This is a genomic window from Pseudomonas marginalis, assembly GCF_008692035.1.
GTDB classification, from domain to species: domain Bacteria; phylum Pseudomonadota; class Gammaproteobacteria; order Pseudomonadales; family Pseudomonadaceae; genus Aquipseudomonas; species Aquipseudomonas marginalis.
On the sequence record NZ_VTFG01000001.1, the window covers coordinates 345,615 to 403,285 of the forward strand.

A 57,671-nucleotide genomic window follows, 5' to 3' on the forward strand; every position below is an offset into this window, starting at 1 on the left:
TGTCGGCACTGCCGGGGCCGCTGGCGATCAGCACACGGTCGAAGCCTGCATGCTCATGGGCGCGGGCATGGTGACGGATAAAGTCGAGGTCGAAATCCGGGCTGCGAACGCCACGGGTTTCGGACCACTGGCGAGGGAAAATCATGCCGACAAATTCGATAGACATAACGTGCTCCTGGTGCGGATCAGAATTGATAGTCGACCTGGGCCAACAAGGTGCGGCCAGGCATGGGTTGCAAAAAAGTGTTGGTGGAACCGGCCAGTCCGCTGACGAAGTTCAGTTCATTGGTCAGGTTGAGCACCCGTAACGTGGTGCTCCATTGCGGTTGGCGGTAGTACACGGCGAGATCGAGGTTGTATTCGTTCGGGATCTTTACGGTCTTGCTGAGGTTCAGGTACCAACTGCTGGTCCACCAGCCTGAAAGTTCGGCGCCAAAGCCTGAGTCGAAGCGGTAGTCGACATACCCGCTGGCGGTGTATTCAGGAATCTGCACCGCGTCGAAACGCCCGGACGGCCGCTGGTTGAGGCTATTGTTATCGCCGAACACTGTGCCGTTGTCGGGAATGAACCCCGCTGAGGCAAATCCGGCCTGGGAGGTGAACTCGTTATAGGCGTTGAGCTTGGACAGGTTCAGACCGCTGCGAAGGTGGTCGTCCGGTTGATAGCGCACGGTGGCTTCCACACCCTTGATCATCAGCCGCGCGATGTTGTTATTGCTGTCAGGTGCCTGGTCGCGGGCTTGCTTGAACGCCGCCAGCGTCATGAACAGCTGGTTAGGCACTGCTTCGACCTTTACCCCGACTTCATGCAGCACGCTCAAGCTCTGGAACGCCAGCGGGTTGAGCTGGTTGGCGCCACTGCCGCTGCCCCAGCCAAGGCCGTTGGAAAAGAACCCGGTGTTGACCGCCAACGAGCGGTCGAAGGTGTAGTACAGCGTGGTGTTTTCAGTCGGTTTTACATACGGGCTGACCTGGAAAGCAAACAGCCGGTAATTGTCGCTGTCCTTGCGCCGGTTGCCACCGGCGAGTACGAACGGGTTGTCGATCTCGGCCTCGATCCAGCTGCGGCTGGCGCCAATATTCAAGCCGAAATACTCGCCGTACTTGAGGTTGTGCTGGCTGAACAGGGTTTTGGTGGTCCAGGTGCTTTCAGCGGTGTAGGGCGCCACCGATTCGGCGTACAGGCCGTGCCCAGCTTCATACATGGGCGGCAGGTTGAGCCAGCCGTAGTAGTTGGAGTATTGCGGCACGCCGGGTTGTCCGATCCAAGCGCCGTTGCCGCCGGCAGGGTTGCTGGCGTTGAGGCCGAGTAAGTCACCAGGGTTTTTGCCGGAAGGGTCTTGGGTCAGGTCATAGGCATTAATGGTCGAGCCAAAGCTGTTGTTCGCAGCAATCGACTGGTTGAATTCGCGGCGGTAGATCAGGCCGCTGTTGCTGTCATCGCGCAGGGTCCAGCCGCCCAGCTGGGTCTCGTTGCGCGAGCGGAACTCGAAGCGGTTATCGAAAATGTTGTCCTTCGATTGCACCTGGAATGCGCCCACGGCATCGGTGATGTCCTTGGAGCGTTCATAAAAAGTGCTGTTGGCTACGGTGATAGTCGGCGACAGGTCGGCCTCGATACGCAGTTGCGTGGTAAAGCGCCGCGAGCTGCTTTCGTCCTCTTTGCGCTGCCCGGTCTGTGATGACAGCGACTGCTCGCCATTGCCCGCCAGCGTCGGGTCATACACCCAGCCACGCAGGCTGCCGGGGTTGGCCTGGGTATTCGGTGGGGCGGTCTGGAAGCTGCCGTCGACCACACTGTATTGGCCCTGGGCGTTGCGTTGGCGTTTTACCCAACCGAGTGTTGGCGCATCGGCGGCGCCCGAAGCCAGCACCGGCGACCACAGGGTACTGCCGTTCTGGATAATCGGCGTGGCGCGCCCGGCGTAGTATTTGCCGTTGTCCACCAGGTCCTGGGTAGCGCGGTTCCAGCCGTGGGTGATGTTGTAGTCGTAGTAATTGTCGTAGCTGGCGTTCCAGTCGACGCGCACGTTGTCGTTGCGCCAGGCCAACGCGCCATAGAAGGCGTCAAAATTGTTCTCGACATTGTCATAGAAGTCCTCCTGGCGCTGCTTGGTGATGCTCATGCGGTAGGCCAGGTTGTCACTCAGAGGCCCGGTGTTGTCGATGCTGAATTTGTTGGAACTGCGTGAGGTGCCGTCTGGAACCCACGAACCCAGCTCGCCGCTGAGTTTGGTCTTGAACGCGTTGAAGTCGGGTTTCTTGCTCAGGTAGTTGACGTAGCCGCCGCTGCCGGATACCGAGCCGTAGGTCACCGAGGACGGGCCGGCAACGATGTCCGCACCTTCATAGGCGTTGAAGTTGGCGGGGTGGCGCACGGCGTAACCACGCTGGCCGTCCTGGAAAATCTCCGAACCCTGGCCACGAAACTGCGGTGCGATACCCGCGTTTTGCCCGCCGCCCCGAGTGATGCCGGGCGCATATTTGACCAGGTCGTCGGCGCTATGGATCGCGCCGCTCGCCAATTGCTCGGCGTTGATTTGCACCACGGAGCGCGGCGTGTCCAGCACTTTGGTTTCCGTGCCACCGTACACTGAGGTCGGCGGGCGGGTGGGCAGTGCGTCGTCATCCGACTCGCTGGCACTTGCCTGCACGGTCACGGTTTGCAGTTGGGTATCGGTGGCAAAAGCCTGCAGCGGCAGGGTGACTGCCAGCAGCAGGGGAAAACGCAAGGCGATAGCGTGCATGGCAGAAATGACTCCTGTCGAAAATGGGTATCAATGTGATGCCTCGTAGGCGCCCGGTTGATCGGCAAGGCTTGGGGGCCTTATCGCCGGCAAGTCGGGCTCCTGCGGGGAATGAGGTGTCAGGCCGTGTCTTTGAGCCAGAGCTTCTCGAAGCGCCAGGTGCTGAACAGCGACTGTTCTGCCTGGGCCCCACCGACGCGCGTGGAAAAGCTGTCCAGCAGGTCGGCATACCCCCAGATCAACATGCCGCCGCGTTCGTACTGGATCTGCTGCACCTGATGCACCAGAACCTTGCGTTTTTCCAGGTCGGGCTGGGCCATGGCGGCGAGGAACAGTTCGCTGAATTGCGCGTCGTTGAAGTGGGTCTTGTTGGATACTGCAAAGGGAGCGTCGGTGTGGATTGCACTGGCGAGGAACGGTGCACCGATGCTGCCCCCGGTGCTCAGGGTCCAATCGTTTTTCAGTGGGCCCTGGAAAGTGGCGAGGTCTACTTGCTTGACCTTAAGGGTGACGCCGATGCGCTTGGCCTGCTCAGCCAGCACTAATGCTGAACTCAGGCCTGGACCCGGGGTGGTGATCAGTTCCACCTCGAGGTTTTCCTGGCCGGCGTCCTTGAGCAGTTGTGCGGCGCGCTGAGGGGCATACGGTCGCGGGCCAAGGCTGTGGTTGAAGGTGGGGTCGCTGGGCGCATACAAATCATTGGCCACTCGGCCCTGGCCATTTAGCGCGCGACGGACCAGTTCTTCGCGGTCGGCCAGCAAGCGAAATGCCTCGCGCACCCGCGGGTCGTTGAAGGGCGGCTTGTCCAGATTCATATCGAAGGACAGCCAGTTGCCGGTCACCGATTTGATGACCTTCAACCGTGGGTCCTTCTCCAGGATCGGCAGCTGTTCGGTGGGCATCGAGTTGGCCATGTCGATCTGCCCGGCGCGCAGTGCGGCGAGGCGTGAGACCTGATCCTTGAAATCGATGATTTCCAGCTCGTCGGCGTACGGCTTACCTTCCTTGTAGTAATTCTCGAAACGCGTGAACAGGGAGCGCTGGCCGGGGGTGAAGCTTTTCAGTTTGTAGGGGCCGGCGCCCACCGGATTGGTGACCGGGTGGTAATCCACCGGCACGATACCGCCGAAGTTGACCCAGGTTTCGGCCAGCGGCATATAGCTGCGGCCGTCGCGAAAGTTCAGGCGCACGGTGCGGTTGTCGAGTTTGACCAGGTTGTCGCGGTCTACCCAGTGCAACAGTGCCGCATACGGCGAGGCCAGTTGCGGATCGGTGAGACGGCGGATCGAGAACATCAGGTCGTCGGCGTCAATGGTCTTACCGTTGTGGAACTCCAGGCCCGGATGCAAGCGCAGGGTCCAGGTGCTGGCATCCGCGTTGGGCTCGGCGAACTCGGCGAGTGCCAAGCGCGGCTGCATTTGCTCATCCCACTCCCACAACTTGCTATACAGCGCAAAGCCACGAACGATGCCGCTGCCCACCGGTTTATGCGCGTCCAGATTGCCGCTCTGGTTGCCATCGAGAATCCCCAGGCGCAGGCGGCCGCCGTAGCGTGGCTGGTCGCTGCCGGTGGCGGCAGCCGGTGCGTTATTCGGGCCGCAACCCGCCAGCAGCAGTGCGCCGCCGGCGGTCGCGCTGTAGCCGAGAAAGTCTCGACGGCTCAGCAGTAAGGTCATGGTTTCAGGCTCCGCCGTTGGCCGAGTGCAGTTCGTGCACCGGCTCCAGCGGGCGGCTCAACACTGAACGTTCGCTGCGAAAGTGCGGCAGGATATGCTCGCCGAGTCGGTAGGCTTCTTCCAGGTGCGGATAGCCGGCGAGGAAGAACAGGTCGATGCCGAGGTTGTTGTATTCGCGAATTCGCGCCACCACGTTTTCATAACTGCCAACCAGCGCGCAGCCCGGTGGGATGCCGATATAGCCGAAGCCAGCCCACACGTTCGGGTGGATAAAAAAGTCTTCGAAACCCTGCGCCTCGTTTTTCTCGGCAAAACCATGCTCGTAGCTCAGTTTGCGTGCGGTGCGCAGCCCGGCGTGGGCGGCCACGGCCTTGACCGCGCCACGGGCGATGCCTTCGTCGAAGAAACGCTTGGCTTCAGTGCGTGCCAGTTCTTCGGTTTCGCGGGTGATCACATCAATCGACAGGCCAAAGCGAATATCGGTGCGCCCCCATTTCAACGCACGTTGGCGCAGGTCGGCGATCAGTGCGGTGATTTCATCCGGGTGCTCGGCACGCATCAAGTAGAAATCCGCGTGCTTGGCGGCGAACTCCCGTGCAGCGATGGATGAGCCAGCCGTGCAGATAAGTGGCAACTGCGCCTTTTTCAGCGGCGCGTGCAAGCCCCCACCGTCGGCCTTGTAGAACTTGCCATCGTAGTGAAATGACTCGTTGTGCCAATAGCCCTTGACCACGTCCATGAATTCGGTGGCGCGCTCGTAGCGTGCATCGTGGTCGCTGTAGTCGCCGACCTGGCGCTGGATCGCGTCCGAGCCACCGTTGATGATGTTCCATACCAGGCGGTTGCCGGTGGCGCGTTGGTAGGTCGCCGCCTGCTGCACGGCCACCCATGGGGTGTAGTGGTAGGGCTGGAACGCGGTGACGAATTGCAGGGTGCGAGTTTCGCGGGCCAGCAGCGAGCACACCGTCCATGGCTCTTCGCCGCTGGGCGCGTTGACCATCAACACACCGCCGAACTTATTGATCTCGGCGGCCTTGGCGATCTGGCCCAGGTAGTCGATGTAAGTGAAGTGGTCGCCCACGCTGAACCCGGACACAGCCCCGGTGCTGTCGGGACCGCCCCGATGCCAGTCGCCACGGTTACGCGGGTCGCCCGGCAGGAACTGGGTTTCGCCGTGCAGCGGCAGGCGAGTAAAAAATTCGATGCTCATGCAAGCCTCCTGCTTACTGCGCGGTTGGGGCGCAGACTGGGGTGATCGGCTGGTCATTGATGACTTTGTGGGCGAATGGGATCGAGTCCTTGAGCGAGGCATTGACCGTCGCGCTGTGGCCCAGGCCTTTGTACAGGTGGCCTTCGACTACGGAACCGGCGTTGCAGGCGTCCTGCATCAGCTTGACCTGGGTCGCGGCGGCTGGGGTGACGTCTTCGGCACCGGTACCGATGAACACCGGTTTGGACGTTTTCAGGGTGGGGTAGGCGACTTGCGCGAGCCACGGCGCGAGCTGTTTGCCTTTGTAATCTTTCTTGGTGTTGGCAATGCTCAGGCCCAGGCCCTCCACGTCGCCTTCTAGAGCGAACAGACAGCTAGTGCGAGCCTGTTCGAAGATCGGCAGCGCCTTGTCGGTGTAGAAGTCCGCCGGGTTGATGCTCGGGTCGTATTGCTGGGCGGCGAGCAAGGTGTAGAAGCCGTAGGCCAGGGTCGGGTCGACTTTATTGCGCACTTCCTCGCTGGGATTTTTCGCGTAGTCGAGGGTGTAGATCACGCCGGTGCCGATGCTGCCCTTGACGCCAAGGTCCGGGGCGTAAGTGGCGGCATAGGCCGCTGCGGCAAACGCGCCGGCCCCGCCTTGGGACTGGCCGACGATCAATACCTTGTCAGCCAACCCAGGTACGCCTGCAACTACGGCCTTGGCGGCGTCGAGGATGCCGTAGGCGGCCATGCGGCTGTTCAGCAACGGGTGGCCGCCGGGTACGCCGAGCCCTTGGTAGTCGGTGGCGACCACCGCAAACCCTTCTGCCAGCCAGCGGTTGAGGTACGCCACATCGCGGTAGGAGCGACCTTGCCAGGACGGTGCACACACATCTGCGACGCCGACTGTGCCATGGCCCCAGCTTGCGACCGGCCAACCGCCGGCCGGCGGTGTGCCCTTGGGCAGGAACAACGCGCCGGAAACCACGACTGGGGTTTTATTATCGATACCATCGGTGGAGGTGTAGAGGATGCGTTGGGCGCTGGCGGCGTTTGCCAGGCTGATGGTCTTGTCCAGCGGTTCGCTGCGCAACAGCTTGCCCGGAATGGCCGGAATGGCTTTTTCCCAGGTGTAGAACGCCGAGACGCGGCCATCACCTTGCAGTGGGTCCGGTTTTGGGGCGTATACGTCAGCGGCGAATGCGCTCATGGACAAGGCCAGTACGCTGAGACCGAAGGCGAAAGAATGCGGCAGTTTCATTATCAATTTCCCTATCAAGGATTGGTGCTGACCTGGCCACGCAGGGCCGGCCAGTAGTCAGTGAGTTTCAGGTCGATCAAAGCCTGGTTGGTAAAGCCGGTAGCCAGTGACGGGCCGATGTCATAGGTGTCGCGAATCAGGTGGTTGGCCAGGGCGTAGGTGGTGAGGGCCTGATAGTGGGCCTTGAGTTGCGCATCGCTTTTCGGCGCCCAGCGCTCCTTCCAGGCCACCGGGTCGTTTTGGTCGTCGCGACGCAGCACGCTTTCAGCGGTACCGGCGCGAGAGGACAGCTGGTAATAGGCGTCCTGGTTTTGCGGTTGAGAAATCCACCACGCTGCCTTGACCCAGGCGGTCGCCAGCAATTGGGTGATGTCTGGATGCTGCTGCACGAAAGACTCGGTGCCCCATAGGTCGGAGATCAGGCGCCAGTCATTGTTGCCCTGTTTGGTCGACCAGATGATCTTGCCCACGCCCTTGTCTTCCAGGGCATAGGCCTCGCTGAGCAACACGGCTGCATCGACCTTGCCGGCAGACACCGCTGCCGCGCCGACCTGCGGGTTGAGGTTGGCGATCTTGAAGTCATCGAGCTTCAGGCCCTTGCTGGCGAGGAAGTTGCTGAATGCGAACTCCCAAGGCCGGCCACGGTGCAGGGCCAGGCGCTTGCCTTTGAGGTCTTCGATGGTCTTGGCGCTGGAGCCTTCGGGCACCACCAGGTAAATGTTGTTACCACTGCCGCCGGGCACGATCAGCTTGCCCGGCACACCGCCGGCACCGGCGATCACTGAGGGCAGGTCTCCGCGTACGGCGAAGTCCAGGCTGTTGTTGCTGAACCCTTCGTTGATCTGCGGGCCGGCGCCGGCGTGGGGTAGGGCGATCCATTCGAGTTTCACCCCGCGCTCGCGCAGTTGGGCCTCCAGCCAACCGTCTTCGATCACGCGGCCGGCAATCCCGCCAAATACTGGCTTGCCACCTTGGGTATAGGCGACGATAGCGATTTTTACCGAGGCCGGGGCAGCCGACTCGGCGAGCGCCGCGCTGCTTGCCAGTAGGCCGAACAGAGCGATGAGGCTTCTGTGCCAGAAATTTCTCATGAGGTTTCTCCCTACCTGAATTCAAAACTCTTTGCAGGCACCGGCTTGCCGGCTCCTACAGGGGGTCGTGTTGGGAGGGAGAGAGCAGATTGCATGCCAGCTGCCGGAAAAATCGCTCTAGGCCGCGTGCTGTATGGGCTGCAGTGTCTGAGGCAGCAACGGCCTGTCTGATCTGCTGCTGTTTGACGAACACGTGGGTGCTGGCCGGTTGCTGCTCCAGCAGCAGTGGTAGGTGATGTTGTTGGTATATGCGATAAGGGAATATATAAATATTAATTTATAATTAAATGGTCTAGAAAACTTCATGCACTATTGAGTACGCGCTTTTACTGCCAGGAACGCACCATGTCGCTGATCACTCACCCCAATCCTCGCGAATTGACCAAGTCGGTGCGTGCTACCGTGCTGGTCTTCAAGGACCCGCGCTCTCAGGAATTACTGTCACGTATCGAACGCCTGGCGCCCAGCGAAGCCAATACCTTGATCATTGGCGAGACCGGGACCGGCAAGGAACTGGTCGCACGACATATCCATCATCTGAGCCGTCGCGGACGTGAACCTTTCGTGGCGGTGAACTGCGGCGCGTTTGCCGAGACCCTCGTGGAAAGCGAATTGTTCGGCCACGAGAAAGGCGCGTTCACCGGCGCTACCACCCAGAAGGCCGGTTGGTTTGAAGCCGCCAACGGCGGCACGCTGTTTCTCGATGAGATCGGTGATCTGCCGTTGAACATGCAGGTGAAGTTACTGCGCGTTTTGCAGGAGCGCGAAGTGGTGCGCCTGGGCTCGCGGACACCGATCCCGATCAATGTGCGGCTGGTGGCCGCCACTAACGTTAACCTTGCCGATGCCGTCGTTGCAGGTAACTTCCGCGAAGACTTGTTCTACCGTCTGCACGTCGCCACCATTCGACTGCCGCCTCTGCGCGAGCGGCCGGGCGATATCCTGCCCCTGGCGGAATTTTTTCTCGAAGAGCACTGCCAGCGACTGGGGTACAACCGCGCCACGTTGAGCATCGATGCTGAGCGAAAGCTGTTGGAACATAGCTGGCCGGGCAATATCCGCGAGCTCGAAAATGCCATTCACCACGCCTTGCTGGTGTGCCGCAACCAGTTGGTGCAGCCGCCGGATCTTCATCTGGTGGACATGCGATCCTCGGGTATTCGCCAGGAAGAGGCTACCCATACTCCAGCCGCCCTCAGCGGTCCCGTGGACTTGGAAACGGCCCTCAATGCGTTATTCGAACAGAATATTCCCGACCTTTACGAGCATATTGAAGAGACGATCTTTCGTGCTGCTTACCGGTACTGCCATGGCAACCAATTGCAAACTGGGCGCCTGCTCAATATCAGTCGCAACATTGTGCGTGCACGACTGGAAAAGATTGGTGAGTTGGGAGCGTCAGCGAGGGTTTGATCGATATATCCGCGACTAAAGCAATTGGTCGTTTTTGATCGTTCACGTGAGTAAGTGACCGGCGTGTACCTAGCTCGTCAGCATATGGTGCGACCTGTCGCTGCAACTGTGCAGTGTCGAATACCTGTGTGTGGTGGGCGAGTCTGGCTCGGGCAAATCCATGCTGGCCAAAGCGGCGATTACCGACGCCGCTGAGCTGCAAAGCGGGCGGCTGGTGTTTCGTGAACAAGACTTGGCGAACCTCAGTGAAACCGCGATGCGCCAACCCCTGGCGCGCTATCGGCATGGTGTTCCAGGACCCCATGAGCGCACTAAACCCACTCCTGAACGCCAGATGCGTGGCCTTCGCTCGCCTCTTCACCTAAGGGCTCGAGCGCAGTTCGTAAAACTCCGATTGCCGAGCCACATCGAACGGAAACAGCGCGCTGGTGGCAAAAGCGCCACTGGCACTGATCAAGCGTTTATTCTGGCTCGCCGCCAACACCGCCACGCCTTCGAATACCCGGTGCTCCAGAAAAGTGGTCACTGAAACCCTCAAGCTTTTGGCAATTTTGTTCAGTACTTTGATTGATGGCACATTCCGGCTGGCCTCGATCTGCGCCAGCATCGCCCGGCTCACACCGCATTGGCAGGCGAGGGCATCCAGGGATAAATCGCGTTTGCTGCGCAGGCGTTGCGGGTTTTGTGCAACACTATCGCAGATGGAGTCTACTTCGAGTGATTCCAGGTTTTCCCGATCCACAAAGTGCGAGGGAGGCTGCATGCTCACGCGGGACGCGTCTCGTAATCCCTGGCCGTCTGCGCTTGGTGAGAGGCATGCTGATCGCCATTGCGTGCGTACATTTCTCACAGAGGCTTTGTCCGCTGCTGAGCCTGTGTGCGTTTGCAACTGCTGACGAAGTCAATGACGTTGCCTATCAGGTTCATGGCGTACTCCCCCCTTTTGGGCCCTTGATACACCTCAAAAACAAGTCCAGAATTAAGTCTTTTCCTGCTTCGGCAAGAAAAGAAACCCCTTAGATTTCAAAGGGTCGGACGCTAGATGCGAGTCTCGTTTCCCGCTCCACTATCTAGATTTTTAACCAGCATCGTCAATCTGTCGTCACTCGCGCGGCGTTCTGCCTCAACAGGTCCAGATAGTCAGCCCATTGTTGAGCCGCTTCCCGGCGTTGCGCTAGCAGTTGCGCACGTGCATACACAGCCCCCAGCGCACCTGGCATCCGGTGGGATAGCGACAATTCGAGCACGATGGGATCAATTCCCAAGTGTTCGTGGGCAATAGTCCGGTAGGTGGCACGAAAGCCGTGGGCAGTGATGCCGTACTCTGGCCAGATATGCTGAAACGACTTGAGCATTGACGTCGGGTTGATCGGGCGGCCTGGATAGACCGGCGAGACGAACACCCAACCTTTACCTTCGTCATCCACTACGCGGGTTTGTCTTAGCTTGCGCAACAGGAGCAATGCTTGTTCAGGTAAAGGCACGATGTGTTTGCTTTTGTCCAGATGCCTGGTTTTGCTCACTACGTAGCGCCAATCGGCGCCGACCAAGTCGACATCTTCCCAGCGCATCCGCACGAGCTCGCCAGGGCGCACTGGCAACATGACCAGCAGACGCATCGCGTTGGCAACACTGCCGTCGTCGCACTCATCCAGGCGTAAAAGAAACCTGCCCAGATCGGCTGGCCTTTCAATCGCCGGATTGCTGGTTACGACGTGGCGAATCCTCAACTCCTCGACATTACTGAGCGCCACGTTGCGCTCCACCCAGCCGCGACCTTCAGCAAAGCCGAGGATGGAGCGGATGATTGTGCGTACACGCCGGGCCATAGCCATGAGACGTTGCTGGCGCAGTTCCGTGATGATGGTGGTGATGTGCTCAAGCTTGATCTCGCTGACCGGTTTACTGCCGACTGCAGGCAGAATGTGGTTTCTCAATGCTCCGCGAAAACCCGCAATGGATTTGCTCACCAGTTGGGCAGACTTGAAAGCCATCCACTGCTCGGCTACGTAGGCGAAGGTGCGCTGTTCATTGAGCCGCTGTGCCTCGATCTTGGCAGTTTTAGCCTTGAGCGGCGCGATGCTGTTCGCCACGTCGCGGCGTGCGCTGCGGGCAATGTCGCGCGCCTCTTTAAGGCCGATATCAGGGTACGTACCGATCGAAAACCGGTTTTCCTTGCCATGAAGGCGATATTTCAAGCGCCAGAACTTGGAAGGAGGGTTTCCGATTTTTCGTGACGCGCTCACCTCCAAGTAAAGACCGGGGACTTCTCCATCGGCATGTTTGCCAGGGGTAGTCAGTGCGCGTACGAAAGCGTCAGTCAGTTTTCGCTTGAGGAAAGCGCCTTCTCGGGCTTGCATAATTGGGGGCATCGTTTTTTAAAAAATAAAAAATGTGCCCCCAATTATGCCCCCAAAAGCCTCAGAACTCCTTGGAATTGGACGGGCGTCCATGGACTCGAGATGCTGTAAGCTAATGTTTTATAGACATTTATAGATCATGGTAGAATTCTGTTACAAACTCTCGGGGTCCCCAAAAAACATCTGTATCCGCGACCGCAACCACCGCTCCCCCGGATCATTGTCCTGCGACCCACGCCAAGCCATATGCAGCTCGAACGAACGCACCGGCAACGGCGGTTCTTCCGCGCGCAACCCCCCTGCGGCGGTCAGTGCCTCGGCGGCATAGTCCGGCACAATGGCGACAATGTCCGTGCCTGCCAGCAATGTCCCCAGCCCGTTGAACTGCGGCACCGCCAGCACCACATGGCGTTTGCGGTCGAGTTTCTCCAGTTCTTCATCGATGAACCCGCTCAAGTCGCCGGCGAACGACACCAGGGCGTGGGGACGGGCGCAGAAGTCGTCCAGGCTCAGGGAGCCCGGGACGCTGTCGGCGCGCAGCAGCTTCGGCAGGCTGCGGCGCAGTACTTTGCGCTTGGCGTTGGCCGGCAGGTCGGCGGTGTAGCTGACGCCGATGGAAATTTCGCCGGAGGCGAGCAGGCCGGGCATCAGGATGTAATTGACCCGGCGCACCACCAGTACGATGCCGGGCGCTTCCGCGCGCAGGCGTTTTAGCAGTTGGGGCAGCAGGGCGAATTCGACGTCGTCGGACAGGCCGATGCGGAACACCGCGGTGCTGGTGGCCGGGTCGAACTCGGCGGCGCGGCTGACGGCGGTGGAAATCGAGTCCAGGGCCGGGGAGAGCAGGGCGAAGATTTCCACGGCCCGGGCCGAGGGTTCCATGCTGCGGCCGGTGCGCACGAACAGGGGGTCGTCGAACAGCCCACGCAGGCGCGACAACGCGGCGCTGATGGCTGGTTGGCCGAGGAACAATTTCTCGGCGGCGCGGGTCACACTGCGCTCATGCATCAAGGTTTCGAATACGATCAAGAGGTTAAGGTCGACACGACGCAGGTCGTTACGGTTCATCTTGTGTCCTGGAAGAGTCAGCTTTATTTGACGAGAACGGCGATATAAGAGCCCTGAAGGTCCATTCAGACGCGTGACCGGTATGAATCTTACGGGGAAAGGCTGGTACTCTGCACCGGCTAATTGAGTTTTCCTACGATACTTGAGGTCTATTCCTCAGATGCGGAATCAATGACAGACATGTCGACTATTAACGGCGACCGGTGGCCTTAGCCGGAAAGCCCAGATAGAGTTCATGGCAATAGAGGTTACTTTGACGAGGTTTGCGATGTCCCGCACGATCCGTTTTCACAAGTTTGGTCCGGCCGAGGTGCTCAAGTGCGAAGAGCATGCAGCCGCGCAGCCCGCACCGGGCGAAGTGCAGGTCCGTGTCGAGGCGATTGGCATCAGCTGGTATGACATTTTGTGGCGCCAGAACCTGGCGTCTTCCCACGCACGCCTTCCATCCGGCCTTGGCCATGAGATGGCCGGGGTGGTCGTTGCCTTGGGCGAGGGCGTGGATGACTTGGCAGTGGGCGATAAAGTGGCCAGTTTTCCGGCCGAGAGCCCCAATGATTACCCGGTGTATGGCGAACAGATCGTCCTGCCCCGTTCGGCCCTGACCCGCTATCCGGACGTCCTGAGCCCCATCGAAGCCAGCGTGCACTACACGCCGCTGCTGATTGCCTACTTTGCGTATGTGGACCTGGCACGGGTCAAGCCCGGGCAGTTTGCCCTGGTGACCGACGCCAGCCATTGCGCCGGCCCTTCGTTTGTGCAACTGGGCAAGGCCCTGGGTGTGCGGGTGATTGCCGCCACCAAGGACAGCGCTGAGCGCGAGTACCTGCTTTCTCTTGGCGCAGAAAAAGTCATTGTCACCGAGGAACAGGACCTGCTGATGCAAATCAACAAGTTCACCGACAACCGCGGTGTCGATGTGGTGTTCGATGGCTTGGGGGGCCCGCAGATGTCGCTGCTCGGTGATGTGCTGGCGCCCCGTGGCAGCCTGGTGCTGTATGGCTTGCAGGGTGGTAACCAGACACCGTTCCCGGCGTGCGCGGCGTTCCAGAAGAACATTCAGTTCTTCGTGCACTGTATCGGCAACTTCACCGGCAAGCCGGAGCTGGGCATCATCCAGGATCAGGTGGCGTTGCAGCGTGCGTTGCGTGACATCAACCAACTGACCGCCGATCGTGTGCTCGTGCCCCTGAAAACCACGGTGTTTCCGTTCAATCAGTTTGTCGAAGCCCACCGTTACATGGATGAATGCCCGTGCCGCGAGCGGGTTGCGTTGCAGGTTGCGGCTGTTTGAGCTGTAGGAGTATTCGTAAATGAGCGCTCCGACGCCTGAGTGAATGGGGCAAATGCGCCATTTGACAGGGCTTAACCCGCCCGCCCCAGAAGCTGCCGACCTGGCACTTTAGCCCACAAATCCGGCCCTCTCTCCCTGACGCCGCCCTGAATCCCAGTGCGGCGTCGTTGCATGTGCACCTTTTACGCGACATCGGTTGTTCATCTGAACTGGTTTTCGGCCCGCTTCTGTATCTATTAATCATTATTCCAACACTGATAATTGCGCCTTCACTTTCATCTCAAGGACTGAGCAATGATTGAATCCATGACTCGGCTGCTGATAGTTGCTCGAACTATCGACGCGGCCCACAGGTGTACTCAGCAAGACAGGTACTTTCATAAAGCGTACCGGCCATGCAAATGGAAAAGTTGTTTGAGCCTATTGTCGGACACTTCTTTAAAAGGCTGGTTAAAAACGCGTAGGACCTTGTCGGAAGACTCCTAAGGCTAACCTTTTATAAATTTTTACTAGTATTTTCATTAGGTTATGCGCCTGTGCGGGTAAAAGATGCTTCCCGGCAATCCCTGTCGTTTTGTTGCGTGGTGCTAGTGTTTAATCATCGGCGCACAATGCGAGGCGCGATTTTCCTACACGCAAAATAGGTCAAGCAAACACTGTCAGCAGTTGCTTGAAACTGATATTTCAACTCGGGTAGTAGAACTATGAGCACTATTCACGAACAGGCTATGAATCATGTTTACCAGCAAGTTCTGCAACGTCTGATCGGGCACTTCAGTCGCGCGGGACGTACCGCTCTCCAGTTACTGGTCCAGCGAATCATTGTCGCGGCAGGCGGGATGGAACAGGTGGGGGACTTCAAGGTACTGGTGGCCCATGGTGGCGGTGAAGTCAGCAGCTATACCCTGGCGCTGCTGCGAGCTGCTCAACTGACCATTGCCGGTCGTGCGCCACGTACCTTTCAACTGAGGGTCGCGACGTTACGGCACGCGGGCATGACCGAGGGGCAGCTCGATACCCTGAATCGCGGCTACGGCCGGCTGTTTCTCCACGACGACCCGCGTGTCGAGTTGTTGATGGTGGAAAACCAGGAGGTACAACCCTTCAATCACCAGCGTCCGGCCTCAGCGATCGGGCGAAAGATCAGCCAGCGCAATATGTTGATGGTGGGCCATGTGAGTGCCGGGGACTGCCGCGCCACCCTGTGCAACGACACTTACCTGGCCGTCGGTGATTTTTACCAGCGTGTCACCACGTGCAATGGCGGCGTCCACGCGCTGGTCAGTGGTGACTCCCCGCGCAGGCAAAGTCAGTTTCTTGCCTGGCTCAAGAAAACCGCCCAGGGCGCAGGCGTCCGAGTTCCCAAGGGCCATCCGCTGTCGCTCAACGCGTTGTTCGCCCACATGGACGAGTGGAGCACCGCTTATTACCAGGATGTGTTCGGTGAGCATTACGTGGCCAGCGATAACCCCAGCACGGCGGGGCATCGTCACTTGGCCTACATCGGCATCGCCGACCTGCTGGAGGATGTCGACATCGCGTCGACCTCCCTGCTGACCGAGTTCATGGCCTACGCTCCCGATCCACTGGGCTTTCACTTCAGCCATCCGGCCTATTCCAATCCGTTGCTGATGGCTCACCTACGTGGGTTGCAGGCCGAATCCCTGCGTGCGCTGGATTATGAGGACGGCGTCGAAGGCTTTGTGCAGCAGGCCGCCGCGTACATGCGCCATTTGCGCATGCCCGACGACTTGCTCATTCAGGCCGGGACCCGCGAAGGGCGCATGCTCTGGAGTACCTACGCCCAGGAGTTCTTCGGCTTGGATGAGACCCAGCTGACCTGCCTGCTGTTTTCACCCTTTGTTCATCACGGAGAGCGACTGGAAGGTTATTTGCGCCAATGTCACCCGGGCATGCTGGTGGCGTTGCCTGAGTTGCACAAAGTCCTCCAGGGCAACGGTTCCGCCGAAATGCTGCAGCAGTGGGTAACGGACACCAGCGGTTTGCCGATGCCCTTGTTGCAGCACCTGTACCGCAAACGGCCGCTGGCCAGAGAAAACGGCATGTGTCGCGCCGCTGCGGCCCAGGGCGCCGCGCAGGCCGTGCCATTGTTCGGGCGATGACCCTGCGCGGCGAGCGTCAGGCGGATTTCGCGTATCAGGCGGTCTATCGCTACATGATCAGCCTGATCAACGAGGTCAGTACCGACACCCGGGTAAAACTGCCGTCGTTACGGCAGTTGGCCGGACGCCTGAACGTGTCCATTTCAACGATCCAGTACGCCTATGCGCTGCTGGAAAAGGAGGGCAGGGTGTATTCGGTGGCCAAATCCGGCTATTACGCCTGGCCGATGTCGGCAAACCCGCTGGCCTGGGCCGGCGGGGATTTGCTTGATCGCCTCTACGCGGCGGCCCGGCGCCCCGGCATGCTGGTACTCAGTGGTGACGAGCCGGCATTGCTGGGCTCCCTGGATGAAACACTGCTGCGGCTCGAGCGGGAACTGGTGCGCCAGTACCCGTCGCATTTGCAGCCCTGGTCCCAGCCCTGCGGTGTATGGGAATTACGCGCAGCCCTGGCCGCGCGCTATACCTCGTCGCCCATGCGCTGCTGGCATGCCGACGACGTGTACATCGGCGCCGACCTGCGCGGCGTGCTGGATATCCTGATCGAAGTGCTGGGCCTGCGGGGCACCACCGTGATTGTCGAGTCGCCCTGCGACTGGCTGATCCTGCGCCTGTTGCAGGACGCCGGGGTGCGCATCATCGAGTTGCCCTGGACGCCGGAGGGGCGCCTGGATCGAACTGTGCTGGGGAAGCTGTTGCGTGATGAGCCGGTGCATCTGGTGTTGCTCTCGTCTTCCGTCAGCCTGCCCAGCGGGGTGGCCATGTCAATCGACGAGCGTCTCGACGTGGCACACCTGCTGGAGCAGTCCGGTTGCTGGTTGCTTGAAAACGACACCTTTGGCGAGCTGGGTTTTGAAGCCCCCCACACCGCATTGCGTGAACGGGTGAACCCTGAGCGGCTGATCGTGTTTTCTTCGTTCGAGAAAGCGCTCGGCTCGGAAGCCCCCTACGGCTACCTGCTGTGCCGGCGCATGAGCAATGAGTTGCAGCGTCAGTTCCTGCTGCGCTCATTCCGTTTATCGTCGATCCGTCAGCGCGCGATTGCCCGTTTGTACCAAAGCGGGCGGATTGACCAGCACCTGCGCACACTGCGCCAACGCCTGAGCGAGCAGGCGGCGCACATGAGCCAGCGCCTGGAACAGCACTTGGGCGACCAGGTGACTTATCGGATGCCGGCCGCCGGTGCCGCGTTCTGGCTGGCCTCCACCCGGGCCGTAGACATGCGCCAGGCATTTCAGCGCCTGCTGGCACGGCAAGTGGTGATCGCCCCCGGGGAGCTGTTCAGTGTCAGTGGCTTGCACCAGCAGCACCTGCGCGTGAGTCACACCTTCCACGGGCAACCCAATCTGGACATTGCCCTGGAAGCATTGAGCGACGCATTGCGCCAGGCGCAGACTGGGTGAAATTTCTCTTAACGATGTAGGATCGATACCGTCGCGCAGCAGTCCAACTCTCAGTAAACTGCCATTTTTTCCGAATCCTTCTATCCGAGGTTTATGCATGACAATCAGTCCTTTTGCGGGCAAGCCGGCGCCGGCCCAGTTGCTGGTGGATATCCCGCGACTGGTCACGGCCTATTACACCGGCCAGCCTGATGCAGCGATCTCCACCCAACGCGTAGCCTTTGGTACGTCCGGGCACCGTGGCAGCTCGTTCGAACTGAGCTTCAACGAATGGCATGTGCTTGCCATTAGCCAGGCCATCTGCCTGTATCGCGAGGCCCAGGGCATCGACGGCCCGCTGTTCGTTGGCCTGGACACCCATGCGCTGTCGACCCCGGCCGGTGCCAGCGCACTCGAAGTGCTGGCTGCCAACGGTGTGCACGTGATGCTCGCCGAAGGCGATGAATACACGCCAACCCCGGCAATTTCCCACGCCATCATCTGCTACAACCGTGGCCGTACCAGCGGCCTGGCCGACGGCATCGTTATCACGCCGTCCCACAACCCGCCGCAAAGTGGCGGCTACAAGTACAACCCGCCCAACGGCGGCCCGGCCGATACCCACGTCACCAAGTGGATCGAAGCCAAGGCCAACGAACTGCTGGCCAATAAACTGGCCGGGGTCAAGCGCATCCCCCATGCGCAGGCGCTCAAGGCCGACACCACCCATCGCCATGACTACCTCAACAGCTACGTGGCCGACCTGATCAACGTGATCGACATGGACGCCATCCGCAGTGCCGGCCTGCGCCTGGGCGTGGATCCGCTGGGCGGAGCAGGGGTGCGCTACTGGTCGGCGATTGCCGAGCACTATCGACTGAACCTGGAGGTGGTGAACACTGAAGTCGACGCCACGTTCCGCTTCATGAGCGTCGACTGGGACGGCCAGATCCGCATGGACCCGTCCTCCAGCTACGCCATGCAAGGCCTGATCGGTCTCAAGGAACGCTTCGACGTGGCCTTCGCCTGCGACCCGGACCATGATCGCCATGGCATCGTGACCCCGTCCGGCGGCCTGTTGGCGCCGAACAACTACCTGGCGGTGTCCATCGACTACCTGTTCCAGAACCGTCCCGACTGGCGCGCCGATGCGGCCGTGGGCAAGACCGTGGTCAGCAGCGGCCTGATCGATCGCGTGGCCGCACGCATCGGTCGTCGCCTGTATGAAGTGCCGGTAGGCTTCAAGTGGTTTGCCGATGGCCTGTTCGAGGGTTCATTGGGCTTTGGCGGCGAAGAAAGCGCCGGGGCGTCGTTCCTGCGCAAGGATGGCACGGTGTGGAGCACCGACAAGGACGGCCTGATCCCGGCCTTGCTGGCGGCGGAAATGACCTCGCGCAAAGGCCAGGACCCGAGCCAGATCTACCGTGGCCTCACCGATGCCTTGGGCGAGCCGTTCGCCATTCGTGTCGACGCCAAGGCCACCCCGGCGCAAAAAGCCTTGCTGGGCAAGCTGTCGCCAGAGCAGGTGACCTCCACGCAACTGGCCGGGGAAAGCATCCAGCAGATCCTCAGCCACGCGCCGGGCAACGACCAGGCGATTGGCGGCCTGAAAGTGATGACCGAAAACGGCTGGTTTGCCGCACGACCATCGGGCACCGAGGACATCTACAAGATCTACGCTGAGAGCTTTATTGGTGAAGATCACCTCAAGCAGCTGGTGCAAGAGGCGCAGGTACTGGTAGACGGCGCCATCTCCCAGTAAAAACGCAAAACCCCTGTGGGAGGAGGATTGCCTTCCTCCCACAGGGTTGATCAGGCCAGGTCGACCAACACGATCTCGCTGTCTTCAACCGCCGTCACCCGCAACACCTGCTCATTCTCAACCGCTACACCGTCTCGAGCGTGCGCACGCAAGCCGTTGACTTCAATCACGCCGGTCGCCGGCACCAGGTAAGCTCGACGGCCGCTGTCCAAGCGGTATTCCGCGCTTTCCCCGGCTTTCAGGTTCGCCGCTACCAGGCGGGCATCCGCGCGGATGCGCAGGCTCTCGCTGTCACCGGCCTTGCCACTGGCCAGGGTCACAAACCCTTCGCGATCACCTTTCGGAAACGGCTTGGCGCCCCAGGAGGGTGGCAGGCCGGCCTCGTTCGGGATGATCCAGATCTGGAAGATCTTGGTCGGCGTCGCTTCCAGGTTGTACTCGCTGTGGGCGATCCCCGTGCCTGCGCTCATTACCTGCACGTCACCGGCCTCGGTGCGGCCCTTGTTGCCCAGGTTGTCGGCGTGGCTGATGGCGCCTTCACGGACATAGGTAATGATCTCCATGTCGCGATGGGCGTGCTGCGGGAAGCCGGTGCCGGGGGCAATGATGTCGTCGTTCCAGACCCGCAGGTTGCCCCAGTGCATGCGCTTGGGGTCGTGGTATTCGGCAAATGAAAAGTGGTGATGGGCGTCAAGCCAGCCGTGGTGGGCGCCTCCCAGGGTGTTGAAAGGTCGAAGTTCAAGCATGATCGTCTCCTGTTGATGGCGCCCATGATCCGTGAGCCCATGATCGATAAAAAGCTTAAAAAATGCCTGATTCCTATCGGTGAATTAGATTGATTGCTGGCGTTTTGACTTTCACTTCATCGCCTAACTGCATGACGGTAAAGCAATTGGCTGGAACTGAGCGCCGATTCCGGCGACCATGGTGCCCTTGTCAAAACCCAGCTCATCGCAGGAGTCCGCGTGCCGCAACACAAGCCTGATCTGCCCCCCGAACTGCGCCCATTGGCGGAAATGCCGCTGCTCAAACGCCTTGCCGCACGCCTGTTTGGCCATGGCCTGACGCGTTTGCGCGCACAGCATCGGTTTTCCTGGTTGCACGGGCAGGCCGATGGTTTTCGCAGTGGTCACGAGGCCGGCGTGGAGTATGGCTATCGCGAGGGCAAGGCCGATGGCATCGAGGAAGGCCGACAAGTCCTGTTGATCCGCGACTTCCGTCCCGATGAGCACCGCGCGCCTGGGGTGGACGACAGCCTGTTCGATGATTGGCGCCTGCCCCTGACGGCCGATATCAAAAAACGCATCAAGGCCGACGTGGCCCGCTTGCTGCCGGCCCATGCCCAGCCGAGCGTGGCACAATGGAAGATGATCTTCAGCGACACGCCGTCAACCTCGGTGATCGCCGGTGCCGGCGCGGGTAAATCCACCTCGCTGGTGCTGCGTATTTTGCTGCTCACCCATTACCTGGGCTTCGAATTGAGCTCGATGACCGTGGTGACCTTCACCCGCGAGTCGCGCAAAGACTTCATCAACAAGCTCATGGACATTCTCACCCTGTGGGGCCAACCCATTGATATGAAAGAAGCCCAGGCGGTGGTACGGACCTTTCACTCGCGCATCCTGCCGATGGTCCGCAGCCTGCCGGGTTTTGAACGCCTGCAGGCGTTTGAAAACCTCAGTGCCGGTTTCGAAGACGCTGACAGCAACCCGTTCGACCTGCGCATCAGCGACGCCCAGCGCCAGCAGATGAATGCGTGCTACCACCAGTTGCAGGGGCGACATGCACGGTTTCGTGAACTGATTGCGCCACTGGCACGCCAGGGCCTGCAACTGCGCGAACTGGAGCGCGATCATCCGGATGTACAAAAGCGCATAGCCGTGACCGAACTGGCGGCCAAGCGCGATGAAGAACTCTGCGATGTGATCGAGGACCTGTGGTTTCGTGCCGGCGCCTGGCCGATCAAGGGGATTGAGCCCAGTCGCCAGCGCTTCGAAATCAATGGCGCGCAGTTCCATTGCCACGGCTATATCCCGGCGCTGGATGCGTGGGTAATGCTGGGCTTTGATCCCAGGGAAAATGCCCAGATCAGCCGGCCGAATTCGAAGCTGTCGGTCCGTGCAGAGTGGGCGGTAAAGCGCACCTTGTTTCAAGCTTTCTGTCGTAAGCCATTGATATGGCTTGATAGCTATGACGCATCAAAGCGTCTGTTAAGCAGCCTCGCCGGGGATGCCAGCGCGGGTCCCGGTTTTGATTACAAGGTCAAGGGCGAGCTGGTGTCGGCGCCGCTGCTGGACAGTTTCGTGATGGCCGCCGGCTTTATCGAGAACCTGGGGTTGGACGTGCCGACTGCCGTCGGCCAGATGAGCTTCGCCAAGGACGACCCGGACCGCTTCTTCTTCGAGGCCCTGAGCATCTTCTGGAAAGCCCTGGAAGATCACCTGCTGGATCAGTCGCCGCCGATCATGACCTATAACCGCATGTTCTCGCTGTTCGGCGAGAACACCCCGGAAAACCTCAAGCTCCTCAGCGATCCGCTGCTGCGGCCGATGTCGCACCTGATGATCGACGAATTCCAGGACGTATCGCCCCAGATCGTCTCGTGGATACGCGCCAGCCTGCGGGAAATCCGCAGTCGTGGGCCGGCGATGCATGTGGGCCGTGGCGCGCAACGTTCGTCCTTGCTGTGCGTGGGTGATGACTGGCAGTCGATCTACGGCTGGCGCGGCAGTTCGCCCAAGTACTTCATGGAATTCAACCAGCAATTCCCGGCGCCGAGCACTACCCGCGTCATGCTCGGCGAGAACTACCGCAGCCATCAGCACATCATCGACGCCGCCGAACATATCGTGCGCGCTGCGCCGGCAATCCCGGGAAAAAAGGCCAAGGCCAGCGGCACGCCAAAAGCCTTGGTGCCGGTCACGGTACTGGAGCGGGACGATGCGGCGTTGGGGCGGCAACTGCTGGAGCATTATCAAAGGGGCGATTCGATATTAATGCTGTATCGAAAAAGTAGCGATAAGCTACTGATTCAAGAGCATATTCAGTCGATTGTTAATGTTGATTCCAGCTTGCCTGCAGCGACGCGCAGGTTGAAGCAGCTGACGTACCACAGCGCCAAGGGCCTGCAGGCGGATACGGTGTTCCTGCTCGGGGATTGCCAGCATGTGACCAGCTCGCCCTACAAGAACCAGGTCTACCGCATGGCGGGCCTGGGTAAGGACGGGGACAGCGAACCCTATGACACTGCGCAAAAGGACGAAGTGCTGCGCCTGGCCTACGTCGGGATTACCCGGGCCGTGAGCCATTGCTACTGGTATGTGGAAAAACCCGAAGGCCAGGCGGTGAATGTGCCCAAGGCCTCGGAGCGGGTCGACGGCAAGAAAGCGTTTTTCGACGATCAGCGCCATTAGCAGGGGATAAATGCGATTCCAATGTGGGAGGGGGCTTGCTCCCTCCCACAGTTGAGCTTCTTTCTGTTGGCTGGGCCGGGATCAGGCCCTCAGCGACAACGGCGGCACAAACGACTCCAACTCATCCTCCACCGCCTCGATAATCCGCTCCACATCGGCAGCATTCATCACAGTGGCGCAGGGGATCCCGGCGATGGCAATCAGCGTCTCGCCGCTGGCCCGGTCGAACAGGCGGGCGACCATACTGCCGGGCGCATCCATGCTGCCCTCGAAGCCCATCGGATGAAAATGCCAGCGCATCAGCTGGCAGGCGTTGGGGAATGTCACTTTGTTCATGTTGCCCACCTTGTTCATTGAGCGCTTCCTTTAGCTCGCGGCAGGGGGCCAGGACCGTCACTGGTCGTGGCGTCGTAGAAGCTAAAAATAGCATTCGTTCGCAAGTACAAGGTGACTTTTTCTGCCCCGTTCGGCGGTTGTCAGCCATTCACTTGATGTGGGTCATCTCTTACTCACGACTGGGCACAGTGCCACTAATGCGAAGTTCCAATTGGCCATTGTCGGCACTGACAAAATTCGGCAATCTCCGAGGTTTACCCGCCTCAGAGCCTTCCATGCCCGACATCGCGCCAGACGATGATTGCCATAACACCCATGCCACGCGTGAGCTGGTGCTGCGCCACCACCTGTGCTGGCGTCATCGCGACCTTGACGGCGTGATGTCCTACTACCACCCGGACATCCAGTACCACGACTTTTTCCAGAACCGTGTGGTCGGTTACGCCGAACTGCGTGAGTACCTGCAAGCCAGCATGCCCCGGGAAGCCGACGAGGCCATTGAACACACCGACCGCATCCGCGCCGATGGCGACACGGCATTCATCCAGTACCGCATCACCTTGCGCGGCGGTCAGGGGCTGGTGTCATTCCGTACCAGCGAAGCCATCACCGTCCGCGATGGGTTGATCTGGCGCGTCAATGAGTACGCGTCATTGGTGCATGAACAACCCTCTCAGGCCCAGCGCCCCAGCGTCAGCCGCCTGGGCCTGTCACCCCAGCAATTGGGGCATATGGCCAATGACTTGCAGCAGTACTTCGAGCGCAGGCAGCCGTATCTGGACCCGGAACTGGACCTGCAGCGCGTCGCCAAGGAATGCGGCTACAGCCGCAATCAGATTTCCTACCTGCTCAACCAGGTGCTGGGGCAAAGTTTCTACCGCTACGTCAACCAGGCTCGGCTCCAGCACCTGCTGGCCGCACTGGATACAGCACAACCGCCGATCAAGATCGACGACCTGGCCTTCGCCGCCGGTTTCAATTCGTTGTCGGCGTTCTACAGCGACTTCCGCCAGCACACCGGCCAGTCGCCCAAGGCCTACGTCAAACAAATTTCCCTGCGTGCACGCGCGCAAGACAGCGAATAACCCGCAGTTCTAGGATCCCCCCATCGAAACGTGGTTGGGGAGCTTGGCATGCCGGCATGGCGCAACATCAGTTTATGGATGGACCAGTTGGATGACCCGCTGATAGCGCGGCCGTCCCTTGAGCATGACCTGGACGTCAATGTCGCCATTATCGGCGCCGGCTACACCGGCCTGTGGACGGCCTACTACCTCAAACGCCAGGCGCCTGAGCTGAAGATCGCGATTATCGAGGCGCAAACCGCCGGCTTCGGCGCCTCGGGCCGTAACGGCGGCTGGCTGATGGGCAATCTGCTGGGCGAAGACCGCCTGCTGGCCGGCCTTGCGCCTGAACAGCGCCGCGCCTCCTTCGACCTGCTGCATGGCATTCCCGACGAAGTGGCCCAGGTCCTGGCCCGTGAAGGCATCGACTGCGACTACCGCAAGGGCGGCGTGCTGTACTGCGCCGCGCGCTATCCCGAACAGGAAGGCAGCCTGCGCGCTTACCTGGACAAACTCTACGCCCAAGGCCTGACCGAAGCCGACTACCGCTGGCTGAGCCCTCGACAGTTGGCTGAACAGATCCGCATCGCCAAGCCCTATGGCGGTATCCATGCCCCCCATGTCGCCACGATCAACCCGGCCAAGCTGGTGCGCGGCCTTGCGCGGGTGGTGGAGAAGATGGGCGTGACGATTTATGAAAACAGTCCGGTCACCCACTGGCAGTCCGGCACTGTGCGCACCGCCAAGGCCCGTGTGCGCGCTGCCTGGGTGGTGCCGGCTGTCGAAGGTTATGCGAATACCCTGCCGCCCCTGGGCCGATACCAGTTGCCGGTGCAAAGCCTGATCGTTGCCACCGAACCGCTGCCCGCCGGTACCTGGGATGAAATCGGCCTGAGCCATGGACAGGCCTTTGGCGAAAGTAGCCGCCAGGTCACCTATGGCCAGCGTACGGCGGATAACCGCCTGGTGTTCGGCGCCCGCGGCGGTTACCAGTTCGCCGGTAAATTGCGCCACAACTTTGATTTGACTGACAGCGAAGTGGCACTGCGCCGCTACCTGTTCGGCGAACTCTTCCCACAGCTGAAAAAGGTGCGAATTACCCATTCCTGGGGCGGCAACCTTGGCATGTCGCGCCGTTTCCGCCCGCACATGCTCTGCGATCACAAGATCGGCATCGCCCTGGCCGGTGGTTACGGCGGGGAGGGCGTCGGCGCCACCAACCTGGGTGGCCGCACCCTGGCCGACCTGATCCTCGGTCGCGACACACCGCTGATCCACCAACCCTGGGTGATCCGCGAGCGTGGCCTGCACGCGCTCAAGGCCTGGGAGCCGGAGCCATGCCGCTGGCTTGGCTACAACGCGATCATTCGCAGTTTCGTCCATGAAGACCAGGTGCTGGCCAACCCCAACACAGCGCCTTGGCGCCGCAAGCTGGCGATCGGCATAGCCGGGTTCATGGAAGGTTTCATGCATTGAGCCGTTTCACCTACACGAGAAAACCCCCATGAGCATCACTCAATTCAAAGACACGCTGCATGCCCACCTGCCGGACTCATCACCGGTGGCCGTGCCCCTGGGCGAGCCGATCGCCGTGGCCTCGACCTTGAGCGTTGAACGCAGCGACGGCGTCGAGACCGGTATCTGGGAATGCACCCCGGGCCGCTGGCGTCGGCAGATCACATCCCAGGAGTTCTGCCACTTTATCCAGGGTCGCTGCACCTTCACCCCTGACAACGGTGAAATCGTTCACATACAAGCCGGTGACGCACTGATGTTGCCGGCCAACAGCACCGGTATCTGGGACATCCAGGCAACCGTGCGCAAAACCTACGTACTGATTTTGTAACGCTTTGATCCTTGATCGCCTGCCATAAAAACAGCCCTAAAATCGCCAGGAAATCGAACCATGAAAGCCATTGCCCTGTTGCCCATGATGTTGGTGGCCGCTATCAGCCAGGCCGCCGAGACGGTGAAGATCTATAACTGGTCCAGCTATATCGCGCCGGACACCACGAAGAATTTCCAGAAACAAACCGGCATCGGTTTCAGCTACGACGTGTATGACAGCAACGAAACCCTCGACGGCAAGCTGATGACGGGTAACTCCGGCTACGACGTGGTGTTTCCGTCCAACCACTTCATGGCACGGCAGATCCAGGGCGGCGCCCTGAAGAAGCTCGACAAGAGTCAGTTGCCCAACTGGAAAAACCTCAACCCCGTCCTGCTCAAGGCCCTGGAAAACAACGATCCGGGTAATGCCCATGGCTTCCCGTACCTGTGGGGCAGTACCGGCATCGGTTACAACATCGACAAGGTCAAGGCGGTGCTGGGGGATAACGCACCGGTCGACTCCTGGGACCTGATCTTCAAGCCCGAGTACATGGAAAAGCTCAGCAAGTGCGGGGTAGCGATCCTCGACAACGGCCCGGAATTGCTGCCCATCGCCCTCAACTACCTGGGGCTGCCGCCCCACAGTAAAAACCCCGAGGACTACAAAAAGGCCGAGGCGCTGCTGATGAAAGTGCGCCCCTATGTGGCGTACTTCCACTCCTCGAAATACACCGGCGACCTGGCCAATGGCGACATCTGCGTGGCGGTCGGTTTCTCCGGCGACGTACTGCAAGCCGAAAGCCGCGCCAAGGAGGCCAAGAATGGGGTGAAGATCGGCTATGAGATTCCCAAGGAAGGCGCCGCAATCTGGTTCGACATGGTCGCCATGCCCGCCGATGCCCCCGATGAAAAGGCCGGCTACGCGTTCATGAACTACCTGCTGGAGCCCCAGGTGATGGCGGATATCACCAACTCCGTGCACTACGCCAACGGCAACCGTGCAGCGGATAGCCTGGTAGACCCTGAGATCAAGGCGGACACCAAGATCTACCCCAGCGACGAAATGATGGGCAAGTTATTCGCGCTGGAAGCGATGCCGCTGAATATCGACCGGATTCGCACGCGGGTGTGGAACACCATTCGTATGGGCCGCTGAAGAAGTCTGATGTGGGGGGAGGGCGAGCCCCCCATTAATCGGAGTCTTGCATAAACAATTTCAGGCGACCGCATTCTTGTGGTGAGCGGGCTTGTTCCGCGCTGGGGTGCGAAGCGCCCTTGATGAAGACGAATGCGGTGTATCAGGTATTCCTCTGCGCGTGGTTTTGGGGCTGCTGCGCAGCCCGACGCGGGACAAGCCCGCTCACCACAGGAGTCCCAGTTTGCTGGGCGACAGCGCCAGGTCGAAGAGAGTGTGGGACCTCCCACACTGGGTTTGAGTACACCCTGGGCTTCACGGGTTTTCCAGGTCATGCCCCAACGACTGGATAAACAATGAAAACAATTCCGGCTGTGACGAAATGTCCAGCTTCGCGTACAGATGCCGGCGGTGCACCTTCACCGTGTCCGGCGAGATATGCAGGCGTTCGGCCATGGCCTTGGACGAGAACCCGCGCAGTACCAGGCGGGCGATTTCCAGTTCGCGGTCCGAAAGCACGCCGCAACCGAATTGGCTCAGTGCATCCCTGATCTGGCTGTCCATGGCCGGCACGCGCCGGGTGCTTTGTTGCCAATGCTGCTGCATCAACGGCAGCACCCAGGCGGCCAGCGTCGTCAGCAACCCGGTCTCCTCAACGCTGAATCGCCGCTGCATGCCCAGTGACAGCGACAACGTCCCCGCGCCCGGCAATTGCAGGATCAACTGCACCTCGTCTTCCAGCACGTTGTCGTGGAAGTAGCTGAGGAAATACTCGCTCTGGCGAAAATGGTCCGGCGCCACTTCCTCAAGGCGATACACACCGCTGGCATACCCCTCGCGACAGGCCTGGAAAAACGGATCGAGCAAATACAGGCCATTGAGGTACACCAGCATCGACGCAGGCTTGCTGCTCGGCTGGGCGTCGTACTCTTCCAGTGCCTGGGGCGCACCATCCACGGGGTAGAAGATCGCCAGCGCGTTATCGAAGGGCATGCACTGGTGCAGCAACAGCACCAGCTGTTTCCAGAAACGCTCGGTGCCGATGTGCGCAACGGTGCGGCCCAGGCCGGCGTGCATGCCGACTTCACGAAACAGGCTCATGTAGCAGGCTCCCGCCAGCAAAAGGTCGGCCAAGGGTTCGGCTTTTGCCGGGAGCCGTCAAGGGGAGTACGCCAATAGGGGAATTGGCTGGCATAAACCCCACGGTTACCTTTGGCATCATTCAGCGGGAAACATATCCCGTCACTTTCAGACCTTTCGTTTCTGCCTCACACCAAGAACAACGACAGAGGATAACGATATGAGCACTTCCCCCACGCCCGACGGCGTGCTGAAACCTACCCTGAGCGTCTTCGATGTGGTGGCCATTACCGTTTCGGCTGTGACCCCCGCCAGTTCCGTCTTCGTGATCGCGCCCTTTGCCATCCAGCAGGCCGGCAGCGGCGTGTTCCTGGCGTTCGTGATGGCAGGGCTGCTCGCGCTGATGTTCGCGTTTTGCTACGCCGAACTGGGCCGCGCCCATAACAGCGCCGGTGGCGAGTATGTGTATGCCAAGCGCGTGTTCGGCGGCATGGCCGGCTACGCGACGTTCCTGACCGTGCTGGTGATGCTGTTGTTTATCCCGCCGGTATTGGCCACCGGTGCCGCCACCTACCTCAACAACGCGTTGGGTACGACATTCGACGCGCAAACCGTGGCCCTGGTGATCGTGGTGTGCAGCTACGCCCTGGGCATCCTCAATATCAAGCTCAACGCCTGGATCACCGGGACCTGCCTGCTGCTGGAAGTCGCGGCGTTGCTGGTGATCGTGTGCATCGGCTTCGGTAACCCGGTGCAGCCCGCCAGCGTGCTGTTTCAACCCCAGATCGTCGAAAACGGTGTATTGCACCTGGCGCCCTGGGCCCTGGTGATCGGCGCGGTAGGCATTGGCCTGTTTTCCTACAACGGTTACGGCCCCGCCGTGTTGCTGGCCGAAGACATGAAATGCGGGGGCAAGGGCGTACACAAGGCGGTGCTGTGGTCCCTGGGCCTGGTGGTGGTGATCGAGCTGGTGCCGATCACGGCGCTGCTGATCGGCGCGCCGTCGCTGAGTGCGATGATCAGCAGTCCGGACCCCATCGGCTACCTGCTCACCAGTCATGGCAATGAAACCCTGTCGCGCCTGGTCAGTGCGGGGATCTTCCTGTCGGTGTTCAACGCCATCGTCGCCATCGTTATCCAGATCGGCCGCGTGGTGTTCAGCAGCGGGCGCGATGCATTGTGGACGCCTACCATCAACAAGCTGTTCACCCGCATTCATCCGCGCTGGGATTCACCCTGGCTGGCCACGCTGTTCCTGGCGATCCCGTCGGCGTTGCTGAGCTTCAGCTCCAACCTGGCCGACCTCACCTCGTTCAGCGTATTGCTGATCATATTGGTGTACCTGGTGGTGGCGTTGAGCGCGCTGATGAGCCGCGTGCTGCTGCGCGACCGCGAGCATCCCTATCGCATGCCGCTGTGGCCGCTGCCGGCGTTGCTGGCTGCACTGGGCGCGGGTTACTTGCTGGTGACCTTGATCTACGCGGCGTCAGTACGCGACATCATGATCATCATCGGCTTGCTGGCCCTGTCGGTGATTCTGTATTGCATCAGCGGCCGGTCGAGTCCGGCCTTTCAAAAATTGTAAGGAGTGGTTATGCGTGCACGTCAATTGGGCATCACGTTGGGGCTGGGCACACCCGGTGAGTTGAATGCCATCACCGACGTTCCCGGGGTTCGGGTCGGTCACTGTACGCTCAAGACCCGCGTCGACGGTAAACAGGTGCGCACTGGCGTCAGCGTGGTCCAGCCCCGCGCCGGAGAAGCGCGGTTGCAGCCATGCTTTGCCGGGTATCACGTGCTGAACGGCAATGGCGACGCCACCGGCCTGGAATGGATCAGCGAGGCGGGCCTGTTGACCACGCCGCTGGCCATCACCAACACCCACAGCATCGGCATCGTGCGCGACACCTTGATTGCCCTGGAGCGCGAGCGCCTGGCGGACCCGGCGGTGTACTGGTGCATGCCGGTGGTGATGGAAACCTACGACGGCCTGCTCAACGACATCTGGGGCCAGCACGTCACCCCCGAGCATGTGCGCCAGGCCCTGGACAGCGCCGAACGCGGCCCCGTGCAAGAAGGCGCCGTGGGTGGTGGGACGGGGATGATCTGCCATGAATTCAAGGGCGGTATCGGCAGCGCTTCGCGGCGCTTGCCGGCAGAGCAGGGCGGCTGGACCGTCGGCGTGCTGGTCCAGGCCAACCATGGCAAGCGCCAGGAACTGCGGGTCGACGGTTATCCGGTGGGCCGCTGCTTGATGGACATCCCGTCACCCTTCGCCGAACGAGGCACGCCGGGCATGGGCTCGATCGTGGTGATCATCGCCACGGATGCGCCCCTGCTGCCGCACCAATGCCAGCGCCTGGCACAACGCGCGTCTATCGGCATCGCACGCACCGGCGGCGGCACCGAGGACTCCAGCGGTGACCTGTTCCTGGGCTTCGCCACCGGCAACCAGGATCTGCCGCCAGCAGACTACGCGCGCAAAGGCCTGCCGTTGAGCAGCACCTTGCAGATGGTGAATAACGATCATATTTCTCCGCTGTTCAGCGCTGCGGCGGAGGCGGTGGAGGAGGCGATCATCAACGCGATCCTGGCGGGCGAAGACATGGTGACCGACGACGGTGTACAGGTGCCGGGCTTGAAAGGCGAAACGTTGTTGCGGGCATTGCACGACACGGGCTGGCGCGGGTCCCGATAATGGAGGGCTGGCGCCGATATATAAATATAAACAGTGGCCGTTTAATGTCGCTAATGACACCGTGACAATACAATGGATCCAATTATCAAGTACGCCGTTCAACTTGAGCGGCTTTAGCGCTATTTAATATTTAAATAATCCTCCGCTGTCTTTTGTCGGACAACAGCAACGTTGCCCAACAGATACGGCGCCTAACTTGGAATGCATGTTTGTTGCCCGATTTTCATGCTGGAAAAGATGTAGACGAAAGATTTCAAGTTGTGTCAGTTTCGTGACGCCTTCAAAAGAGGCGAGTGATAGGACGATCTCGCCCACGGGATTCCTATCGACCCAAGACTGATGCATTTGCAAACAAGGAAGTACGTTTATGTCAAAAGCAAAAGACAAGGCTATCGTGTCGGCGGCGCAAGCCAGCACCGCTTACTCGCAAATCGATAGCTTCAGCCATCTGTATGACCGTGGCGGCAACCTCACGATCAATGGCAAACCCTCCTACACCGTTGACCAGGCGGCCACCCAGCTGCTGCGCGACGGCGCCGCGTACCGGGACTTTGACGGCAACGGCAAGATCGACCTGACCTACACCTTCCTGACCTCGGCGTCCTCGAGCACCATGAACAAACATGGCATCTCGGGCTTCAGCCAGTTCAACGCCCAGCAGAAGGCACAGGCCGCCCTGGCCATGCAATCCTGGTCGGACGTGGCCAACGTCACCTTCACCGAGAAAGCCAGCGGCGGTGACGGCCACATGACATTCGGCAACTACAGCAGCGGCCAGGACGGCGCGGCAGCCTTCGCCTACCTGCCCGGCACCGGTGCAGGCTACGACGGCACCTCGTGGTACCTGACCAACAACAGCTACACGCCGAACAAGACCCCGGACCTGAACAACTACGGCCGGCAGACCCTGACCCACGAAATCGGGCACACCCTGGGCCTGGCTCACCCTGGCGACTACAACGCCGGCGAAGGCGCCCCGACCTACAACGACGCGACCTATGGACAGGACACGCGCGGCTACAGCCTCATGAGTTACTGGAGCGAGAGCAACACCAACCAGAACTTCAGTAAAGGCGGGGTAGAAGCCTATGCCTCCGGCCCGCTGATCGACGACATCGCCGCGATCCAGAAGCTCTACGGTGCCAACTACAACACCCGCGCCGGCGACACCACCTACGGGTTCAACTCCAACACCGGGCGTGATTTCCTCAGCGCCACTTCCAACGCCGACAAGCTGGTGTTCTCGGTCTGGGACGGTGGCGGCAATGACACCCTGGACTTCTCCGGCTTCACCCAGAACCAGAAGATCAACCTCAATGAGGCTTCGTTCTCCGACGTTGGCGGCCTGGTGGGCAACGTCTCCATCGCCAAGGGCGTGACCATCGAGAACGCGTTCGGCGGTGCGGGCAACGACCTGATCATCGGCAACAACGCGGCCAACGTGATCAAGGGTGGGGCCGGCAACGACCTCATCTACGGCGCTGGCGGCGCGGATCAACTGTGGGGCGGCGCGGGCAACGACACGTTTGTGTTCGGTGCCAGTTCCGACTCCAAGCCAGGGGCGGCGGACAAGATCTTTGACTTCACCTCGGGCTCCGACAAGATCGACCTCAGCGGCATCACCAAAGGGGCCGGCCTGACCTTCGTCAATGCCTTCACCGGGCATGCCGGCGATGCGGTATTGACCTACGCGGCAGGTACCAACCTGGGCACCCTGGCCGTCGACTTCTCCGGGCACGGCGTGGCGGATTTCCTCGTCACCACCGTCGGCCAGGCAGCGGTCAGCGACATCGTGGCATGATGCACGGGCGCGGCGCGCAAGCGCCGCGCCTCCAGGCTGGAGCGTACAGATGCAGCGTTTTTACAATGTGATCGCCTGCGTGTTGCAGGTGATGTTCGTGTCGGCAGGAGCCCACGCAATGGCGAGCAGTCTTGTTTTACCCACCAGCGCCCAACTGGCCGGGCATTGGCAGTTGCACCAGCAGGATCAGGTGTGTGCACTGGACCTGCTCGAGCAGGCCAATGCTTTGGGCGGCGATGTGGCCTGTGTGGCGCAGTGGCTGGGGGACAAGCCCCTGACCTGGTCGCCCACACCCGACGGTATCTGGCTGTTCAATGCCGAAGGCAGCGGGATCACCCATTTGAATCGTCAGAAAGACGGTGAGTACCAGGCACGGACGAAGTCCGGCACCGTGGTTGAATTAAAACGAGTGCCTTAGTTGTTGTTATAAACCTATAACTCGATTTCATTAGTTGAGCGGCCTCTATCGCGGAGGACGGCAAACTTATGCGCGTAATTTGATTCAAGGAAGATCAGAACCTATGGCCAGGCCCCATGCGGTTGCGCCTTTATTCAAGGCGCTGGGTGAATACAAGAGCATCTTGATCAGCGTCGGTTGTTTTACCGCGTTGATTAACCTGTTGATGCTTGTGCCGTCGATCTACATGCTGCAAGTGTATGACCGTGTGCTCTCCTCGCAGAATGAAACCACCCTGGTGATGTTGACCCTGATGGTGGTGGGCTTCTTTGCCTTTATTGGCCTGCTCGAGGTCATCCGCAGTTTTATCGTGATCCGCATCGGCAGCCAGTTGGAGCGGCGTTTCAACTTGCGCGTATACAAGGCCGCGTTCGAACGCAACCTGCAACGCGGCCAGGGGCATGCCGGGCAATCCCTGGGTGACTTGACCCATATCCGCCAATTCATCACCGGGCCGGCGCTGTTTGCGTTCTTCGATGCGCCGTGGTTTCCCATCTACCTGTTGGTGATTTTCCTCTTCAACGTCTGGCTCGGGGTGTTGGCCACCGCCGGCGCAGTGCTGTTGATCGGCCTTGCGTGCCTCAACGAATACCTGACGAAGAAGCCATTGGGCGAGGCCAGTGGCTTCTCCCAGCAGTCGACGCAGCTGGCCACCAGCCATTTGCACAACGCCGAAACCATCCAGGCCATGGGCATGCTCGGCGCGTTGCGCCACCGCTGGTTTGCTGTGCATTCGCAGTTCCTGGGTTTGCAGAACAGAGCCAGTGATACCGGCTCGGTGATCACCTCATTGAGCAAATCCCTGCGCCTGTGCCTGCAATCCCTGGTGCTGGGCCTGGGCGCGCTGCTGGTGATCAAGGGCGATATGACCGCCGGGATGATGATCGCGGGCTCGATCCTGATGGGCCGTGTACTCAGCCCCATCGACCAGTTGATTGCGGTATGGAAACAATGGAGTTCGGCCAAGCTGGCCTATCAGCGGCTGGACGAACTGCTGCGCGAGTTCCCGCCGGAAGTGGAGCAGATGAAATTGCCCGCACCCAAGGGCCAGGTCAGCTTCGAACAGGTCAGCGCGGGGCCGCCCGGGCGGCGGATGCCCACCTTGCATCAGGTCAGCTTCACCCTTGGCGCCGGCGAAGTGCTCGGCGTGCTTGGTGCCTCCGGCTCCGGCAAATCCACCCTGGCCCGCGTGCTGGTGGGCGTGTGGCCGACCCTGGCCGGCACCGTGCGCCTGGACGGTGCGGACATTCACCGCTGGGACCGCGACGACCTCGGCCCGCACATCGGCTACCTGCCCCAGGACATCGAACTGTTCAGCGGCAGCATCGCCGACAACATCGCACGTTTTCGCGAGGCCGACCCCGAGTTGGTAGTGAAAGCTGCGCAGCAAGCCGGCGTGCATGAATTGATCCTGCGCCTGCCCCACGGTTATGACACGGTCCTCGGCGATAACGGCGGTGGTCTGTCCGGCGGCCAGAAACAACGCGTAGCCCTGGCACGTGCGCTGTACGGCGGGCCGCGCTTGATCGTCCTGGATGAGCCCAATTCCAACCTCGACACCGTCGGCGAAGCCGCGCTGGCCAGCGCCATTGTGCAGATGAAGGCCCAGGGCAGCAGTGTGGTGCTGGTGACCCATCGTTCTTCGGCCTTGGCCCAGGCCGATAAATTGCTGGTGCTCAACGAAGGGCGTTTGCAGGCATTCGGGCCGAGCCAGGACGTGCTGCGGGCGTTGTCCGGCCAGCAGGAAGCACCGAAGGAAAAACCCGGTGTGAGTTTCAGCCGTCAGTATCAAGCCGGAAGGAATCCAGGCGCATGAGCCGTATCACTGTTGAACCACGTTTCAAAGAGCGCGACGCCCGGTTCTTTGCGCGCATGGGCTGGCTGCTGACCATGGTCGGTGCCGGTGGCTTTTTCCTCTGGGCCAGCCTGGCGCCCCTGGACCAGGGCATCCCGGTGCAGGGCACGGTGGTGGTGTCGGGCAAACGCAAGGCGGTGCAAACCTTCAGCCCCGGCGTGGTCAGTCGGATCCTGGTCAAGGAGGGTGAGCTTGTGAAGCAAGGCCAGCCGCTGTTCCGTCTCGACCAGACCCAGCACCAGGCCGACGTGCAGTCCCTGCAGGCGCAGTACCGCATGGCCTGGGCCAGCGTCGCGCGGTGGCAGAGCGAGCGTGACAATCAATCCGCTATCACCTTTCCCGCCGAGCTGAGCAGCAACCCCGACCCGGCACTGGCGTTGGTCCTGGAAGGCCAGCGCCAATTGTTCAGCAGCCGTCGCGAAGCCTTTGCCCGTGAACAGGCGGGCATCCGTGCGAATATCGAGGGCGCCACCGCGCAGCTCAACGGCATGCGCCGCGCCCGCAGCGACCTGACCGCCCAGGCCCAGTCCCTGCGCGACCAACTGAGCAACCTGCAACCCCTGGCCGACAACGGCTATATCCCGCGCAACCGGCTGATGGAGTACCAACGCCAGCTGTCCCAGGTGCAACAGGACCTGGCGCAGAACACCGGCGAAAGCGGCCGGGTGGAGCAGGGCATCCTTGAATCGCGCCTGAAATTGCAGCAGCACAGTGAGGAATACCAGAAGGACGTGCGCAGCCAGTTGGCCGACGCGCAATTGCGCAGCCTGACCCTCGAGCAGCAGCTCACCTCGGCCGGCTTCGATCTGCAACACAGCGAGATCAACGCACCGGCCGACGGCATTGCGGTCAACCTCAGCGTGCATACCGAAGGCGCCGTGGTGCGTGCCGGTGAAACCCTGCTGGAAATCGTGCCCCAGGGCACGCGCCTGGAAGTGGAAGGGCATTTGCCGGTGCATCTGGTGGACAAGGTCGGCACGCACCTGCCGGTCGATATTCTGTTCACCGCCTTTAACCAGAGCCGCACCCCACGCGTGCCGGGGGAGGTCAGTCTGATTTCCGCCGACCAGATGCTCGACGAAAAAACCGGCGCGCCGTATTACGTGCTGCGCACCACCGTCAGCGAGGCGGCACTGGAGACCCTCCACGGCCTGGTGATCAAGCCGGGCATGCCCGCCGAGATGTTTGTGCGCACCGGCGAGCGTTCGTTGCTCAATTACCTGTTCAAGCCGCTGCTCGACCGCGCCGGCTCCGCGTTGACCGAGGAATGAACATGAAAGCTGTGTTCATCGCCTTGCTGTTCACCTGCGTCAATGCCCAGGCCGCCATGGGCCCGTTCGATGTGTACGAGCAGGCCCTGCGTAACGATCCGGTGTTTCTCGGCGCGATCAAGGAGCGCGACGCCGGCCTGGAAAACCGCACCATCGGCCGCGCAGGCCTGCTGCCCAAGCTGTCGTATAACTACAACAAGGGCCGCAACAACTCCCAGGCCACCTTGCCCGACGGGCGCGGCGGCAATTACCACGACGACCGCAACTACAACAGCTACGGCTCGACCTTCAGCCTGCAACAGCCGCTGTTCGACTATGAGGCCTACGCCAACTACCGCAAGGGCGTGGCCCAGGCGCTGTTCGCCGATGAAAGCTTTCGCGACAAGAGCCAGGCGCTGCTGGTGCGGGTGCTGAGCTATTACACCCAGGCGCTGTTTGCCCAGGACCAGATCGACATCGCACGGGCCAAGAAGAAGGCCTTCGAGCAGCAGTTCCAGCAGAACCGGCACCTGTTCCAGCAGGGCGAGGGCACCCGCACCGATATCTTCGAAGCCGAGTCGCGCTATGAACTGGCCACCGCCGAAGAGATCCAGGCGCTGGACGAACAGGATGCCTCGCTTAGAGAACTGGGCGCGCTGATCGGTGTGCAAAGCGTCAACATCGACGACCTCGCCCCGTTGAACGAAGGCTTCGCCGCGTTCACCTTGACCCCAGCGAACTACGACACCTGGCATGAACTGGCGATCAGCAACAACCCCACGCTGGCGTCCCAGCGCCAGGCCCTGGAAGTCGCCCGTTATGAAGTGGAGCGTAACCGCGCCGGGCACCTGCCCAAGGTCACTGCGTATGCCAGTTCGCGCCAGCAGGAGTCCGACAGCGGCAACACCTACAACCAGCGCTACGACACCAACACGATCGGCGTCGAAGTGAGCCTGCCGTTGTATGCCGGTGGCGGCATCTCTGCGTCCACCCGCCAGGCCAGCCGCGCCATGGAACAGGCCGAGTACGAACTGGAAGGCAAGACCCGCGAGACCCTGATCGAACTGCGTCGGCAGTTCAGCGCGTGCCTGTCGGGCGTGAGCAAACTGCGCGCCTATCAAAAGGCCCTGGCCTCCGCAGAAGCGCTGGTGGTGTCGACCCAGCAGAGCATCCTCGGTGGCGAGCGGGTCAACCTCGATGCGCTGAACGCCGAGCAACAGCTCTACAGCACGCGGCGCGACCTGGCCCAGGCGCGTTACGACTACCTGATGGCCTGGACCAAACTGCATTACTACGCCGGCAACCTGCGCGACACCGACCTGGCCAAGGTGGATGAGGCGTTCGGGCCGGCACCGCATTAATTGACTTTCTCGACAATTCCAACAACAGAGAGGCAATACCATGGGTGTGTTCGACTATAAAAACCTCGGGACCGAGGGCTCCAAAGCGTTGTTCGCCGATGCCATGGCGATCACGCTGTATACCTACCACAACCTGGATAACGGCTTTGCCGTGGGCTACCAGCACAACGGCCTGGGGCTCGGTTTGCCCGCCACGCTGGTGGGTGCACTGCTGGGCAGCACCGATTCCCAGGGCGTGATTCCCGGCATTCCCTGGAACCCGGATTCGGAGAAAGCCGCCTTGGAGGCCGTGCAACAAGCCGGTTGGACCCCCATCAGCGCCAGCACCCTGGGCTATACCGGCAAGGTCGACGCCCGCGGCACGTTCTTCGGCGAAAAAGCCGGATACACCACTGCCCAGGTCGAGGTGCTGGGCAAGTACGATGACGCCGGCAAGCTGCTGGAAATCGGTATCGGTTTTCGCGGTACGTCGGGCCCTCGGGAAACGCTGGTCAGCGACTCCATTGGCGATCTGGTCAGCGATCTGCTCGCGGCCTTGGGGCCCAAGGATTACGCCAAGAACTACGCCGGCGAAGCCTTTGGCGGCCTGCTCAAGAACGTCGCCGACTACGCCAGTGCCCACGGCCTCAGCGGCCACGACGTGGTGGTCAGCGGCCACAGCCTGGGCGGCCTGGCGGTCAACAGCATGGCCGACTTGAGCAGCAGCAAATGGGCAGGTTTCTACCAGGACGCCAACTACCTGGCCTACGCCTCGCCGACCCAGAGCGCCGGCGACAAGGTGCTGAATATCGGCTACGAAAACGACCCGGTATTCCGGGCGCTGGACGGCTCATCCTTCAATTGGTCGTCGTTGGGCGTGCATGACAAACCCCATGAATCGACCACCGACACTATCGTCAGCTTCAACGACCACTACGCTTCGACGCTGTGGAATGTGCTGCCGTTTTCCATCACCAACCTGCCGACCTGGATCTCCCATTTGCCTACGGGGTATGGCGACGGGATGACGCGCATCCTCGAGTCCGGGTTCTATGGGCAGATGAGCCGCGACTCGACGATTATCGTCGCCAACCTGTCCGACCCGGCACGCGCCACCACCTGGGTGCAGGACCTCAACCGCAATGCCGAACCGCACAAGGGCGATACCTACATCATTGGCAGCGACGGCAATGACCTGATCCAGGGCGGCAAGGGCGCGGACTTTATCGAGGGCGGCAAGGGCAATGACACAATCCGCGACAGCAGCGGGCATAACACCTTTTTGTTCAGCGGGCCGTTTGGCCAGGACCGGATTATCGGCTATCAAGCAACGGACAAGCTGGTGTTCAGGGACGTTGACGGGAGTGCGGATTACCGTGATCACGCCAAGGTCGTGGGCGGGGATACGGTGATCAGTTTTGGCGCGGACTCGGTGACGTTGGTGGGGGTAGTTGGCTTGTCGGGGGAGGGGATTGTGATCGGTTAAAACGGTGGGAGGGGGCGAGCCCTCTCCCACATTTGATCAGTGCGGGCCGCTGGAAATCAGTCTTCCTTGCGCACCGTGGCCACATCGTCGGCTTTGACGCGGATGCGCTTGCCGGCGATATCGGTGAACTCATAAAACCCGTCGGCCGTCTTGGTTTTTGGAGAGTCCTTGGTCAAATACTGCGTGCCATTTTGCAGCGTCACTACGGTTTGCGTCGCGCAACCGGCCAATACCAGAAAAGTGAGTGCAACCAGTGGCAGCCCCAAATTCTTCATGTTCATAACCCTTACCTTTAACCCTGAAAAATCCCACGCCAGGGACGCGGGCGACAAATGTTACGCCATCGACTCCCCATCTGATCATTTTTATGCAAAAAGTTGCGTGTGCCATTTATCTATTACCGATTGCAACACCGCATTTACGACGGCACTCTGTATGCATAACCAGTATTCGACCAATGCGTACCATGGCCAATCCCCTCGAAAACCCGCTCTATTACCTGCATAACTTCCGCCAGGTCCTGCATTGGCTGGGGCAACGCTATGCCGATCTGCTCGACCCTGACGAACAGCATTTCATTCAGCAATTCGACAGGTTGCCGCAAGCCTCCCAGGCGCTGTTGGTGCGCATGGTGATGCGCAAGGGCGTGCATTTTCGCGCGGGCAAGCTGCACTACGTGGAGATCGGTTGCCCCCATGCCGCTGCCGCGCCTTTGCGGGAATTGGGATGGGTGGACGACAACCATCTTCTGGCATTTGAAGCATTATTCGCCTTGCTGCAAAAAGGCGAGATCCTCAGCACCTTCGCCCCCTGGATCGGCCAGCCCAAGGGCAAGAAGGTCGATTGGCTGGAAGGGTTGGCGGCGCAGTTCACCGACACGCGCCGTTTCGCCGACTGGTGCCCGGACCTCGCCGACACGCTGTACAGCCTCACCGTGATGGAGTTATGCGACCGCCTGCGGCTGATGTTTTTCGGCAACCTGCACCAGGACTGGTCCGAGTTCGTGCTCGCCGACCTGGGCATCTACACCTATGAAAAAGTCGAGTTCTGCGCCGAATCGCGGGGGTTGCGCAGTCGCGCCGACGTGCACGGTTTTCTGTTCCTGCACCAATGCCAGCAGGCGTTTGAACGCGGTGAGGCGCTGGCGCAGGTGCTGGCTGAAGTGGCCACGCTGAACACCGACAACCCCTGGCTGGAAAAACGCCGGGCCAAGCTGTTGTTCCAGCTCGGCCAGTATTGCGAGCGCAGTGCCGAGTTGGACCTGGCGCAGCAGATCTACCGCACCTGCGCCTACCCCGGCGCCCGCGCGCGGCTGATTCGCGTGCTGGAGCGCCAGGAGGATTACGCCCAGGCCATGGCCCTGGCAAGCGTCGCGCAACAGGCACCGGAAAGTGCCGCCGAACAGCAACACCTGTTGCGCGTGATGCCCCGCCTGCGCCGCAAGCTGGGCGAACCCCGGCTGCCCACGCTCAAATCCCGCGAAGTCACGCGCCTGGACCTGGAACTTGCGCTACCGGAACCGTTGATGTCGGTGGAGTACTGTGTCCAGGCTCACCTGAGCGCACCTGATGCACCGGTGCACTACGTCGAGAACGGCCTGATCAATTCGTTGTTCGGCCTGCTGTGCTGGGAGGCGATCTTCGCACCGCTGCCGGGGGCGTTTTTCCACCCGTTCCAGCGTGGGCCTGCGGACCTGCACAGCGAAGACTTCCACGCGCGCCGCGTCCCCCTGTTTGACGCGTGTTTTGCGCAACTGCAGGACGGGCGCTACACAACCACCATCCGCCAACGCTACCTCGATAAATGGGGGATCCAGTCGCCCTTTGTGTTCTGGAACCTGCTCAGTGAAGACCTGCTGGAACAAGCCTTGGCCTGCCTGCCTGCCGAACACCTGCGCTACTGGTTCGAACGGCTGCTGCTGGATATCCGCGCCAACCGCGCCGGCATGCCGGACCTGATCCAGTTCTGGCCGGCGCAGAAGACCTATCGCATGATCGAGGTCAAGGGCCCTGGCGACCGCCTGCAGGACAACCAGCTGCGTTGGCTGGAGTTCTGCGGCGAATACCAGATGCCCGTCACCGTCTGCTACGTACGCTGGGCGGAGCAACCCGCTTGAGCTACAGCGTAGCCGTGCGGGCGCTGTGCGAGTTCACCGCCAAGGTGGGCGACCTGGACCTGCGCTTTACCCCGTCGCCCAGCGCCCAGGAAGGCATAGCGGGCCATCGCACCGTCGCGTCGCGGCGCAGCGCGCACTACCAGAACGAAGTGGCCCTTGAAGGTGACTACCAGCAGCTCAAGGTGCGGGGCAGGGCAGACGGCTATGACCCGGACGCCAACCGCCTGGAAGAAGTGAAGACCTATCGCGGCGACCTGGCTGCCCAGCCCGCCAACCACCGGCAACTGCATTGGGCCCAGGCCAAGGTGTACGGCTGGTTGATGTGCCAGAAGCTGGGCCTTACGGAAATCAACCTGGCGCTGGTGTACTTCGATATCGTCGGCGAAGGCGAGACCCTGCTCGATCAACGTTTCCAGGCGGACGAGCTGCAAGCGTTCTTCAATCAGCAATGTGCACTGTTTCTCGGCTGGGCCCGCCAGGAAATGCAGCACCGCGAAGCGCGCGACGCTGCGGCGCAGACCTTGCGTTTTCCCCATGCCGATTTTCGCCCCGGCCAACGCACTCTGGCCGAGTCGGTGTACAAGGCTGTCAGCACCGGCCGTTGCCTGATGGCCCAGGCGCCCACGGGCATCGGCAAGACCATCGGCACGATCTTCCCGCTGCTCAAGGCCCTGGCGCCCCAGCAACTGGACAAGGTGTTTTTCCTTACCGCCAAGACCCCCGGTCGCAAACTCGCCCTCGATGCCGCCACGGTGCTGCATGCCAGCAGCGACCTGCCCCTGCGCGTTCTCGAACTGGTGGCGCGGGACAAGGCCTGCGAACACCTGGACAAAGCCTGCCACGGCGACGCCTGCTCGTTGGCCAAAGGCTTCTACGACCGCCTGCCCGCCGCACGCATCGCCGCGTCCAAGGTGCGCCTGCTCGACCAGCGCAACCTGCGCGATGTCGCCCTCGCTCACGGGGTATGCCCTTATTACCTGAGCCAGGAAATGGCGCGCTGGGCCGACCTGGTGGTCGCCGACTACAACTACTATTTCGACTTCGGCGCCATGCTCTTTGGCCTGGCCCAACTCAACCAATGGCGCGCTGCGGTGCTGGTGGACGAAGCCCACAATCTGGTCGAACGCGCCCGTTCGATGTACAGCGCGAGCCTCGACCAGTACAGCCTGAAGATCCTGCGCGACACCGCGCCCGAGCCGCTGAAGAAACCCCTGCAGCGCCTCAACCGTGAATGGAACGCCTTGCACAAGGACCAGCTCGCGCCGTACCAGGCCTACACCGTGCGCCCGGACAAACTGCTTCAGGCCCTGAGCCTGTGCACCAGCGCCCTGGGCGATTACTTCAACGACCACCCCGAAGCCCTCAGCGGTGACCTGCAAGCCTTCTACTTCGAAGCCCTGCAATTTACCAAGGTCGCCGAGCTGTTCAACGAGCACTTTATCTTCGACATCAGCAAGCGCCAGCTCGGCGGCAAACGCAGCAGCTCGACCCTGTGCCTGCGCAACGTGGTGCCTGCCGAATTCATCCGGCCGCGCTTGACGGCGGCCCGCAGCAGCGTGTTGTTTTCCGCCACCTTGAGCCCTCGCCACTATTACGCCGACCTGCTGGGATTGCCAGCGGACACCGCCTGGGTCGACGTGGAATCGCCGTTCAAGGCCGAACAACTGCACGTGCGCATCGTCGACGACATCTCCACCCGCTTCGTGCATCGCCAAGCCTCCCTGGCGCCGATTGTCGAGCTGATCGCCCGCCAGTTCGCCCGGCAACCGGGCAACTACCTGGCGTTTTTTTCAAGCTTTGATTACCTCCAACAGGTGGCGCAACTGCTCGCCGAAACACACCCGCAGATCCCGCTGTGGCAACAGTCGCGGGGCATGGCCGAGGCCGAACGCCAAGGCTTTCTCGATCAATTCACCGAGCACAGCCAAGGCGTCGGCTTTGCCGTGCTGGGCGGCGCGTTCGGTGAAGGCATCGACTTGCCGGGCACACGCCTGATCGGCGCATTTATCGCCACCCTGGGATTGCCGCAACTCAACCCGGTCAACGAGCAGATAAAACTGCGCATGGCGGCGATTTTTGGCGCAGGGTACGACTACACCTACCTGTACCCCGGCATCCAAAAGGTTGTGCAGGCGGCGGGGAGGGTGATCCGCAGCCAGCACGACCGGGGTGTGGTGATGTTGATGGATGATCGGTTCGGGGAGGCGCGGGTCCGCCAGTTGTTGCCGGGATGGTGGACGGTTTATTGAGCTATTCCTGCCATCAATAATGCTGGTTCTTGCACGACGGATCCCCCAGGCTAGGCAAAAACCTCCAGGAAAGGCCCCGCCCATGAGCCAACTGCCCGCGCAAAAGATCCCTGTAAACGGTATTGAGCTATGGGTGCATGTCGCGGGGCCGGAACAGGGCCGCCCCATCTGGCTGCTCCATGGGTTTCCCGAGTGCTGGCACTCCTGGCGTGAACAGATACCCGCGCTGGCCGCCGCAGGCTACCGGGTATTTGCCCCTGAAATGCGCGGCTACGGCCAATCCAGCGCACCCGCCGAGATAGCCGACTACGACGTGATGACCTTGTGCGGCGATATCCAGCAGGCCATGGACCATTTCGGGCACGAACAGGTCGTGATGGTCGGCCATGACTGGGGCGCCGTGGTGGCCTGGCACCTGGCGTTGCTCGAGCCGGAGCGCGTCACTCGGTTGATCACGATGTCCGTGCCTTTCGCCGGGCGTGCTCGGCGGCCGGTGATCGAGATCATGCGCGAGCTGTATGCCGACCGCTTCAATTACATCCTGTATTTCCAGGAACCGGGTGTAGCCGAGCAGGAATTGGATGCCGATATCGAACGCACCTTGCGCCTGTTCATGCAGGACCAGGATGTGTTTCTACAGCAGAAACCGGCCACCGCCACGTTGCTTGAGGGCACTTCAACGCCCGATGCATTGCCGCCCTGGTGTACTCAGGAAGACCTCGACGTGTACGTGCAAACCTTCGCTGAACACGGCTTTCGCGGCCCGTTGAACTGGTACCGTAATTTCGAGCGCAACTGGCAGCGCACCGAATTCCTCGCCGGCCGCCAGGTGTTGCAGCCGACCCTGTTCCTGATTGGCGACCGCGATCCGGTCGGGGTGTTTGAGGCCCACACGCTCAAGCGCATGCCTGAGTGGGTGCCTGACCTTGAACTGCATAGCCTGGCCAACTGCGGTCACTGGATCCAGAACGAGCAGGCGCAACGGGTCAATGCGCTGGTGCTCGAGTTTTTAGGGCGGGTTCGGTCGTTCAACTGATGGTTGGCATCCAGCGCCGTAGCCCATTACCCACACAAGCAGCTTCGAATAACGGACGGGTTGGCCTCGTCGTATAAGGCTGTAATACACCCGTACGATTTCCCCCTCCTCAAGGTCATTCACTGGGATCGGAATGTGCAGTTCCCGGCCAGCCGTTTCTGAATCCAGTGTGTTCGGTACCGTGGTTCTCGATTGGTCACCAATCCACTGTAATGTCACGGCGTCTCCGGGTTCGGTTTCGGTAAAAGGCAGTATCACCAGCACTTGCTGTTCGGTACGGCTGTCTTCAACCCGTGCCTGGGGCAGCGCGCTGGCAGGCTTGCCTATCTGTAATTGCAAGCGCAGCGACTCACGGCTTGATGGCCGGTCCGCGCGTTCGTAATACAGCTCGGTGAGCAGGGCATTGAAACGCTCGATATGCTCGCCGTCGACCTTGAACACCAGGACGCGATCCGCGGGGATCGCCCCGAGTGTGTATTCCTGGGTGTAGATCACCGAGCCACCCACCCACACCAGACGAATCCGGGTCGACGCCGCCCATCCGTCGGGAGCGACTATGACCACCGTCGCCTCAGGAACACTCGGATCCAGATAGCCAGCCGCGGATTCCTGGACACGGGGCGCCTGCCAGGGACTGGCGGCCCCGCGTACGCTCACACGCGTCTTCATCGAAACACGCACATCGTCGGTGTTCAGCGAATGAAGGCTGCAAGACAGCATTGAGACGCCGCCGCCCAGGGCCTTGACTCTTTCATTCGGGACATAGAACTCCATAAAGCTATTGGTGCGCTCGACGGTCTTTTCCTCGCTGTAGGGCACAGGAAAGTTCTCTGCGTCTCGCCCCTCCCAATCCAGGCGTACTCGATCGCCTTTTTTGAACACCGTTGGATCAAGGAACAGTTTGATCTTCTGCGCCGCGTCCCCGAGCCGTTTCAAGTCGATAACGTCTCCTGGCTGCTCAAGAAAAGGTGCTTCAAGTGGCCGAGTACCGAGGTCCACATTTGCCCAGGTTGGTGGTGACCAATTTGCGTCCGATTCGGGGTCGAAGACCGGATAGTTGCCCACGGCATCAACGACCTGCATGGCGATGGGCAGGAAAGGGTTGCTGCCGGCGGCACGGATGACGCTCTCATTAACCGTTACCTGGAACCGTCTGCCGACCTCCCTGGGGGTTACCACATGACTGATAGGCTGCGAACCCCAGGCAATTGTGCAGGTATCGAATTCGGCCATGTATTCGTAGGGCTGGACCTCAAGAACGACCCCAAGCCTGGCCCGTTCGGGGTCTATCACTGCGCCCGCCTCGAGATCTTCGGGGAGGAAGAACACCAGTCCTTGATGGCCCGGTTTGTCAGCGTCCGGGTCTTCTTTGCCGGGACGGTTGAGCTTGATCCGAAGCCTGAGCCGGTTGGTGTCGACGAGGCCGTTTCCGGGCTCCTCAATGGTGCAGTAGGCAGTAGCCCACTCCGGCAGAATGTTTTCCTTGGACACGGTCAAGGTATGCATCGGGTTATTCGCATTGCTCTCGTCGATAATCAGGTAGTCCTCTGGCGTCGGGCCGTTCCAGTACAAGAATATCTCTGTGTGCAGCGCCAACTTGTGCTTGGGGAAAAGTAACGGCTTGAGATCATGCTCGACATGCCGCAGTCCAATGCACCTGTCAGGTTCGGTGTCCTCCTTGATAGGCATGCCCAGGTTCGAGATGTACAGCTCGGATTGTCTATCGTCGACTGTACTTCCAAGCTTTCTTTCAGGAGCACGAGACATCGTGAAACCTCCACATGAACGGGGTTGAAAATCGATCAGGCAGCCGCGTGATGATCATCCTTACGGTACGTCTTCGAATCCGAAAATGCCTCGGCGAGCAATACGCAGCGTCACCACACCGGAATAGCGCTGTGGAACACCGTGACGGTTGACCTCCCAATAGACTTTTACGATGCGATTGAGGTTGTCCGATACATACTTCGCCGGGACTTTGATTCGAGCTTCACCGGGTGTGGAAATATGCATCAGCATGACAATGCGGTTCACCGGGCCAAACCAGTGCAGTCGAACATGCTGGCCGACAGGCGGGTCAGGGATGGTGACCCAGACGCCCTCCGGCACCAGGTCCGGATCAAGGTAATGGCCGGCAACCTTGTCGACTACCGGAGCGGCCATGGGCTCCAACGGTTTCCCCACCAGCAGGCTTTTGCGCGCAGACTCACCCAGCCGCCGCCCATCAGTACCATTGACCTCGTAGTGCATTTCGGAAGGGCGCCCCTCGAATCGCTTGATTTGGGCCACGGGCAGTACGAACTCAATGATGTCGTGCTCCGGGCGCTCACCTGCACTGCGGGTGAAGCGGTATTCCACGCTGCCGTCTCGGTCAGGCAAGAGCCAGACCAGTGTGATCAGGTCCCACGGTTTCCAGCTGGCCTGGTAAGGCACGTAGGCTTGCCCATCTTTCGGTACCGGACGTATTTCAGCGAAGGGCATGGTGTCGATCACATAGGGCGCTGGCCACAGAACCGTTGCACCTTTGACACTCACGTAGGCAGCTTGCGAATACATCGTCGTTGAACCGACATATTTGCGCAGGGTGTAATACAGCTTGGCATGCCCCTGGGCCAGACCGCCCATGAACGCAGGAGGGATCGGAAAGTCATAGATCGCGTTGATCCGCTCCACTGGGCGTTCCTCGCGATGTGTGACAGTGTTTCCTTGAGCATCGGTAGCCCTGAAGACAAATTCCAGGGTATCTCTCGTCTCGAAGTAATCCGCTGAAGCAAACACCGAAGCCGTGACGGATTTGCCTGCCAGCTTCTCCAGGTCAATGACCCCGGTTTGCGGGTCAACCTCGGCGCTGTAAGGCTCTCTCAAAATATCGCGTTGTGCATATACCCATACCTTGCTGACGGCAGACCAGCGTTCAGCCGGGTCAGTGAAGTTACCGGTATGCCCGCGCACCTGAAGCCTCACGTTCAGTTCTCTGCCGTCGCGGGCGGCCATGACTGTCCTGTAAGGCACTATCAGGTTGACCGCATGGTTCAGATCTGACTCGGTGAGTAAATAGGTGACCTGTTGATCTCCCCAGCACAGCAGGACCTGGTCTCCCGCAGCCGCGTGGGCGTAAGGCATCAGCGTGATTTCAATATTCTCGAAAGCCCTGGCCTCACTGACGCCGTTAACCAGCACATCGTCAGGCAGATACATGACCAGTCCCTGGTGTCCTGGCCTGGAAGGGTCGGGGTCGTGGCCGCCCGGACGTGCAAGGTCAACCCGCAAGCGCAGGGGCAGGGTAGACGCGCCCGAGGCGTTGATTCGGCACACCAACGGGTCTATCCATTGAGGTCGAATACTGGCTGTCGGCAGGAGAATTGGCAGCCATTCACGCTGGGTATCCCCGGGCATGACAAAGGTGTGAGCGACGGGAAGGATAGGGTCGTTGCTGAACAGTTCGAGCAATTGACCGGGTGACGTGCGCGAGCTGGTTTTCACGTAGACAACCTGCGGGGTTTCGATATTCCTGAGGCCCAGGTTGCCGTCAACCCCTACATCACCGGCCGCGGCCGGATGGAGCCTTGGGATGTAAAGATCGCCTAGTTCGGCGGTGGGCGCAGGGGGAGGGGGGGCGACGTTGGACATGTAGTGACTCCTTTCTATGAAACAACGGGTAAGACACCGAAAGGCATAGTTCGGGCTAGAGGCGTCTGAAGCGAATATCGTCAATTTCGTAGTCGTTACCACTGGTAGTCACTACATGACTATTGATGTAAAGCACGACATAAGAACTGTTAGCGAGGAAACTTCCCGAAAGTGTTCGCCAGTTTACTAAGTCGGTGAGCTGGGTGGGGGCTGTGACAGCGCCTTGAGTGGTACCCAGGGAGAGGGAAGGGACTACATATAGGCCGCGGAATCTTCTGGCTTTTATACTGAATTCGTATCGATGACCTGGTAGCAAGTTGGCAAATCCTTGGCTGAGGATTACCCCACTTTTATCCCCGGGGGTGTTTGTAAAGTTATGGAAAACGGTGTTGGTGGCGTATTTTCTAAACTCAATATCACGCCCTCCATTGACCGCAGGGCCTGGCACCCATCCGTTTAAGTTGCTGTTGTCGAAGGTGGTGAGGTGGTCGAAGCCTGCGATTACGCGCAACGCGAGAATCGGGGAAAATCGCCTGGGAACATTGGCCCGGGCCAAACTGTATTTCAGCCTTATGGATCTATCGAGGTTTCCAGTGATGAAGTTACGTGCGATAGGGATTTCCAGTGTTTCCCCTGCCTGGTCATTATTTAACTTCATCTGAACGGAGGTGCTGATGACATCTCCATCCAAATCCAACTTGATCACATCGTCGCCCAGACTGTCGGTAAGCGGGAGCGTAACCATCAAATGGGTGCCAAAATTATCCGGGTCCAGATAGTTACCCGAAGCGCTGTCAACCCTTACCGCTGGCAGTGTCCTTGTAGGCTCGCCCACTTGCAGTTGAAGACGTTGGGATTGCCGATGGGGTGACTGGTCGATGCGTTCGTAATACACCTCGACAGGCAATGTATTAAAGCGCCTGACTTGTGCATTCGGAACGGTAAATGAAAGTTCCCGGTCGTCCGGAATAGGTCCCAGCACAAACTCTTCAGTAAAATTAACCGAGTGCGCGGCCCATACTATTCGGATGCGGGTGGTGGCGGTCCAGCCAAGTTGGGCACGGTATTTAACCGTGGCATTTGAGTTTGGATTCAATTCTCCGTCTGGCGCTTCTACGATGCTCGGCGCGGGCCAGGCGATGAACTCGCCCTTAACCGTTACCCGTACTTTTCTTGACGGCAACCATACATCATCTCTGGCCTTATAGAGGTTGTAGTACATAATTGCAGTGCCGCCGGCGATTGCACTGACGATTTCGTTGGGCACGTCGAAGTCTTCGATGAAGTTGACAAGGTTGACGTCTCTTTCCTCGCCATGGAAAAAAGGCAAGTTATAAGTGTCTCGGCCCTCCCATTCAAATGCAATTTTGTCGTTGCGCTCGAAAAAGTCGTTATCGATGAATATCTGGACGACTTGTGCGGCCTCACCCAGCTCATCAAGTTCAACGGTTTCTCCGGCTTGCATAAGGAACGGTGGCCGTGGCCGCAAGAGCCCGAGGTTGACGTCTACTCGTTGTGTCTCCGACCAGTTCGATTTGGAGTCGGGATCAGCGGGGTAGTTACCGCCCACATCCTTGATTTGCATGGCCACCGGCATGTTCACGTAATGAGGGTTCTCTTTGATCTGCTCGGGGGAAATGAACATTTCAAATGGCCGTTGCACCTCACTGGCCGTCACCACGTGTTCGATGAGAGTGGAACCCCAGGCGATACGGCAGGTGTCCCACTCGGCCATATTTTCCCAGGGGTGGATCTCGAGCACTACACCGCGATTTGCCCTGGCCATATCCACGTGGCTGCCGGCTTCCAGGTCGGCAGGCAGAAAAAACACCAGGCCCTGGTTACCGTCGGCGTCCGGGTTCGGATCAGGGTACCCCGGGCGACTGCGTTTCACCCTGAGCTTCAACGGTTTGGTTTTAGACCGGTTGCCGCTGGGGCGTTTGATCAGGCAATAGACTTCGGCCCACTCCGGCAGGATTTGTTCTTTATTCACCCTCAGGCTGAAAAACCCGTTATTCACGTTGTCCGGTTGGATGATGAGGTAATCCACCGGGGCTTCAGGGTTGTTCCAAATCAGGTAGATCTCCGTGTCCAGCACTACCCCCGGGAACGCCAGGAGCAGCACCTCCAGATTATGTTCCACATGTCGTGCGCCCAGTGCGCCGTCAGACTGGGTATCCCCTTCGGGAGGGGGCTCGATACCGCTGATCAGCACTGGGCCCAGGTCATAGTCATTGCGGGGACGGCGGGCCGGGGTTCTGGTTTTACGGGACATGGTCAGGCCTCCAAGAGGGGCGGTGTGGCTGATAGAAACCGCAGCCGCTTCATCTCCCACGGCCCGGCGCACCAATCCGTACTTCCTGGCGTAACGATTCGTTTAGCGATGTGCTGCGCGCCAGAATATTTTCGGGCTCATACACGTAATAGAGTTCAGGGGTGGTGCCGTCGAACCTCAAGAGATCTTCATAGGGAATCAGGCGTCTTATGGGCACGCCTTCAGGCACCTGCCCCACGGTAAATAGGTCGTCGTAGAGGATCAGGTCATGGCTGCCCGGTATCACGTAACGCATAAGCAACATGATCTTGTCAGTGGGCCTGCGCCATGCGTACCAAGGAATTTCGACGGCGGCGCCACCGGTGGGGATGGGGTTGACGACATGGGAGGGGTATCGCAAAAAAATAGGCGCCTGCAATCGGATGATCGCGTCCTGCACGGCGGCAGAGGCGATTTTTGAGTAACCCACGATATTGAGCCCTTGGAACAGGATAAAGCTGATCTCCACTTTGCCACCGGCCACGGCACGCACTTTGTCATGAGGTACGAAAAAATCATGAGGCCGACCGGCCGCTACGATAGGGATGTATTGATCGTGCAGTACCCTACCCCCCAGTTTTGGGTAGCCCTGGTAAGACGCAAAAAACGTGTAGCCAACAGGGCCCTGATCCGGATAAGTGAACAACTGCATATGCAAGGGCTCGCCGTTAAGTGACTCAAGGTCGATCAAGCCTGGATAGTTCTGGGTTGCGAAGATAGGCGCGGCATAGTTGGCGCTGCCCACGTCCACGAGCACCGGAATGTTGCGCGAGCGGGGCGTGGATACATTGCGGACGGCGTCGACAACCTGGAAACTCACCAACCGACTGTTGCCATTACCGATTGAGATGATTTGATCGCGGTTGAGTTTTATCTCGGTCTGTTGGCCGACACCGGTTACCTGCTGAGGGGGCGCTAGAAAACTACCAACCTGGCATTCAATGCGATCCAGTGCATGCATATTCGGATAAGGCTCGAAGGTCAGGGTCACGCCTCGCCCGGCCTGAATTTCCCTGATCTCCGTATCGGATATTTTGAAATTGAGTTCGGAATGGCCGGGAGTGATGTGGTCCTGATCCTCCCCGGCCGGGAGGGTTCGCTTGACCATCAGGGTCAGCGGATAAGAGAGGTCATTGGACGGGCCGCCGGTGTACCACACCCTGTACCCCAGTATCAGATCCCCATTGGGGAGGTCGCTGTCCGAAATGGCAAAGGAGAAGCTGCTGCGGGCTTCTTCCCCAGGTTCCAGGGTTTTCTCTGCAAGTACCTTCATCCCCACTATAGAAAGCACCTCAATCTTGTCTCCGGGTTTCGCGGGCCAATTCTTGTCCACCGACACGGTCAGTCCTCTGGCCAGCAACCAGAGCGGAATACCACCGTCATAGCCCGCAAATGCAGGGGACATCCCAGGGACGCGCAGCGTGTCAAGAAACTTGGGTTTGACCGGCGAGGGCTTCTTGGGTTTGGTCGTGGCGGGCTTGCTGTTCTTGGTAGGCATGGCTTTCTCCAATAGAAAGTTGTCACGCGTGACAGGAAATGCTCCTGCGCTTGGACCTATCAAACGCCGTTAAAGAAGGATTTGGCTACTGTCATAATTAACAGGTGGCGACGGGCGGACGGCGCGCAGCACGCCCGGTCAGGAACCTTGCAGGATTTGCACTTGACGGCGCAGCGATTCGTTCAAATCCACGGAGCGGGCCCTGACAACAGAGGCGGACTCGGATTCGTACACGAAATACAGATCAGGGGCGTAGCCCACGAACGGTTGAAGATCCGTACCGGTGAGCGCCCACTGAACCGGCTGCCCATCCGACCAGAACGATCCCACCGGCTTCGTCACGCTGAAGAGGATGATTTCGTTGAGTGATTTCACGTAACGCAGGATCAACGTGAGGGTATCTGTCGGTTTGCGCCAGGCGTACCAGGGGATATTCACAACGAGGGAGTTTTCTATGAACACCGTATCTTCAGGGTATTTTTCGAAATAGGGCGCCTCCAATCGAATGACCGACCCCACGACTTCAGCGCAGGTCTGCTTGGAAACGTAAGGGGTCAAGTCGTCTGCCCGGATCAGTTCATAACTGATCGCCACCCATCCTCCGGCCGCAGCACGGACTTTGCTGTAGGGCACTTCATGATAGGTCGCGGTGCCAGCCCTGGTGATCACTTCGATGCGTCGGTGCACCACCTCACCTCCAAGCGGAGGGTAGGCCTTGAAGGTGATCACATACCAGTCTCCCGTCCTGCCGATGTGCCCAGGGGTGTACATGCCAACCTTCAAGTTGGCGCCATTGAGTCTTTCGATATCGATATAGCCCGGCTGATCGTCGGACTGGATGAATGGGCCTTCCCGTTGCGCATTGTCGAGCGCCACCACTACGCGGGTGTACTTGGATCGTGGTGTTGAGGCGTTGCCGACGAGGTCGACGATGTAAAACCCCACCAGCAGGCCATCACTGTCACCGGCTTTAATCATCTGGGCGTGATTAATCACAATAAGGGTCGCCTGGCCGACGCCTGCAACTTTCTGCACGACGTTCAGGCTGCCCCATTGGAAGTGGATGCGATCGCTTGGATGCATATTCGGGTAAGGCTGAACGATTACGCTGACGCCTTTGGCTGCCTCGGGCGGATAGACTTCCAGGGCCGAGAGTGTGTATTTGAGTTGCGAGTGACCCGGCTCAAGCTGATCCAGGTCTTCGCCCGCCGGCAGTTCGGTTTTTACCAAGATACTCAGGGGATAGGATGCCTCGTAGTCGTCGCTGCCTCTGTAATTCACCACGTAACCCAGGCGTAGTTCTCCGTCGGGCAGCTTTTCCCGTGGAATGGAAAAAAAGTAACTGTGGTGTTGTTCCTCTCCCGCCCGGACCGGCTTCATCGCCAAGGACGTCATACTTGGCATCATGACGATATTGATGATGTCGCCAGGACTGGCAACCCAACTGTTATCCACTCGGACCGTCAGCCCGGAGACCATCAGCCAGTCGGGAATCCCTCCGTCGTAACCGTCCACATTGGGAGTCATGCCCGGGATCGACAGGCGAGGAAGCTGCTTGGGCTGCCCAGGGGAGGTCTTGGCGCTTTCAGTGCTCATGCTCTTTATTCTCCTGAACAAGTCCCTGAATGGGGGGGCTGACGCTGTTAACGATTTACCTGCCTCTGGCGATATCAAATACCCACGTTTTCGCGCTGACAACTGTCAGAATTCACAGGTGCTGACAGACGGTCGTGGGTATCTAAGGTGCCACGCCATCGGTCGCCACCTGTTAATTCTGACAGTTGCCAACACCCTGCTACTGGATGTCTGATTTCTCTCAAACCCATGCCCAGTGCGCAGGGGAATGCCGAGGAAACCAGCATGGCCAAGTATCGCGCTCAACCTCCCAGTCTGATCTCCGAGCTGCCCCCGGTGGATATTCCGCTGATGCAACCGCCGATTGCAGGAGATTTGGAGGAGGCCGACGGGGGGATTGGTGTGTCGCATACCCTGAGACCCCTGGTCGTGCATATCGACAGACCAAGCAGTACGCCTGAAGGAACGTTCTTCGAATTGTTCTGGGGCGGCGGTGATCCGGTCGCGTACAACCTGATCCGCGAGGGCGACCAGAACCTGACGCGCATTCCCTTCACCGTGCCCTATGACAGTATTCGCGAGCCGTGGGCAGATCCGGTGTACGTCCGGGTTATTCGCAGCAGCGGAAACGAATCCCGAACCCAGCCTTTGCGTTTGAGGGTCAACCTGCAACATCCGGGTGGACAAGACCCCAATCCCGCCCCCGGAAATCAGGGCTTGGTCTTTGAACTTCCAGACGATGTGAGGCTGGGCGGGGTCAGTGCCGATCGGGCCAGGCAGGGCGTTGAGGTGGTCGTCCGGCATTGGCTGAACATGGCCGCCTATGACCTGCTTATCCTCGTCTGGGGCTCGGTGCGAATCGAGCGGTTGATCCTGCCCGCCGAAGTCGGGCGGGATATCACCTGCATGCTCGACGAGGATGCAATCAAGGAAGCCGGGGACAGCGACTTGCTGCCAGTGGCCTTCCAGGTTCGCGGACCGACCGGCAACTACCCCGATCCCTGGGCGCCCTGGTCGACCACGGTATTGGTTTCGGTGTACCTGGCAACTGACCGCCTGGACGCACCCTGGGTGCAAGTACCCGAGACCGACCGAGAAATCGATCTGGAAATACTCGGCACTCGGGACGCACAAATCGGCCTGACCGTCGGCGGGGCCGATGCTCGTGTCTACAGTCATGTTTTTCTGTACTGGAACGGGGTAAGTGCCCAGGGCAGTTCGGTTCATTACTTTGAGGATCGGCCACTGTCAGGCGCCAAGGGTTACTTTTTCAATATCGGCAACGCCTTGGTCAGTGCGATCGCCCAAGGCAGTGCGGTGGTGTACTACGAGTTGAAAGGCGCTGGCTTGCCTGACAAACGCTCGCATAACCGTTATCTCACGGTGATCGGCGAGATTGTCAGATGGCCGGCACCGACCGTAGACCAAGCCCTGGGAGAGGATCTGGACCCAGGCTTGCCGTTGATTACGATCCGCTTCCCTGTGCAGGCGAGTTGGGTTAGCACAGACAGGGTACAAGTGACCATCCTGGCCAGCGACGCCGGCGGCACCGTCGATTACACGGCAGGACGGCTCGTGGGCCAGGTTACCCCCGGCGATGATATGACGTTCGATGTGCCGGGCACTGAGCTCAAGCGTTTTGACGGGCGTTTTATCGACGTGTTCTACAGCGTGACACGGGGCAATGAACTGCCTCAGGAATCCCTGCGCCAGCTATATCAGGTGCACCTGCCGAATGAGATGCCTGTTCCCGAATTGATCCAAGCCACAGGCTCAGGTGTTTCGGTGACCCTTGCGCCGATGAATGCGCAAAATGGTGCAACGCTGAAAGTCAGTTTTTTGCCGATGTACACCACTGACAGCATCAAGGTCACGATGGAAGGGACTGCCGGTGCGGGGTCACCGGTTATTGCGGCGAAGAACGGTTTGACCAGTGGTGTGGTGACGTTTGATATTCCCAAGACGGCGATTGCGGCGAATATCGGCAATACCCACACGATGTTTACCCTCAAGTACGAGCTCACCCGTGGAAATGTCGTTCGGCCGTCGTCGGTGTTGACGGTAACAGTGACCCCGATACCTGCGAGCGAACTGGCGGGAACCGTAGTCCAAATCAATGAGGCCAACCCAGCGACGAAGGTGCTGGATCTATCGACCGGAACGGGGAACAGGAGACTGCGGGTCGGCACCTGGCCGTTCATTGCGACCAATTGCCCGGTCTGGATTGAGTTCAAGGGTTTCAAAAGCGGAGGGGTGGTGCACAACCTCAAACATTGGAACGGTGGGGGGGCCTATGTGAATACGACCTGGTTCAACCAAGGGTGGTGGGAGAGTCCAATCAGTTATGCGGCCTACTTGAAAGAGTTAGGGGACAACACGCAACTGACACTGCATTTCAAGGCAGCTTTAGTTCCTGGCGTGACGGAGGCCAATGCCATTGTCTTCCCGCAGGTGACCTACACCGTCAAAAGTGCTCCGCCCCCGTTGGTATTTGATACTTCTCCAGCAACGCTGGCAGGTAAGGTGTATGTGATTCGAGGGTACTCACATGCGCTTCCATCCTGGCCTGCCGGAACGACCATGCAACGGCAGGCAACAGGAGGACAGCCGGGTTACTACTATTCATCTTCCAATCCAGCCGCCGCGTTTGTGAATCCCACCACAGGTGTTGTCCAGGTGAGCGGAAGAGGTGTTACGACGATAACGGTCCGAGATCAAAAGCAACAAACTGCAAGCTATACATTGACCGTGACCAACGCTATTGCGGTTATTCCACTTGCTCGAGATTTTCTTGAGGATGTTCGTAATGCGCTTGCAAGGGAAGGCGCAAGTATGCCGAGCATGGCTCAGTTACGCGAAATTTATAATACTTATGGGGCAAGATGGCCATTGGACAGTGATGCTCACTGGTCTAGTGATAGAGCGCCTGGCGATAACAGCTATTATTGTTTGAAATTTTCCGATGGCAGCCAAAGCGCTGTAGACGGTCGCTTCAGAGGGTCTGCCGTTGGAATAAAGGTATAACGTCTACGAGGTAATACAGTTGAAAGGCGAAGCAGGTTACGTTGAATCAATCTGCTTCACCTTATCTGAATCCTAAGCACGACATACAGTCAGCAAGCGCACTCAAACAACCTCCAGGTAAGAACTGTGGATCGCCCGCGCCACCCCCCGCACCGTTTCGATGAATTCCGTGAGACGGCTATGCAACCCATCCTCCAGAATTTCATCAATCCCCGTATACCGCAGCCGCGCCTCGAACTCCGCCGCCAACCGCTGCGCCGTGCGCCCGTAACTGCCAGGCAGGTCGGCGAGGATATGACTCAACTCTTCGATACAGGCATGCAACGAACGCGGCACATCGCTGCGTAGCAACAGCAACTCGGACACCGACCGCGCATTCAGCGCATTCGGATACAGCTCCGTATACGCCTCGAACGACGATAACGCGCGGAGCAGGGCGCTCCACTGGTAATAGCCGCGTGCCGACAGGTCGCTGACTTCTTCCGACTCTTCGCCGAACATCTCATAGCGTGCATCCAGCAGGCGCAAGGTGTTGTCCGCGCGTTCGACAAAAGTGCCCAGGCGAATGAACCGATAGGCGTCGTTGCGCATGATGGTGCCCGAGGTGGCGCCGCGGAACAGGTGCGAACGCTGCTTGACCCAGTCACAGAAGTGGCTGATGCCATGGCGTGCCAGGCCGCCGGCGGCGATGCTGCGCATTTCCAGCCAGGTGGCGTTGAGGTTTTCCCACATGTCGGCGGTGATGCGCCCGCGTACAGCATGGGCATTGCCCCGCGCGGCGCGCAGGCAATTGTAGATGCTGGCGGGGTTTTCTTCGTCGAGGGCGAAGAAGTGCAGCATGCGCTCGGCATCCAGGGTTTGATGGCGCTCCAGGTAACTGTCCAGGGTGCCGCTGCTGAGCAACGACATCGCCAGTTCGTCCAGGCCATCGCTACGCCCGGCCTGGGGCATCAGCGACAGCGAATAACTGACTTCGAGCATGCGCGCCAGGTTCTCGGCGCGTTCCAGGTAACGGGACATCCAATACAGATCTGCGGCGGTTCTACTCAACATACTCAGCCCTCCACCACCCAGGTGTCCTTGGTTCCACCGCCTTGCGACGAGTTGACGATCAACGAGCC

At 59.9% G+C, this 57,671-nt stretch carries 41 protein-coding genes and 2 pseudogenes (2 of these 43 cut by a window edge); 23 read left to right on the forward strand and 20 right to left on the reverse strand.

Annotation, left to right across the window (positions count from 1 at the left end; all coding sequences use genetic code 11):
* The 6 genes from FX984_RS01415 to FX984_RS01440 form a co-directional block, all read right to left on the reverse strand.
* Nucleotides 1-166 carry the 5' end (the start) of an LLM class flavin-dependent oxidoreductase gene (locus FX984_RS01415; protein ID WP_146476426.1) on the reverse strand. Its footprint begins 920 nt before the window's first position, so 166 of the gene's 1,086 nt are visible here — the first part of the coding sequence; the start codon lies at nt 164-166; the stop codon falls past the left edge of the window.
* Between the two features lie 19 nt (nt 167-185).
* On the reverse strand, nt 186-2,747 hold the full coding sequence (locus tag FX984_RS01420) for a TonB-dependent receptor plug domain-containing protein (RefSeq protein ID WP_146476425.1): 2,562 nt from the start codon (nt 2,745-2,747) through the stop codon (nt 186-188).
* Nucleotides 2,748-2,866: 119 nt separating this feature from the next.
* Nucleotides 2,867-4,423: an ABC transporter substrate-binding protein gene (locus FX984_RS01425; protein ID WP_141155011.1), complete on the reverse strand. Its 1,557-nt coding sequence runs from the start codon at nt 4,421-4,423 to the stop codon at nt 2,867-2,869.
* A 4-nt stretch (nt 4,424-4,427) separates the two neighbouring features.
* Nucleotides 4,428-5,633, reverse strand: coding sequence for an LLM class flavin-dependent oxidoreductase (locus FX984_RS01430; RefSeq protein ID WP_146476424.1), 1,206 nt, complete (start codon nt 5,631-5,633; stop codon nt 4,428-4,430).
* A 13-nt stretch (nt 5,634-5,646) separates the two neighbouring features.
* The gene (locus FX984_RS01435; protein WP_065941405.1) at nt 5,647-6,873 is read right to left on the reverse strand and encodes an alpha/beta hydrolase family protein; all 1,227 of its coding nucleotides are present in this window, start codon (nt 6,871-6,873) and stop codon (nt 5,647-5,649) included.
* A 14-nt stretch (nt 6,874-6,887) separates the two neighbouring features.
* Nucleotides 6,888-7,964 (reverse strand): ABC transporter substrate-binding protein, encoded by a 1,077-nt coding sequence (locus FX984_RS01440; protein ID WP_141155010.1) that lies wholly within the window; start codon nt 7,962-7,964, stop codon nt 6,888-6,890.
* A gap of 345 nt (nt 7,965-8,309) precedes the next feature.
* Here FX984_RS01440 and FX984_RS01445 point away from each other — a divergent pair, with 345 nt between their 5' ends.
* Nucleotides 8,310-9,377 carry a sigma-54 interaction domain-containing protein gene (locus FX984_RS01445; protein WP_146476423.1) on the forward strand — a complete coding sequence of 356 codons (1,068 nt, stop codon included), beginning with the start codon at nt 8,310-8,312 and terminating at the stop codon, nt 9,375-9,377.
* A gap of 133 nt (nt 9,378-9,510) precedes the next feature.
* Nucleotides 9,511-9,606: pseudogene (locus tag FX984_RS32860) on the forward strand (hypothetical protein); the annotation flags it as partial.
* A 91-nt stretch (nt 9,607-9,697) separates the two neighbouring features.
* Here FX984_RS32860 and FX984_RS01455 read toward each other — a convergent pair.
* From FX984_RS01455 to FX984_RS01465, 3 genes and pseudogenes are all read right to left on the reverse strand, one after another.
* Nucleotides 9,698-10,140 (reverse strand): annotated as a pseudogene (locus tag FX984_RS01455) (helix-turn-helix domain-containing protein); the annotation flags it as partial.
* A 328-nt stretch (nt 10,141-10,468) separates the two neighbouring features.
* Complete coding sequence (locus FX984_RS01460) at nt 10,469-11,737, reverse strand: tyrosine-type recombinase/integrase (RefSeq protein WP_146476422.1); 1,269 nt, start codon at nt 11,735-11,737, stop codon at nt 10,469-10,471.
* Between the two features lie 153 nt (nt 11,738-11,890).
* Complete coding sequence (locus tag FX984_RS01465) at nt 11,891-12,805, reverse strand: LysR family transcriptional regulator (protein WP_027605763.1); 915 nt, start codon at nt 12,803-12,805, stop codon at nt 11,891-11,893.
* 268 nt (nt 12,806-13,073) lie between these two features.
* On the opposite strand from FX984_RS01465, the gene FX984_RS01470 reads away from it, so the two are divergent.
* The 4 genes from FX984_RS01470 (at nt 13,074) to pgm (ending at nt 19,363) form a co-directional block, all read left to right on the forward strand.
* On the forward strand, nt 13,074-14,096 hold the full coding sequence (locus FX984_RS01470; protein ID WP_027605764.1) for a zinc-dependent alcohol dehydrogenase family protein: 1,023 nt from the start codon (nt 13,074-13,076) through the stop codon (nt 14,094-14,096).
* 704 nt (nt 14,097-14,800) lie between these two features.
* Nucleotides 14,801-16,219, forward strand: coding sequence for a hypothetical protein (locus FX984_RS01475; protein WP_146476421.1), 1,419 nt, complete (start codon nt 14,801-14,803; stop codon nt 16,217-16,219).
* Nucleotides 16,216-17,622: an aminotransferase-like domain-containing protein gene (locus tag FX984_RS01480; protein ID WP_027605766.1), complete on the forward strand. Its 1,407-nt coding sequence runs from the start codon at nt 16,216-16,218 to the stop codon at nt 17,620-17,622. Before FX984_RS01475 ends, FX984_RS01480 begins: the two co-directional genes overlap by 4 nt.
* Nucleotides 17,623-17,719: 97 nt before the next feature.
* Nucleotides 17,720-19,363: a phosphoglucomutase (alpha-D-glucose-1,6-bisphosphate-dependent) gene (gene pgm, locus FX984_RS01485; protein ID WP_108573183.1), complete on the forward strand. Its 1,644-nt coding sequence runs from the start codon at nt 17,720-17,722 to the stop codon at nt 19,361-19,363.
* Nucleotides 19,364-19,413: 50 nt separating this feature from the next.
* Here the strand turns inward: pgm and FX984_RS01490 are convergent, their stop codons facing one another.
* Nucleotides 19,414-20,109 (reverse strand): pirin family protein, encoded by a 696-nt coding sequence (locus FX984_RS01490; RefSeq protein ID WP_027605768.1) that lies wholly within the window; start codon nt 20,107-20,109, stop codon nt 19,414-19,416.
* Nucleotides 20,110-20,328: 219 nt separating this feature from the next.
* Here FX984_RS01490 and FX984_RS01495 point away from each other — a divergent pair, with 219 nt between their 5' ends.
* Nucleotides 20,329-22,776: a UvrD-helicase domain-containing protein gene (locus FX984_RS01495; RefSeq protein WP_146476420.1), complete on the forward strand. Its 2,448-nt coding sequence runs from the start codon at nt 20,329-20,331 to the stop codon at nt 22,774-22,776.
* Between the two features lie 81 nt (nt 22,777-22,857).
* Here the strand turns inward: FX984_RS01495 and FX984_RS01500 are convergent, their stop codons facing one another.
* Nucleotides 22,858-23,130, reverse strand: a complete 273-nt coding sequence (locus FX984_RS01500; RefSeq protein WP_027605770.1) for a DUF1652 domain-containing protein — start codon at nt 23,128-23,130, stop codon at nt 22,858-22,860.
* Between the two features lie 257 nt (nt 23,131-23,387).
* Here FX984_RS01500 and FX984_RS01505 point away from each other — a divergent pair, with 257 nt between their 5' ends.
* Genes FX984_RS01505 through FX984_RS01520 form a run of 4 tightly spaced genes read left to right on the forward strand, consistent with a single transcriptional unit; the run spans nt 23,388 to nt 27,162 of the window.
* On the forward strand, nt 23,388-24,197 hold the full coding sequence (locus tag FX984_RS01505; protein WP_146476419.1) for a helix-turn-helix transcriptional regulator: 810 nt from the start codon (nt 23,388-23,390) through the stop codon (nt 24,195-24,197).
* Between the two features lie 48 nt (nt 24,198-24,245).
* Nucleotides 24,246-25,652, forward strand: coding sequence for an NAD(P)/FAD-dependent oxidoreductase (locus tag FX984_RS01510; protein WP_146476418.1), 1,407 nt, complete (start codon nt 24,246-24,248; stop codon nt 25,650-25,652).
* A gap of 28 nt (nt 25,653-25,680) precedes the next feature.
* Nucleotides 25,681-26,022 (forward strand): cupin domain-containing protein, encoded by a 342-nt coding sequence (locus FX984_RS01515; protein ID WP_027605773.1) that lies wholly within the window; start codon nt 25,681-25,683, stop codon nt 26,020-26,022.
* Nucleotides 26,023-26,082: 60 nt separating this feature from the next.
* A complete protein-coding gene (locus FX984_RS01520) occupies nt 26,083-27,162 on the forward strand; it encodes a polyamine ABC transporter substrate-binding protein (protein ID WP_027605774.1) in 1,080 nt (359 codons plus the stop codon).
* Between the two features lie 294 nt (nt 27,163-27,456).
* Here the strand turns inward: FX984_RS01520 and FX984_RS01525 are convergent, their stop codons facing one another.
* Complete coding sequence (locus FX984_RS01525; RefSeq protein ID WP_092358084.1) at nt 27,457-28,242, reverse strand: helix-turn-helix transcriptional regulator; 786 nt, start codon at nt 28,240-28,242, stop codon at nt 27,457-27,459.
* A 199-nt stretch (nt 28,243-28,441) separates the two neighbouring features.
* On the opposite strand from FX984_RS01525, the gene FX984_RS01530 reads away from it, so the two are divergent.
* The 8 genes from FX984_RS01530 to FX984_RS01565 all read left to right on the forward strand — a co-directional run bounded on the left by FX984_RS01530 (nt 28,442) and on the right by FX984_RS01565 (nt 39,108).
* The gene (locus tag FX984_RS01530) at nt 28,442-29,806 is read left to right on the forward strand and encodes an APC family permease (protein ID WP_092358082.1); all 1,365 of its coding nucleotides are present in this window, start codon (nt 28,442-28,444) and stop codon (nt 29,804-29,806) included.
* Nucleotides 29,807-29,815: 9 nt separating this feature from the next.
* Entirely contained in the window at nt 29,816-30,919 is a 1,104-nt protein-coding gene (locus FX984_RS01535; protein ID WP_146476417.1) for a DmpA family aminopeptidase, read from the forward strand.
* A 367-nt stretch (nt 30,920-31,286) separates the two neighbouring features.
* The gene (locus FX984_RS01540; protein ID WP_146476416.1) at nt 31,287-32,720 is read left to right on the forward strand and encodes a serralysin family metalloprotease; all 1,434 of its coding nucleotides are present in this window, start codon (nt 31,287-31,289) and stop codon (nt 32,718-32,720) included.
* Between the two features lie 49 nt (nt 32,721-32,769).
* Nucleotides 32,770-33,138 carry an AprI/Inh family metalloprotease inhibitor gene (locus FX984_RS01545; protein ID WP_027605779.1) on the forward strand — a complete coding sequence of 123 codons (369 nt, stop codon included), beginning with the start codon at nt 32,770-32,772 and terminating at the stop codon, nt 33,136-33,138.
* A gap of 103 nt (nt 33,139-33,241) precedes the next feature.
* Nucleotides 33,242-34,993 carry a type I secretion system permease/ATPase gene (locus tag FX984_RS01550; RefSeq protein WP_027605780.1) on the forward strand — a complete coding sequence of 584 codons (1,752 nt, stop codon included), beginning with the start codon at nt 33,242-33,244 and terminating at the stop codon, nt 34,991-34,993.
* Entirely contained in the window at nt 34,990-36,303 is a 1,314-nt protein-coding gene (locus tag FX984_RS01555) for an HlyD family type I secretion periplasmic adaptor subunit (protein ID WP_146476415.1), read from the forward strand. Before FX984_RS01550 ends, FX984_RS01555 begins: the two co-directional genes overlap by 4 nt.
* A gap of 2 nt (nt 36,304-36,305) precedes the next feature.
* The gene (locus FX984_RS01560) at nt 36,306-37,643 is read left to right on the forward strand and encodes a TolC family outer membrane protein (RefSeq protein WP_146476414.1); all 1,338 of its coding nucleotides are present in this window, start codon (nt 36,306-36,308) and stop codon (nt 37,641-37,643) included.
* A gap of 40 nt (nt 37,644-37,683) precedes the next feature.
* A complete protein-coding gene (locus tag FX984_RS01565) occupies nt 37,684-39,108 on the forward strand; it encodes a polyurethane esterase (protein WP_146476413.1) in 1,425 nt (474 codons plus the stop codon).
* A gap of 56 nt (nt 39,109-39,164) precedes the next feature.
* Here the strand turns inward: FX984_RS01565 and FX984_RS01570 are convergent, their stop codons facing one another.
* The gene (locus FX984_RS01570; protein WP_027605784.1) at nt 39,165-39,389 is read right to left on the reverse strand and encodes a YgdI/YgdR family lipoprotein; all 225 of its coding nucleotides are present in this window, start codon (nt 39,387-39,389) and stop codon (nt 39,165-39,167) included.
* A 185-nt stretch (nt 39,390-39,574) separates the two neighbouring features.
* Here FX984_RS01570 and FX984_RS01575 point away from each other — a divergent pair, with 185 nt between their 5' ends.
* From FX984_RS01575 to FX984_RS01585, 3 genes are all read left to right on the forward strand, one after another.
* A complete protein-coding gene (locus FX984_RS01575) occupies nt 39,575-41,224 on the forward strand; it encodes a VRR-NUC domain-containing protein (RefSeq protein ID WP_146476412.1) in 1,650 nt (549 codons plus the stop codon).
* On the forward strand, nt 41,221-43,473 hold the full coding sequence (locus tag FX984_RS01580) for an ATP-dependent DNA helicase (RefSeq protein WP_146476411.1): 2,253 nt from the start codon (nt 41,221-41,223) through the stop codon (nt 43,471-43,473). The genes FX984_RS01575 and FX984_RS01580 overlap by 4 nt, the downstream gene beginning before the upstream one ends.
* Before the next feature lie 82 nt (nt 43,474-43,555).
* Complete coding sequence (locus FX984_RS01585) at nt 43,556-44,509, forward strand: alpha/beta fold hydrolase (protein WP_146476410.1); 954 nt, start codon at nt 43,556-43,558, stop codon at nt 44,507-44,509.
* Here FX984_RS01585 and FX984_RS01590 read toward each other — a convergent pair.
* The 5 genes from FX984_RS01590 to FX984_RS01610 all read right to left on the reverse strand — a co-directional run bounded on the left by FX984_RS01590 (nt 44,483) and on the right by FX984_RS01610 (nt 53,547).
* On the reverse strand, nt 44,483-46,276 hold the full coding sequence (locus FX984_RS01590) for a hypothetical protein (RefSeq protein ID WP_146476409.1): 1,794 nt from the start codon (nt 46,274-46,276) through the stop codon (nt 44,483-44,485). The two genes, FX984_RS01585 and FX984_RS01590, sit on opposite strands and share 27 nt — an antisense overlap.
* A gap of 60 nt (nt 46,277-46,336) precedes the next feature.
* A complete protein-coding gene (locus tag FX984_RS01595; protein WP_146476408.1) occupies nt 46,337-48,139 on the reverse strand; it encodes a hypothetical protein in 1,803 nt (600 codons plus the stop codon).
* A 55-nt stretch (nt 48,140-48,194) separates the two neighbouring features.
* A complete protein-coding gene (locus tag FX984_RS01600; protein WP_146476407.1) occupies nt 48,195-50,414 on the reverse strand; it encodes a carbohydrate binding domain-containing protein in 2,220 nt (739 codons plus the stop codon).
* Nucleotides 50,415-50,463: 49 nt separating this feature from the next.
* Nucleotides 50,464-51,951, reverse strand: a complete 1,488-nt coding sequence (locus tag FX984_RS01605; RefSeq protein ID WP_146476406.1) for a hypothetical protein — start codon at nt 51,949-51,951, stop codon at nt 50,464-50,466.
* A 138-nt stretch (nt 51,952-52,089) separates the two neighbouring features.
* A complete protein-coding gene (locus FX984_RS01610; protein ID WP_027605791.1) occupies nt 52,090-53,547 on the reverse strand; it encodes a hypothetical protein in 1,458 nt (485 codons plus the stop codon).
* A gap of 264 nt (nt 53,548-53,811) precedes the next feature.
* Here FX984_RS01610 and FX984_RS01615 point away from each other — a divergent pair, with 264 nt between their 5' ends.
* Nucleotides 53,812-56,550: an immunoglobulin-like domain-containing protein gene (locus tag FX984_RS01615; RefSeq protein ID WP_146476405.1), complete on the forward strand. Its 2,739-nt coding sequence runs from the start codon at nt 53,812-53,814 to the stop codon at nt 56,548-56,550.
* Between the two features lie 102 nt (nt 56,551-56,652).
* Here the strand turns inward: FX984_RS01615 and FX984_RS01620 are convergent, their stop codons facing one another.
* Complete coding sequence (locus tag FX984_RS01620; RefSeq protein ID WP_027605793.1) at nt 56,653-57,603, reverse strand: alpha-E domain-containing protein; 951 nt, start codon at nt 57,601-57,603, stop codon at nt 56,653-56,655.
* Nucleotides 57,604-57,605: 2 nt separating this feature from the next.
* A protein-coding gene (locus FX984_RS01625) for a circularly permuted type 2 ATP-grasp protein (RefSeq protein WP_027605794.1) crosses the window boundary here: on the reverse strand, nt 57,606-57,671 show its 3' portion. It continues 1,344 nt past the right edge of the window; the window shows 66 of its 1,410 coding nt (coding positions 1,345-1,410); the start codon falls outside the window, past its right edge; its stop codon occupies nt 57,606-57,608.

Excerpts from the sequence above, each read along its gene's own strand:
- FX984_RS01420 (WP_146476425.1), bottom strand. The coding sequence starts at position 2,747 with ATGCACGCTATCGCCTTGCGTTTTCCCCTGCTGCTGGCAGTCACCCTG.
- FX984_RS01425 (WP_141155011.1), bottom strand. The coding sequence starts at position 4,423 with ATGACCTTACTGCTGAGCCGTCGAGACTTTCTCGGCTACAGCGCGACC.
- FX984_RS01430 (WP_146476424.1), bottom strand. The coding sequence starts at position 5,633 with ATGAGCATCGAATTTTTTACTCGCCTGCCGCTGCACGGCGAAACCCAG.
- FX984_RS01435 (WP_065941405.1), bottom strand. The coding sequence starts at position 6,873 with ATGAAACTGCCGCATTCTTTCGCCTTCGGTCTCAGCGTACTGGCCTTG.
- FX984_RS01440 (WP_141155010.1), bottom strand. The coding sequence starts at position 7,964 with ATGAGAAATTTCTGGCACAGAAGCCTCATCGCTCTGTTCGGCCTACTG.
- FX984_RS01445 (WP_146476423.1), top strand. The coding sequence starts at position 8,310 with ATGTCGCTGATCACTCACCCCAATCCTCGCGAATTGACCAAGTCGGTG.
- FX984_RS01460 (WP_146476422.1), bottom strand. The coding sequence starts at position 11,737 with ATGCAAGCCCGAGAAGGCGCTTTCCTCAAGCGAAAACTGACTGACGCT.
- FX984_RS01465 (WP_027605763.1), bottom strand. The coding sequence starts at position 12,805 with ATGAACCGTAACGACCTGCGTCGTGTCGACCTTAACCTCTTGATCGTA.
- FX984_RS01470 (WP_027605764.1), top strand. The coding sequence starts at position 13,074 with ATGTCCCGCACGATCCGTTTTCACAAGTTTGGTCCGGCCGAGGTGCTC.
- FX984_RS01475 (WP_146476421.1), top strand. The coding sequence starts at position 14,801 with ATGAGCACTATTCACGAACAGGCTATGAATCATGTTTACCAGCAAGTT.
- FX984_RS01480 (WP_027605766.1), top strand. The coding sequence starts at position 16,216 with ATGACCCTGCGCGGCGAGCGTCAGGCGGATTTCGCGTATCAGGCGGTC.
- pgm (WP_108573183.1), top strand. The coding sequence starts at position 17,720 with ATGACAATCAGTCCTTTTGCGGGCAAGCCGGCGCCGGCCCAGTTGCTG.
- FX984_RS01490 (WP_027605768.1), bottom strand. The coding sequence starts at position 20,109 with ATGCTTGAACTTCGACCTTTCAACACCCTGGGAGGCGCCCACCACGGC.
- FX984_RS01500 (WP_027605770.1), bottom strand. The coding sequence starts at position 23,130 with ATGAACAAGGTGGGCAACATGAACAAAGTGACATTCCCCAACGCCTGC.
- FX984_RS01505 (WP_146476419.1), top strand. The coding sequence starts at position 23,388 with ATGCCCGACATCGCGCCAGACGATGATTGCCATAACACCCATGCCACG.
- FX984_RS01510 (WP_146476418.1), top strand. The coding sequence starts at position 24,246 with ATGCCGGCATGGCGCAACATCAGTTTATGGATGGACCAGTTGGATGAC.
- FX984_RS01515 (WP_027605773.1), top strand. The coding sequence starts at position 25,681 with ATGAGCATCACTCAATTCAAAGACACGCTGCATGCCCACCTGCCGGAC.
- FX984_RS01520 (WP_027605774.1), top strand. The coding sequence starts at position 26,083 with ATGAAAGCCATTGCCCTGTTGCCCATGATGTTGGTGGCCGCTATCAGC.
- FX984_RS01525 (WP_092358084.1), bottom strand. The coding sequence starts at position 28,242 with ATGAGCCTGTTTCGTGAAGTCGGCATGCACGCCGGCCTGGGCCGCACC.
- FX984_RS01530 (WP_092358082.1), top strand. The coding sequence starts at position 28,442 with ATGAGCACTTCCCCCACGCCCGACGGCGTGCTGAAACCTACCCTGAGC.
- FX984_RS01535 (WP_146476417.1), top strand. The coding sequence starts at position 29,816 with ATGCGTGCACGTCAATTGGGCATCACGTTGGGGCTGGGCACACCCGGT.
- FX984_RS01540 (WP_146476416.1), top strand. The coding sequence starts at position 31,287 with ATGTCAAAAGCAAAAGACAAGGCTATCGTGTCGGCGGCGCAAGCCAGC.
- FX984_RS01545 (WP_027605779.1), top strand. The coding sequence starts at position 32,770 with ATGCAGCGTTTTTACAATGTGATCGCCTGCGTGTTGCAGGTGATGTTC.
- FX984_RS01550 (WP_027605780.1), top strand. The coding sequence starts at position 33,242 with ATGGCCAGGCCCCATGCGGTTGCGCCTTTATTCAAGGCGCTGGGTGAA.
- FX984_RS01555 (WP_146476415.1), top strand. The coding sequence starts at position 34,990 with ATGAGCCGTATCACTGTTGAACCACGTTTCAAAGAGCGCGACGCCCGG.
- FX984_RS01560 (WP_146476414.1), top strand. The coding sequence starts at position 36,306 with ATGAAAGCTGTGTTCATCGCCTTGCTGTTCACCTGCGTCAATGCCCAG.
- FX984_RS01565 (WP_146476413.1), top strand. The coding sequence starts at position 37,684 with ATGGGTGTGTTCGACTATAAAAACCTCGGGACCGAGGGCTCCAAAGCG.
- FX984_RS01570 (WP_027605784.1), bottom strand. The coding sequence starts at position 39,389 with ATGAACATGAAGAATTTGGGGCTGCCACTGGTTGCACTCACTTTTCTG.
- FX984_RS01575 (WP_146476412.1), top strand. The coding sequence starts at position 39,575 with ATGGCCAATCCCCTCGAAAACCCGCTCTATTACCTGCATAACTTCCGC.
- FX984_RS01585 (WP_146476410.1), top strand. The coding sequence starts at position 43,556 with ATGAGCCAACTGCCCGCGCAAAAGATCCCTGTAAACGGTATTGAGCTA.
- FX984_RS01590 (WP_146476409.1), bottom strand. The coding sequence starts at position 46,276 with ATGTCTCGTGCTCCTGAAAGAAAGCTTGGAAGTACAGTCGACGATAGA.
- FX984_RS01595 (WP_146476408.1), bottom strand. The coding sequence starts at position 48,139 with ATGTCCAACGTCGCCCCCCCTCCCCCTGCGCCCACCGCCGAACTAGGC.
- FX984_RS01600 (WP_146476407.1), bottom strand. The coding sequence starts at position 50,414 with ATGTCCCGTAAAACCAGAACCCCGGCCCGCCGTCCCCGCAATGACTAT.
- FX984_RS01605 (WP_146476406.1), bottom strand. The coding sequence starts at position 51,951 with ATGCCTACCAAGAACAGCAAGCCCGCCACGACCAAACCCAAGAAGCCC.
- FX984_RS01610 (WP_027605791.1), bottom strand. The coding sequence starts at position 53,547 with ATGAGCACTGAAAGCGCCAAGACCTCCCCTGGGCAGCCCAAGCAGCTT.
- FX984_RS01615 (WP_146476405.1), top strand. The coding sequence starts at position 53,812 with ATGGCCAAGTATCGCGCTCAACCTCCCAGTCTGATCTCCGAGCTGCCC.
- FX984_RS01620 (WP_027605793.1), bottom strand. The coding sequence starts at position 57,603 with ATGTTGAGTAGAACCGCCGCAGATCTGTATTGGATGTCCCGTTACCTG.